Consider the following 56,936-nt stretch of genomic DNA (forward strand, 5'->3'; position numbering starts at 1 on the left):
CTGATCGCCGTCGCGAACGACGCCGACCGGCTCGCTCGGTGGGTGCCGTCGAACCAGATTCCGGACGGTGTCGAGTTCGATACGACGACCGTCCCGCCGCTTCACCGGCGCGCGATGGGCGGGGCGTTGCTGTGGATTCGGGGACTCGACCGGCACCTCTGGCAGAACGAGGTGCTCGTCACCGAGGAGGTCCTCGACGCCGCCATCGCGCACACGAAGACGATGCTGGGCGGCCTGTTCCTGTCGGCGACGGCCGCCTGCGATCTCGCCACGACGGGGCGGCTCACGGACGAACAGGTGACCGCCGCGCTCGCGGCGGGGACGGCGGTACAGATCGTCGGGCAGGAGGAGCTGTTACACGAGGTGTTCTACGTTACCGACGAGACGCGCGCGCCGAGCAAACTGAGGTGAGTACGCATGGCACTTCGCAACGACAGGGCCGTTCAGGCCGCACGCGACATCGAACTGACCGAGATCGAAGACGGCTACACGCTCGTCGGCGGCCCCGACGACTCCGTCACCGAACAACACGACACCGACCGGATCCCGGAGGTCGACGTCGACCAGGAGATGCTGAGCGGGACCGGGGAGGACCCCGAGTCGTGGCTCATGTACGGCGGGAACTACGAACAGCACCGAACGACGACCGCCGACGTCATTACGCCCGACAACGTCTCCGATCTCGAACTCGAGTACGAGCTGTCGGTCGGCACCGGCTCGAGCATGGAAGGGACGCCGATCGTCGTCCCGGGGGATCCGCCGATCATGTACCAGACCAACGGGCCGAACCACATGAAGGCGATCGATCCCCGCGAGGGGGAGGTCCTCTGGAGTTACACCTACGCGCCGCCGATCGGCGTCGAACTCTGCTGTGACGATAACAATCGCGGGGCAGCCGTCCTCGGCGACACGGTGTACATGACGACGCTCGACTCGGGGATCGTCGCGCTGAACCGGTACACCGGCGAGGAGGAGTGGCACACGCAGACGGCGGACCACGAGGTCGGCTACTCTGCGACGTGGGCCCCGGTGATCTACGACGGCACACTGTATACGGGCAGCGCCGGCGGCGAGTACGGCGTCCTCGGATTCATCGCCGGCCTCGACGCCGAAAGCGGTGACGTGCAGTGGAAGTGCGACACGCTGCTCGAGGACGAGTGGGTCGGCGCGAGCCGCGAGCACGGCTGCGGGACGAGCTGGATGACGCCGACGATCGACGAAGACCGCGGCGTCCTCTACTCGCCCGTCGCGAACCCGGGACCGGACTTCGACGGGACGGTCCGTCCAGGGCCGAACTTCCCGACCTGCGGTACGCTCTCGCTCGACCTCGAGTCCGGCGAGTTCAACTGGGGATTCCAGAGCAGTCCGCACGACGTCTGGGACTACGACGCGGCGGCTCCGCGGGTGCTGGTTCCGGACGTGGAGGTCGAGGGCGAGTCGACGGACCTCGTCGTCGGCTCGGACAAGTCCGGGTGGGTGTACATGATGGACGCCGAGTCCGGTAAGCTCCACGAGCGCAGCGAGGAGATCTGCCAGCACATCAATATGTGGGAGATGATCCCGCACATCAGCGAGGACGAGCGGGTTCCGTTCGTTCCCGGCGCGCCGGGCGGCAACGACTGGCAGCCCCCGTCGTACAACCCGGAGACGGGGCTGGTGTACGTCATCCACCAGAACTATCCGCAAGACCTCTACTGGCGGTACGAGGAGTACGACGCCGGCCACCCTTACTGGGGCGGGAACCTCGACGATCCGGCATCCGAGTTCCCCGACGAATGGAACGGTGCGATCACCGCCTTCGCCGCGGTCGATCCGGCGACGGGCGAGCGCGTCTGGCGCGACTGGATCGAAAGCGAGGACGACCACTACATGTGGGGCGGCTCGTTGTCGACCGCGACGGGACTCGTATTCAACGGCACTCAGAACGGTATTTTCGTCGCCTACGACGGCGAGAGCGGCGACCGGCTCTGGGAGTACGAGTTCGACGTGCCGATCAGTGCGTCGCCGATGAGCTGGTACGATCCCGGGGAGGAGAAACAGTACGTCGCCGTGCAAGTCGGCGGCAGCGGCTGGCTCCGGCAGGGGCCACGCGGCGACACGCTCGCCGTGTTCTCGATGGACGACTAACCGCGATTACGATTCCAACGATTCAACTACAACCCATGACGAACGAACACCGCTCACGCGACGACGTGTCCCGTCGCGGCGTGCTGAAGGGAACGGCGGCGATCGCCGGAACGGCGGCGACGGCCGGGACCGCAGGCGCGTATCGCGACGAGATCGACTTCCGACTGCCGGCCACACAGAACGACGGCGAGGGGCGAACGCTCTCGCTGCTCGGCATCGTCGGCGGCTGGGTCGGCGTCGCCCCGGCCGAACTCGACGGGAAGTCGAACCCGACGCTGCGATTGATCGAGGGCGAAGAACACGAAATCGTCTGGACGAACGGCGACGGTTCGAACCACAACTTCACCGTCGCCGACGAGGACGGTGAGGTGATCGAAGCGACGGACTTCGTGAACGAACAGGGCGAATCACTCTCGTTTACGATCACCGCCGACGAGGAGATGGCCGAGTACTACTGCATGCCTCACCCGGTTCAGATGCGCGGTCCGATCGAACTGGTCGACGCGGATGAGGTCCACGAGTTACGGGTGCGAGTCGAGGACGAGAACGGCGAGCCGCTCGGCGCGGAGGTATTCGTCGGCGATCACCACTCCTTCTCCGACGTCGCCGCGCGGCCGGGACAGGAAACGGAAGAGAGTCCGCCGTCGATCGCCCGCTTCGACATGCTCGAAGACGGCGAGTACGAACTCGAGGTCTGGACCTACGGTCACGAGCGGGTGACCGACACGGTGGCGATCGACGGCGACGATCAGGAAGTCACCGTAACGCTGCCCGCTATCGAACCCGGCGATCCGACCGAAACCTACGCGCTCCGGCTCGAGGAGGGCCAGTGGGTCGGCGTCGGTCCCGACGAGATCGCTGACGAATCGAATCCGACACTCGAGTTCGAGGCGGGCGAGACCTACGCGATCGAGTGGGAGAACGCGATCGGTCGCCATCAGCCCGAGGCGGAGAACAGGTCGACAGAACCGCTGCCAGGGCACAACCTCGTGCTTGCATCCGGCGGCGAAACCAACGAGTGGGATACCCTCGTCAGATCGGATTTCCTCGACGAGAGCGGGGAGACACAGACCGTCGAGTTCGTCGCCCAGGAGGAGATGGGGGTCTACCTCGACCAGTCACAACTCGATGCGATCGGCGAGGTTACCGTCGAGTAGTTCGGAGCCTCGATCGCCGCACGGCGGGTTCCCGGACCCGCTTCCGCTTCGATGCGTCATCCCGTCGTCCGCTCGCGGCGTCGCTCGCGCTCGATCGTCGTCACGTAGATGCCGGCGAGAACGACGAGGCCGCCGGCTACCGTGATCGGGTCGGGGACCTCGGTCAGCAAGGCGAGCGCGAGCACCGTCGCACCGACGGGTTCGCCGAGCCAGGCTACGCTGACGACGACCGATTCGAGGTACTCTAACACCCAGTTAACCACCGTGTGTCCGAACACGCCGGGGCCGATCGCCATGCCGAGAAAGAGCAGCCACTCGCGGGCCGGGTACGCGACGAAGTCGTGGCCCTGCACGCCGACCAACGCGAACAGCGTCACCGCACAGGCCGTGTAGACGACGGTCACGTAGGGAAACAGCGAGACGCGCTGGCGGATCGACCGCCCGGCGAGCACGTAGCCCGCGACGGTGACCGCTCCGAGGACCGCGAGCCCGTTCCCGTACATCGTCGCGTCCGAGAGCGGTGCCTCGCCGGCGTCGCCGAACGACATCGCTGCCGCGCCGACGATCGCAATCGCGAGACCGACTACCGTCTCCCGGGAGACGCGCTCGCCGAGGACCAGCCCCGCGCCGAGCGCCACGAACAGCGGTTGGGTCTGGACGAGCGTCACGCTCGCGGCCACGCTCGTGTGATTCAAACTCTCGAACCAGGCCGCAAAATGCACCGCAAGCGCAATTCCAGCAATGACCGCGAATCCGATGTCGCGCCGAGCGAGACGACCGAACTCGTCGCGGTGCCGAGAGAGGGCGACCGGCGCGACCAGTGCCGTCGTGAACACCACCCGATAGAGAGCCGCGACTGAACTCGGGGCGTGACTCCAACGAACCAGGATTGCACTGGTGCTCGCGGCGAAAATTGCGAACGCGAGCGCGGCGTAGGGCGTCACTTCGAGTTCGGACGGGTGCACGTCGTGTCGACGGTTTCGAACATCCAAACGTGTTCCGGATACGGCGCGGCAGGAGGCAGTATGGTTGATCTGGCGGGCCTGGTGGGTCAGGGTTCGTCGGGGACGCGTCTGCCGCGATAGATACGTGCGATTTCGCGGTCGACGGCGGAGAGTTCGATGATGTCCTCCTCGGTTAGCGCTTCGGCGTCCCACTCGTCGAGATAGGCGACGGCGTCTTCGCGGGCGGCGAACGGGCGGGGGTTGAGTCCCATCGGCTCGCTGTCGACGCCGTCCTCGTCGGTGACGAGCACGAAGTGGGCGTCGGTGGCGTCGATCAACTCGGTCGTTCCGAAGTTGGTCGTCCAGGCGTCGCTGACCGGCGATTCGACGGGCGGGGCGGCGTAGTAGGCGAACAGGCAACCCGGCGTATCGAAGACTGCGCCCTCGCCGTTCTCGTGGGCGAGTTGGCCCTGCCACCGCGCGTAGCTCGTCGGTCGCATGTTACACACGGCACAGTGCTGGTCCTCGGTGAACGGAATTGATTCCCCACCCGGATGGTCGATCACCCTGTCCGCGAACGGATGTTCATCGTCGTCTTCCCCCTCCGCCCCGTTATCGACGAGTTCACCGAGGCAACCGGCGATGCTGGTGGTAACGCCGATTCCCAGCGCGCCGAGCAATCGGCGTCTCGAGGAGTCTGTTGCCGAAGGCCCAGTCATAGGACCGCCTACTCGTCGCGCCCTCAAAACGGACGTGGTTCACCTCTCGGAACCCCTCCTGCGACGTGGCCGCCGCCGTTCGAAGCGGATCGTGCTCACTGGGCGACATCGAGTTACTGTGAGTGTATACTTCCAGACACTACTCCGTACCCTACTATACGGTCCACGCTGACGGTTTCGATTTCAGTAGTGAGTTGTTACTATTCAATTTTCCGTAGAGTATCTAGGTCACGTGTATCGACGTATTCGAAAGCAGACGGCGATATTAGCGCGCTATAGTTTGTGAAGATGACGGTGGAAAGGGACGCATATGCCGATATATGGGTAAATACGAATATATATTACTCATAGCACTGCTTTTTTTAGGATCTCTCGAATCGCTCACGAGATGGTCGACAACCAGTGTGGACGCGCTGTCGACGGGGTATCGCGACGGACGTTCATCGCAGCGACCGGTTCTCTGGGAGCCGTTGCACTCGCCGGCTGTGCCGAATCGGAGACGAGCGAAGGCGTCTCGGGGACGATTCGTATCTCCGGTAGCAGCACCGTCTACCCGGTCTCCGAGGCCGTCGGCAAGGAGTTCAAGCGCCGGAACGAGGAGTTCGACTACGAACTTTCGAGCGACGGCAGTACGGACGGCTTTGAAAACTTCTTCCTGCCGGGCGACAGCGACATCAACGGTGCGAGCCGTCCGATTCTGGAAGGGGAACTCGAGAAAGCCGAAGACACGGGCTTCCAGCCGGTCGAGTTCCAGTGCGCCGGCGACGCGCTGACGGCCGTCGTCAACACCGAAAACGACTGGCTCGACTGCGCTGAACTCGACGTGCTAAGCGAGATCTGGCACCCCGACAGCGTCCCAGAGACGTGGGCCGATGTCGATTCCTCGTGGCCCGACGAGGAAATCGAACTGTTCGGCCCGGCGACGACATCCGGGACCTTCGACTACTGGACCGAGGAAGTCATCGGCGACTTCCGGAACATTCGCGAAGACTTCACCGGGACGGAGGAAGACGACGAAATCGCACAGGGCGTGCAGGGTAACGAGTTCGCCCACGGCTACCTCCCCTACGCGTACTACGACAATAACCCCGACGAGGTCAAAGCGCTCGCCATCGACGCCGGCGACGGCTGTACCCAACCGAGCCTGGAAGCGGCCTCCGAGGGCTCGTATCCCCTCGCGCGGCCGATCTACTGGTACGTCAACCGGGAGAAACTCCGGGACGACGAGGCGCTCCAGGGATTCGTGGAGTACGCGATCGAGATGAGCGGCGACCGGAGCATCGTCTCGGACGACATCGGCTACGTCGCGATGAACGATCGGGAAGTAGCGGACAATCTGGATCGACTGCAGGCCGCCATCGACGGTGAACTCGGCGACGGCGAAGCGATCCCCTCGATGAATAACGCGGACCCGCCGTTTTCACCATGAGTGCACGGAGAACGCGGATACGGGGTAGTTTACTGTGAGCAGCGACGTCGCCGACCCCGAGTGGCAACGCTCGAGCGAGGCCGTGCGACGCGAACGACTCCACGAGTTCGTGCTGTTCGGCCGTATGGCGCTGACGGCGTTGATTACGGTTGGACCGGTTGTCCTGCTCGGGGGAACGCAGCGGCGATCCTTCTGCGGGACCGGTTCGAACGCCGATAAGCGTATCTCAACCCTCAGCGGTAGGCGATACTTCACTACAATCGGACGATAAATCGATCGATACAACGACCGTTCAGCAGGAAGATACCGGATATACCCACCGTAATCGATTCCGGTCGTGTCAAACTCGCGACGCCACCCGGCCGCCCCACCGTCGAACGCAGGCTGCGTTCCCGAGGTCGAGATACGGCGATGCAATCAGTACAGTCCGGCGGTCCTACTTGAGTCGCTCCTGCAGAAACGAGGGATGGGCCGCGGTAACGCCCTCGATTTCGAGGAGCGTCGACGAGATGAACTCGCCGAGCGCGTCGCCGTCTTCGGCGCGGACCTCGGCCATCAGCATGTGGTCGCCGCTCGAACTGTACAGCGCCTCGATTTCGGAGAGGCTCTTGAGCTCTTTCGTCACCTCGACGTAGCGCTCGCTCGCAACGTCGAGTCCGACCAGTGCAATCGTCTTGCTCGAGAGCTTCTTCGGATCGATCTCGGCCGAGTAGCCGACGATCACGCCCTCGTCTTCGAGTTGGTTGATATACTTTCGAACCGTCGGCTTCGAGACGTCCGCCCGTTTGGCGATTTCGGCGTACGACGCCTGGGCGTCCTCCTCGAGGGCCTCGAGAATACGGTCTTCCGTCGCCTGCGTGCTCATAGTAGACACTTTTGCTCCGATGGGAAAATATCTTTTGTATACGAAAACGTCGGATTGCCTAGCGGAACGCCCCGACTCGCGGCCCGATGCGGCGTTTCATCGGCGCAGACGCACTCGATCGATTTAGAGACGCCCCATCGGTGAAATAATAGGGGAGGCCGATTAATTCCCGCTATGTCCCCTCGTGACGACGATCGTGCGCGCGCCGGCCCACGACTCGTACTCGCGCTCGGTTTCATCCCTCTTTTGCTCCTTACGGCGGGCTGTACCAGCCCCTTTACCGACGATCTCTCCGCCGACGACATCGAAACTGAACTCGACGAGGCGACGCCCCCCGACGAGTTCAGTGCGACGGTCGAGGTTCGCGAGGTGATCGACGGTGAGACGAGTACGGAGACGGAGACCGTCTGGTTGCGCGCGGACGGAGCGAGTCGCGTCGAAACGGAAACGGAGACGGAGGCGGGGTCGGCGGCAAACGATACCGGTGTCCTTGCCGTTACCAACGGTGAAACGCGCTGGCATTACGACCGCGAGACCGAGACGGTGACGCAACTGGAACGGGATCCCAATGCGTCATCCTGGCTCGAGGGCCTCTATGCCCAGCAACATCGCTACGTCGAGGCCTACGACGTCGTCAACGTGTCGGAGGCGAGCGTCGACGGCCGCGACAGCTACCGTGTCGCCTTTGAGCCGCCGGCGAACGAGACGGTCGAGCGCTCGCTCGACATCCTCGTCGGGCAGACGGAGTACGCCGTTCCGTTGTCGACCAGTGAACACCCGGCGGAACGCGGCGTTGACCGCGTCGAGGTCTGGCTCGATCAGGAGACGATGTTTCCCCTAAAGCACCTCGTCGAGGGCGAGGAAGGCGATCTCGTCCTCGAGACGACGTATCGCGATGTCTCCGTCGATCCAGAACCGCCGCTCGACGACGAGTTGTTCGAGTTCAACCCGCCGACGAATGCGAGTTCTGACACCGATACCGACGCCGAAAACCCGGATTCAGATTCGGGGCCGTCCGTTGAGACCGTCCCCAACGACACGACAGAAGACAGTCCGAACGGTGACACGGGAGAAGAAACCCCTAACGACAGTGACGACAATACCACGGGCGGAGCGATCGCTCTCCCGTCGATCGATCACTACGACTCCATCGCGGCTGCCGACGAAACGGTCTCGTTCCCCGTCGCTGAACCGCCGTCGGACTCCCTTCCAGCAGCAGTCGAACGCGGGCGCATTAGCAGGTACGAGTTCCCGGACGAGGACCGCCGGCAGGTGACACTGTCATACGCCGACGACGATACCGACGACACGATTTCGGTAACGACCAGCGACGGGCCTCGGACGTTCGCAATGGACGGCTCCGAACTCCCGATCGGCGATGTGACGGGATCGATCGCCCACACCGACGAGGGAACCGAACTCCAGTGGGCCTGCGGCGAGCACTACCGCTCCGTGTTCGTCGGCCACGAGTTCGAGAACGGGACGGCGATTGAACTCGCGCGGGCGATTGGCTGTCAGTCGCAGTAGAACGATCGGTTGTCAGTAGCAGTACAGCGATTGCACGCACTCGTCGGTTGCGATCGGCTGGACGAGCCCGCGGCTGCTCAGTCGTTGCGTCGGCGTCGATCCGGTCGTGAGTATAGGTGTAGGTGTGAGTGTAAGTCGCGCGTAAAAATCGGAATGCGGCGAATCGCGTCGGTCCTCGCGTTACCTGTGACGGTCGAGGAGGTCGTAGCTGCGCTCCCACTCGGCGTCGTCGTCGAAGTAGCGCTCCGCGAGCGGCTGGTCGGGCATCTCGCCGACCGCCTTTTTCTCCTGGGAGTACGACTGTCGGTCCTCGTCGACGTAGTATCGGCCCGTCAGGACCGTTCCTTCGTTGAGGACGTCCTCCGTCTCGCGCATCATCTCGGCGGCTTCCGACCGGTCGGTGGTGTCGAAGTCGTAATCCTCGGACTCCTGGACGTCGATGTAGGGGACGTACTGGCGCGCGTCCTTGTTCCAGGTCGGACACTGCGTGAGGAAGTCGATGTGGGCGAATCCGTCGTGCTCGATCGCTTCCTTGATGATCTCTTTGGCCTGGTTCGGGTTGACCGCGGCCGTGCGGGCGACGTAGCTCGCACCGGCGTTCAGCGACATCGACAGCGGGCGAAGCGGCGTCTTTGCGCTCCCGGATGGCTGGGTCTTCGACTTGTGGCCCTTGGGGCTGGTCGGGGAGGTCTGGCCCTTCGTCAGCCCGAAGATCTCGTTGTTGAACACGATATAGGTCATGTCGTGGTTCTCTCGGGCCGAGTGGATGAAGTGGTTGCCGCCGATCCCGTAGCCGTCGCCGTCGCCGCCGGCGGCGATGACTTCGAGTTCGGGATTGGCGAGTTTGGCGGCCCGCGCGACGGGCAGCGCACGGCCGTGGATCGTGTGGAAACCGTACGTATCGAGGTAGCTGTTCAGTTTGCCGGAACAGCCGATCCCGGTGACGGTTAGCACTTCCTCGGGTGTCTTACCGGCTTCCGGGAGGGCTTGCTTCAGCGCTTTGAGGACGCCGAAGTCGCCACAGCCCGGACACCAGGTCGGCTGCGGTTCGATACCGGGCGTGTACTCGTCCCGGTCGATCTCTCGTTCGTCTCCGATTGCGTTGAAAGCACTCATTGGTTAGTCACCTGCAGCGGGTTCGATTCGTACCTGTGCAGTCGGTTCGCGGTCCTCGTCGGCGAGGTTAACCTCGTATCCCTCGACGATCTCCGCTGGTTCGAACGGGTTGCCGTTGTACTTGAGCAGGCTCGTGAGTTTCTCGCCGAAGCGGCCGAGTTCCTTCTGGAGCAGGCCGCGGAACTGGGCGGTGGCGTTCATCTCGACGACCATCGCCTCGTCGACGCTCTCGACGAACTCGGTTACTTCCCGCTCCGGGAACGGCACCATGTCGGAGACGCTGAGGCCCTTGACGGAGTGGCCGTTCGCGTTCAGCCGCTCGATGGCTTCCTCGACGGCTCCCTGGCTCGACCCCCACGTGATGATCCCGTACTCGGCGTCGTCCTCGCCGAAGTAGGTCTGGGTGGACTCGCGTTCCTCGTCGAGTTCGGTACGGATGGACTCGAGTTTCTCGAGGCGGCGGTCCATCTGGTGGACGCGGTTATCGGGGTCCTCGCTGATGTGCCCGACCGGGTTGTGCTCGTTCCCGGTCGCGAGGTAGCGCCCGTCCTTCTGGCCGGGCAGCGAGCGCGGTGCGACGCCGTTCTCGGCGTCCTCGTGGTTGAACCGCTTGAACTTCCCGGAGTTGTCGTGTGCGGCCTCCCGAAGTTCCTCCTCGGTCAGCGTCGACCCCAGGTCCGGCGACGGCTCGCGGTCGAAGAACTCGACGTCGACGTTGGTGTTCTCGCCGGAGAGCTTCTGGTCGTAGACGATGATCGTCGGGATCTGGTAGTCCCAGGCGATGTCGAAGGCCAGTCGCGTCTGCTCGTAGGCCTCCTCGATGCTCCCGGGTGCGAAGACGACGCGCTGGGAGTCGCCCTGACTGGTGTAGAGGACGTGCTCTAAGTCGCCCTGTTCGGGCTTGGTCGGCATCCCGGTCGACGGACCGGCGCGCATGGCCTCGATCAGGACGAGCGGCGTCTCGGTCATCTCGGCGAGACCGAGCGGTTCGCTCATCAGCGCGAAGCCGCCGCCGGAGGAGCCGGACATGGCCTTCACGCCGGCGTGGCTCGCGCCGACCGCGAGGGCCGCGGCGGCGATTTCGTCTTCGACCTGCTCGGAGATTCCGCCCATGTCGGGGAAGTTCTGGCTGAGGATGGTGAACACGTCCGTCCACGGCGTCATCGGGTAGCCGCTGATGAACCGACAGCCGGCGTCGATGGCACCGTAGGCGATCGCGTTCGAGCCCGAGAGCAGCGCCTGCTCGGCGTCGTGTTCGCCCGTGGGTGCTCGAAGGTCGTGGTTGAACTCGTACTCCTCGTTGACGCTGTCGTAGGCCTCGTGGAGGATCTCGATGTTCGCTTCGAGCACGTCGCCGCCCATGGCGTCTTCCATGAGGTCCTCGATGTGCTCGAGTTCCATGTCGAGCAGTGCGGCGGTCGCGCCGACGCCGGCGGTGTTGCGCATGACCTCGCGGCCGTGTTCCTTGGCGAGCCCGCGCAGGTCGAGCGGGTAGACGTGCCAGTCGTTCTCCTCGGCGCGTTCCTCGAGGTCGAGGGCCTCGACATCGTCCTCGCTGACGAGGCCTTCGTCGTAGATGATGACCCCGCCCTCGCGGAGGTCGTCAAGGTTCTCCGAGAGCGGCTTGATCTCCTCGTTGCCGTAGTAGGCTTCTTCCTGCGGGTTACGGGCGAACGAGTCCCCCAGTGCGAGCAGGAAGTTGTAGCCGTCCCCGCGTGACTGTACCTCGTGTGCTGCGGCCCGGATCTCGACGTAGGTGTGGCCGCCACGGATTCGCGATGGGTAGTGGCGGTGTGTGAATACGTTGAGCCCCGAACGCATCAGCGCTTTCGCGAAGTTCTGGCTCGTCGAGTCGATTCCGTCGCCGGAACCCCCTGCGATTCGCCAGATAAGTTCGTCGTCGCTCATAGCTAAATCAGTGGCCGGTGGGCCAACCGTAGCGGAGATTTGCCCCACTTACCCTAAAGCCTTTGCTATAGATTAACAAGGATCTATCGTTAAGAATGCGTGCTCGACGGACGATCTCTTACTAACAATAATTACTGTAGTGGCAAAAACGTACAGAAATGTCCATCTTTTCGACTACACCAACCACTCGAATGTGCGTGAAAACCGATAGTCACCAGCACCGAAACGAACGCGTTCGACTCCATCCGCTCGGGTGTTTTTTGCGTCTCAAGTACCGAATATCGAGTTCTTTTGTCGGCGTTTTCACTCCAGTCGCGCTGACTCATCTCGACCGACCTAGTCTTTCAGATAGTTCGACGCGAGCGTCGGCCTCCCGTTCCATCACTCTCGAAGGGCGGCCGGTTCGACGAGTTCGAGTTCAGACTCCGCGATGAACTCCTCGAGGAACGCGGCCCGATCGCCGATCTCGGCCGGCTGGTGCGAATCCGTCCCGACCGTGATCGGAACGTCGAACTCGCGCAGCGTTCGGCTGAACTCGGGCGCGGGATGGACGATTTCAGCGTCGGTCAGCGCGCGGCCCGCGTTCAGTTCCGGAATCGTTCGCGAGTTCGCAAACGCCCGTGCGACCTGCCGGTAGTGGTCCGTCGTCGCCCGGCCGCGCAGCGGCGGCGTGCGTTCGACCAGGTCGACGTGGGCGGCGATGTCGAACAGTTCCGACTCGATCAGCGAAACGAGGGTCTCGAAGTACTCGTCGACGACGGCGTTCAGTTCGTCGGCGGGCAGGTCGTCGAACAGCGACGGCACCTGGACGTTCTTGCCGGCGACCGCGTGCACGCTCCCGAGGCTGTAGTCGAAGTCGGCCTCGGCGAGAAACGCCTCGATAGCGGCCTCGTCGCGCGGGTCGTAGTCCATCTCGACCGCGTCGTAGACCGGGATCGACGCCGTTTCGCGAACGCGCTCGATCGCCTGCCGCCGCCGCTCGTAGGTCAGATCGAGGTTGAACCCGTGGAGGTTTCGCATCGCCGCCGCGGATTCTCGCTCGGCGACGTTGCAGTGATCGGCGATGCCGATGCCCTCGAGCGGGGTCTCGTCGGCGGCGCGGACCATTCGCCTGAGAAAGCTTCCGTCCGAGTAATTCGAGTGGACGTGAAGGTCCTTCATACGTGGTCCACGCAGGACGTCGGGTTAGGTGTTGTGCCCGGTATCAGCGAACGGTTCACATACCACGTCTGTGACTGCCCGATAAACGGTAAGTACGGGCGACTCACGGGACGGCCAATATGACAATCATTGATATTATCCCAAAGGTATTCATTACCAAATTTGAAGAGACTAATATGAAACGACGACAGGTTCTTCGTTTTGCTGGAGGCTGGGGAATCGGTCTAACAGCGGGTTGTTCATCCGATGACCGTGAGGAATATGCGACGATGCAGGAGTTCAGTTTCGTAAATCCGCACTCTACTCCTGTATCAGTAGAGTCACGGATAGAACGAACAGATACCAATGAAGTCGTTCACACTGTGACTCGTGAACTGACAGTAGACCCTGATTGGATTATCCTCGATTGCGTCTGGCCAGATGCGCCCTTGACAGTAATGGCCCGTCCTGAAGATGGAGAATGGAAGAGTTTCGATACGAAAGACAAGGACGGCTGTGTAAGTGTCATAGCCGAAGTGCGTGAACAGAGAGCGTCATTTTTCGTGCATAACGCTGAGTGCCCAATTGATGACCCGAGTTGCCATACTGATTAAGCGCACCTACTTATCGGACGATTCACTGTTGGTGTGGATATAATTAACGCTGTAGGAAGAGTTCTATAACACCGTCGATGTGCCCGGTATCTTATCCCGATCGGTGGCCGACGCGCGGGCATCTCGCCTGCTGCGCTCCGCTTGCGTCGCTCGTCGCCGTGTCGGACGGGACATTTACGTTCCTCTCGTACGAACGATCGACGGATGGTGTCCCGTCACTGGCTGTACTTCGGCGGTTTCGCGATCACCGGGCTGCTACTGGTTGGTACCGGTTTGCTGGGCCTTCTGGACGCCCTGTCGGTGATGGCCGGCGGCGCGTCCTACAGCGAGGAGTTCGCGGTGCTTGCGATGCTCGCCGAAGCCCGCGAGTGGGTCGTCCTAACGCTCGTCCTCGGCCTGCTCGCGACGGCGTTTCTCGCGGCGACCGTCGTCTCCGTCCTCCGACACGCGTCGCTCCCTCGCAGCGATCGACTGGTCGCCCTCGTCGAGCGACTCGAGTACCGGTATCCGGTACTGCGGCAGTTCGACGCCTCGCAGCGAGTCGAACCGACGACCGAAGACCGCAAACAACGGCTCAAAGAGCGGTACGTGGCGGGCGAAATCAGCGACGACGCGTTCGAACGCGAGATGGCGCAACTGATGGACGACGATTCTTCGGATGCGAACGCAAACACGACCACGAACGCGAACGCAAATTCGAACGTGAATGCCGATGCCAAGACGAACTCGGGGTCGAAATCCGCGACGTCAATCGATCTCGAGGATTGAGCGTGAGAGACGAAACACCGCCGGCGCGTGCGAGTGACGACTATTCGTTTCGCGGATTGCTCGGGTGGTAGTCCGTGTCGTACGCTCCGGGCTGGTCGTCGACGCGGTCGGGGTTCATCCGGCCCGACAGGAACATGAAGTCGACGAGCGTCAGCGCGAGCATCGCCTCGACGACCGGCACGCCCCGCGGCGGGAGGACGGGGTCGTGTCGGCCGATCACCTTCTCTTCTTTCAGTTCGCCCGTCTCCCAGTCCGCGGTCTGCTGGGACTTCGGAATCGAGGTCGGCGCGTGCAGCGTCACCTCGCCGTAGATCGGCTCTCCCGAACTGATGCCGCCTTGGATACCGCCGTGGTCGTTCTCCGCGGGCGTCGGATTCCCGTCCCCGTCGAACTCCCAATCGTCGTTTCGCTCCTTGCCGGTCCACTCCCGGGCCTCGCGGCCGAGCCCGAACTCGAACGCCGTCGTCGCCGGGACCGCCATCATCGCCTGACCGAGCCGCGCCGAAAGCGAGTCAAAGCGCGGCGCACCGAGCCCGACGGGGACGCCCTGGGCCTCGAAGTAGATGCTCCCGCCGATAGAGTCGCCTTCCTCCTGGTAGTCCGCGATCAACTCCTGCATCTCGTCGGCGGTCTCTGGGTGGGCACAGCGCACGTCGTTCTCCTCGCTATGCGCTTTGATCTCCTCGAAGCTCACCGCGGGTGCCTCGATGTCTCCGATCTGGTTGACGTGGGCCTTGAGTTCGATGCCCTCGCGCGCGAGCAGTTTCTTCGCGATGGCTCCCGCGGCGACCCAGTTGACGGTTTCGCGGGCCGAGGAGCGGCCGCCGCCGCCCCAGTTTCGCGTGCCGAACTTCGCCGAGTAGGTGAAATCGCCGTGACTCGGCCGCGGTGCGGTGATGAAGGGTTCGTACTTCCCCGAGCGGGCGTCCTTGTTCTGGATGACCAGGCCGATCGGCGTGCCGGTCGTGTAGCCGTCCTGGATGCCGGACTTGATCGAGACGTCGTCGGGTTCGCCGCGGCTGGTCGTGATCATCGACTGGCCGGGTTTTCGGCGATCCAAGTCCGCCTGGATGTCCTCCTCAGAGAGTTCGAGGCCGGCGGGGCAGCCGGAGATGGTACACCCCATCGCCTCGCCGTGGCTCTCGCCGAACGTGGTCACCTGAAAGAGCCGACCGAAACGGTTACCGTTCATTGTCGGCCCCTCGGAGACGCGGACACTTAGCCCTGCAGGATCCCTACGAATTTTCGCCGGCGACCGACTCGCCGCCGCTCCCCTGCCCCCGATGCAGAGTGAATACGATACGGTCTCGGCTCTCGAGAGCACCCGCAACGGGACGGCCGTTGGCCGCGGAGAGGAACGTTGCCCGCGAAGATAGAAAAACACAACAATGACGGGACCATTCAGGAGCTATGGAGAATACGGAGAGTCGTCTGTCGGAGGATGTACCCGGAGGCGATCGTCTCTCGACGGGAGTTAGGGGACTTGACAGTATTCTACACGGGGGACTTATCCCGGGACGAACGTATATGGTCCGCGGCCGGCCCGGGACCGGCAAGAGCGTTCTCGGGTTGCATTTTCTCACGGATGCCGCCACCGCCGGTGAGACCGAGACGCTGTATATCAATCTCGAGGAATCGGAGGCCGATATCCGTGAAAACGCCGACTCGCTCGGATTCGATCTGAGCAGTATCGAGTTCCTCGATCTGAGCCCCGATTCGGAGTTCTTCGTCAACGACCTCTCCTACGATATCTTCACCTCGGACGAGGTCGCGGAAGAATCGGTCACCGAAGAGATCACGGAACGGATCAGGGAAGCCGATCCCGACCGCGTCTTCGTCGATCCGCTCACGCAACTGCGCTATCTGTCGTCCGATAACTATCAGTTCCGGAAGCAGGTGCTCTCGTTCATGCAGTTTCTCAGCGAGCAAGGGACGACCGTATTATTCACCTCTCAGGACACGGAGGCGGAACCCGACGACGACCTGCAGTTCGTGAGCGATGGCATCTTCCACCTCAAGCAGTCGTCGGACGGTCGGACGATCGAGATTCCCAAGTTCCGCGGAACGGATTTCGAGAGCGGCGAGCACTCCTTTACGATCGAGCACGGTGGACTGACGGTCTATCCCAGCCTCGTCCCCCGCCAGCACGAAAAGGAGTTCCACGCGGAAACGATCTCTTCCGGCGTCCCGGAGTTAGACCAGCTACTGGACGGCGGCATAGAGCGCGGAACGGTCTCTATCGTGACGGGACCGACCGGCGTCGGAAAGACGACGACTGGGATTCAATTCATGAAGGAGGCCGCAGGAAGGGGCGAACGATCCGTGATCTATTCCTTCGAAGAAGGGAAGGGAACGCTCTTGCACCGGTGTGAGGCGATTAATATTCCGATTCACGAGATGCTCGACCAAGAGGCGCTCCAGATCGAAGAGATAGAGGGACTCCAACTCTCCGCCGACGAATTCGCTCATCGAGTGCGCGAACAGGTCGAACAGCAGCAGACGGAAATCGTGATGATCGACGGGGTCACGGGCTACCAGCTCGCCTTGCAGGGCGACGATCAGAGTCTCACCACCGAACTCCATTCGCTGTGTCGATACCTGAAAAACATGGGCGTGACCGTCATTCTCGTGAGCGAGACGAGAGATATTACCGGACCGTTCCAGATCACCGCGGAGGGTCTCAGTTATCTCGGAGATACGATTCTGTTCCTTCAACACCTCGAAGTTGACGGTCAGATGCACAAAGCGATCGGCGTGCTGAAAAAACGGACGAGCGACTTCGAGCGAGCGATGCGCGAGTTCCAGATCACCGATTACGGGGTACAGATCGGCGATCAGCTCACGGACCTGCGCGGCATACTGAGCGGGACCCCGGAATGGGACGAGTCCAAACAGGGGGACATCGGTGATACGTGATGCCCTCCGTCGCCATTTCTTCCCGCTGGCAACCGCGGCTCGATCGGCACCCGTCGATAACGGCTTGAGCGTACTCCCGCCGTGGAGAGCTACCCGCCAACCAACGAGACATGACAACTCAGGAAACTGACGATCGAGCGGCCGCCGGACCGTCAGCGACGCGCGATAGCGACGGGGTGAGTCGCATCCTCCTCCTCCTCGATCACGAGGAGAACCGTCGACTGCTCGCGAAGTGGCTGTCGTCCGAGTACCAGGTCGTGGAGACGGATCCCACGGAGGTGCTCGACGAACCGATCGATCTGTGCATCGTCGATTGGGCGTCGTTGCAGCGCTACGACGATGTGCTAGTGGATACCAAAGACGCCGTTCGACCGGTCTTTCTTCCCGCTCTCCTCGTCGTGTCGCAACGCGATTCGAGACAGCTCGGTTCGGACATCTGGAATCGGATCGACGCCGCATCCGGTGACATCGTCGACGAACTCATCACAACGCCGATACGGAAGGCCGAGTTCCGAGGGCGGATCGAGAACCTGTTACGGATGCGCCAGCAATCTCTGCGATTGAACGAACAAAAGGCGGAACTGGAAGCGATAGACCACATCAATACGGTCATCCGAAACATCACGCGGGCGCTCGTTCAAGCGTCGACGCGCGAGGAGATCGAGCAAACCGTCTGTAATCGCCTCGTCGAGGCCGAACCGTACCGGTTCGCCTGGATCGGCGAGCCCGATTCGGACGCGAAAAAGATCGAGCCGCTGGCGTGGGCTGGAGCCGCCGACGGGGAACTGGAGGACGGTATCGTCACGTCCGATAAGCGCGAGATCGGGCGGGGCCCGTGCGGAACGGCGGTACGCACGCGGGAGCTGCAGGTCGGTCGGAATCTCTCCGAGCAGTTGGACTCGGGACCGTGGAAAGCGCGCCTCACGGAAGCCGGACTCCGATCCGTCGCGAGTATTCCGCTCGTGTACGACGAGACGTTGTACGGTATCTTGAACGTCTACGCCGACCACGCGGACGCGTTCGATCCGGACGAGCGGGACCTCCTCGAGGAACTCGGCAGCACGATTCCGTATGCGATGCAGACGGTGATCGCGAAGGAGCGGTACCGCTCGTTCGTCGAGGATATTTTCGGAACCTCGGAGATAGGCGTCCGAATTCTCGATTCCTCGGGTACCGTCGCGTGGCTGAACGAGGCGTTCGAACAGTACTTCGGGGTCGACCGGGCAGACACGATCGGGCGGGATAACGCCCGGTTCGTTCGAAGCGATCTCAAGCAGCTCGTCGCGAACCCGGAACCGTTCGCCGAGATGGTTACGGCACCCTACGACGAGACCGCCGACGTCGAAACGTTCGAGTGCCGCGTCCCTCCCGACGACGATCGCGACGAACGCTATCTTCATCACCGCAGCCAGCCGATCGAATCGGGGCGCTATGCCGGCGGGCGCATCGAACTCTACTACGACATTACAGAGCGCAAGCGTGTCGAAGCCGAACTCGAGACCACGATCGAGAAACTGGAGCGGTCGAACGCCAACCTGGAGCAGTTCGCGTACGCCGCCTCCCACGATCTACAGGAACCGTTACGGATGGTATCGAGCTACGTCCAACTCCTCGAACGACGGTACGAAGACGAGCTGGACGAGGACGCACAGGAATTCATCGATTTCGCCGTCGACGGTGCGGAACGGATGAAAGAGATGATCGAGGATTTACTGGAATACTCGCGCGTCAACACGCGTAACAAGAAGTTCGAACCGACTGACTGCAACGTCGTCTTCGAGCAAGCGCTGACGAACCTCCAGATCCGGATCGAGGAGACCGACGCCGAGATCGCTGCCGGTTCGCTGCCGACCGTCAACGGCGATAAAACGCAACTACTCCAACTCTTTCAGAACCTGATTAGCAACGCGATCGAATACGCCGGCGACGAGCCGCCTCGTGTACACATCTCCGCCGAGAAGCGAGATACCGAGTGGCTGTTTTCGGTTCGGGATGAGGGGATCGGGATCGACCCGGACGACGCCGAAGAGATTTTCGGGATTTTCAATCAAGTCGGCGAGGGCGGAGGAGACACCGGAACCGGAATCGGACTGTCCGTCTGCCAGAAAATCGTCGACCGTCACAACGGCGATATCTGGGTCGAGTCAGAACCCGGGGCAGGCTCGACGTTCTTCTTTACAATCTCGGACAGTAACGAAAATAGCCTGTGAGCGGCCAGACGGTGCTAGTTTGGTTCGAAAAGCCATCGTCCGTCAGTATCGTCGGTAGACGTTTGTGTAGTCCCGAGCGGAGTCGGCGCGCCGAACTGAACCAAGCCAGACCGTCACAAGAGACTCGTCCTCTCTATCCGACCCGCCGGTTTTGACAGCTGCCGGAAAGATCGGCACTCACGTTGGTAACGGTTTCTCCAAACTCGTCGTTTGCTCACAACCGGACCGGAACGCGAGCACGAGGCCCACCCGGAGGGTTCTAGCCTACGGAGGTATTACCGCTCTCGTTCGATCGAAGCGCCCAGATCCGACAGCATCTCGAAGAAGCCGGGGAAGGAGACGTCGACGTGGTCAGCGCCGACGACGGTCGTCCCGCCCTCGGCGACGAGTCCCGCCAGCGCGAGCGCCATGATCACGCGGTGGTCGTTCCGGCCGTTGACGGTCCCACCGGTGAGTTCGGAGTCGCCGCCGTGGATCGTCAGCGAATCCTGCGTTTCGGTCGTTTCGACGCCGAGCGTACCGAGTTCGTCGGCCATCGCGCTGACGCGGTCGGTTTCTTTGTATCGGACGTGTTCGGCGTTCGTAAGCCGCGTTTCACCGTCGGCGACGGCCCCGAGCGTGGCGATCGTTGGGAGGAGGTCCGGCGTGTCCTCGACGGAGACCTCGATGCCCTCGAGTTCGCCGGCGGTTACGTCGATGGTGCCCGCGTCGCGGTCCCAGTCGACGGACGCGCCCATGCGGTCGACGATGTCGACGATGGCGGTGTCGCCCTGCGCGCTCGGCTGTGCACCGTCGATGCGGACGCCGTCTTCGCTCGCGATCGCGCCCGCAGCGAGCGGGTACGAGATCGACGAGAAGTCGCCGGGGACGGCGTACTCGCCGCCGGTCGCACTGTAGGTTTGGCCGCCGTCGACCGCGAACCCGAGCTCCGTCTTGCGGGCGTCGACGCCGAACGCTGCGAGTACCTCGAGCGTGATGTCGACGTAAGGGGCGGATTTGAGTTCGGTTTCGAGTTCGATTTCGAGTCCGTCCTCGGTGACCGCACCGGCGAGCAGCAGGGCCGTGATGTACTGGGAGGACACGTCGCCGGGGATCGACACGCGGCCGCCGGAGATGGGGCCGGTGACGACGAGCGGTGCCTGGCCGTTGCCGCGGGTGCTCGTCGCCTCGCCGCCGAGATCGGTGATAGCTTCGAGTAGCGGCCCCTGCGGTCGTGAGCGAAGCGATTCATCGCCGGTGAGCACCGACGCGCCATCGGCGAGGGCGGCCGTTGCGGTGACGAGGCGCATCGTGGTCCCGCTGTTGCCGCAGTCGATAACATCGGCGGGAACATCGGGGCGACCATCGAACCCCTCGATTTCGAGCGCCTCTCCGCGCCGGTTGACCGTCCCGCCGAAGCGTTCGACGGCACGCGCCGTCGCCTGGGTGTCAGCACTCCAGAGGGCATCCCGAACGGTCGTCTGATCGGCGTAGCCCGCAACGAGGATCGCCCGGTGCGTGTAGCTCTTCGAGGGCGGTGCCCGCGCGAGGCCCCGAACGCGCGAGGGCGTGATCGTGACGTTCATGCTCGGGGTGTCGGCCGGGCACCCTATACCGGTATCGGTCGCGCCAGTATCTGTCTCGCTGTCGACTCGAACCCTCGTTGTCTTCCGGTCACGAACAGCCGATGGACGCGGCGACGTCGACGAGCGGCTCCTCGACGGTCACGCTCGAGACCTCGTAGCTCAGGTCCGAACACGTCCAGAAGTAGCTATCGATCCGCCCACGCCGACGATAGGCTGTGTGGCCGTCGATTTCCGTCTCTTCGAGCAAATTCGGCTTGAACTGCTGATCCGTCCGCACGGCGACGGAAATTTCCTGATCGGGCCGATCCGAATCGACGTACCACAGCGTCGTCACCGGACCGGACTGGCGCACGTTGTCGACGACGGTCACGCGATCGAGTTCGTACGCGTCCGGCACGTCGGGATCGGGAATCTCGTACGGGACGGTCGTCGCGGCCGCCTCTCGCGACTCGTAGATCCCTTCCGGTTCGTCGCCGAGCGTGCCGACCTCCGCGTCTTCGGGCGGCTCGTAGACGAACGTATCCGGATCGAGTCCGTCGTTGATCGCGAGATCCTCGTAGGTCACCGTCAATCGGTGAAGGAGCGTCCCGTCCCCGTCGCGAACGACGTCCCGTTCTTTGATCGGATAGCTGAACTCGTCGTCGATCCAGACGGTTCGCGAGACGGCCAATTCCTCGCCGTCGAGTTCATCGTCGGTCGCCTCGGTTTCGTTTTCGCTTCCGTTCTCGCTTCCGTTTTTGCTTTCGGCAGGAGCATCGGTATCTGACGATCCCCCCAGTGGGATTCGATAGACCGTCTCGCCGACGAGGAGTTCGATCGCGCGACCGTCGGCGTCGTCGGATAGCCCGGTCCCCGTTGGTACCGCGTCGATGCGATGTGTTTCGCGGCCGTCGACGGTGTCGGTCCCGTCGTACGTGAGTTCGTAGTCCTCGAGCAGGTCCTTGAGAACGAGTCGCGGGCCGTCGGCGACGACTTTGTTCGGATGGTAGCGTTTCCAGACGAAGTTCTCCTCGGGGTAGTAGTCCCAGGAGATTTCGCGATTCGTGACCGAAACCGTCCCCGCCGGCGGGTCGCCGTCGTCGGAGCGCAGGACGGTTCGGCGTTTTTCGGCCGGGGGCCGTCGGGAGATGGATTCGGTCTGCGTCGTCGTTTCCGCCGGTGTTTCGGCCGTCAGGTGCCGCCGAGCCTGGAGGTCGGTCAGCTCGAGACGGGTCTCGATCGCGGCTTCGACGAGTTCCGAACCCGTTCGGTCCTCGTTCGGCTCCGCTGGCGTAAGACAGCCAGCAAGCGCGGTGAGCGTCCCCGTGGCGAGGAGTCGGCGGCGGCGCATACACGTGGCTTGGAATCGTCAGTGATAAGTCTATGGTTTCAACTGGTCGCGTAATGAATAGATCGCAACAATTGCCGCACCGAGCCGCGATGACGTCGCCCGCTGCGGGCGATTTCGATCCGGCCGGTTCGGCCGTCGAGCACCGGACGCCGACGCCGCGACCCTCGCCATTATGTGACCGCCGATCACACGTCGGGGCATGGACGACCCCGTCGATCTCACACCGCTTCGTGCGATGCTCGAACAACGCGACCTGGACGGCTATCTCATCGATGCCGACGGATCGAACTCGGACCAGCGGTACGTCTCCGGGTTCACCGCGCCGGACCCCTATCAGACGCTCGTTGCGCGCGATGGTGTCCATCTGCTCGTCTCCGGACTCGAGTTCGGTCGCGCGCAGTCGGATTCGGCGGCGGATTCGGTTTCCCGGCTATCCGCGTACGATTACCACGAGCGTCGAGCCGAACACGGCCGGAACGAGGGGATGATCCGCACCCTCGCGGCCTTCCTGTCAGACCACAACGTCGACACCGTCGCCGTTCCACAGGAGTTCCCGACTGGAACTGCCGACGGGCTCCGCGAGCAGGGCGTGACCGTGACCGCCGAAACCGAAGGCGTTGTGCAGAAGATTCGGGCGACGAAGACGCCGTGGGAGGTGAACCAGATTCGAGCCACCCAGCGAGCGAACGAGGCGGCCATGGCGGCCGCCGAGACCCTCGTCGCGAGCGCGGACGTGGAGGACGGGGTTCTCGTCCGCGACGGCACGCCCCTCACCAGCGAGCGCGTCAAAGAGGAAATCGAGATCACGCTGCTTCGCCACGGCTGCGGGCTCGACGAGACGATCGTCGCCTGCGGGGCGGACGCGGCGGACCCGCACAACCGCGGCAGCGGTCACCTCGCGGCCGGCGAGTTCATCGTGATCGACATCTTCCCGCAGGACAAGGAGACGGGCTACGCCGGCGATATGACGCGCACCTTCGCGCGCGGCGACCCGGGCGAAGAGGCGAGACGGCGATACGCCGTCACCGAGGCGGCCTACGAGGCCGGTCTCGAGGCCGTCGAGGCAGGCGTCACCGGTGCCGCCGTCCACGACGCCGTCTGTGACGTGATCGAAGACGCCGGCTACGAAACCCTCCGCAGCGATCCCGACGCCGACACCGGATTCATCCACAGCACCGGCCACGGCGTCGGCCTCGACGTCCACGAGGAACCCCGCGTCTCGCCCAGCGGCGGTGAACTCGAACCCGGCCACGTCATCTCGATCGAACCGGGCATCTACGACCCCGCTGTCGGCGGCGTCCGCATCGAAGACCTCATCGTCGTCACCGAGGACGGCTACGAGAACCTCACCGACTACCGCGTCGCGCTCGACCCGACTACCGAGTAGCGCTACCGCGACGCGTTCAGCGGCGGCCGATCGGTTCGAAACGGCGGCGGCGGCGCGCTAATCGATCGAACGTCTTTTGCAACGGCGGCAGGTAGACCCCACCGATGGACGTACTGATCGTCGGCGCGGGTGCGATGGGGACCTGGTTCGGCAGCGCCATCGACGCCGACGTGACCTTCGCCGACCTCGATCACGACGCCGCAACTGCGGCAGCGGCGGCGACCGGCGGCAGCGCGACCGTCCTCGAAGACGGCACGGGCGCTGGTGTTGATGGCACCCCCGATGCAGACGAGGCCACCGATACCACCGATACCACCAACGCCGCCGGCGCTACCGACGCCTACGACGCCGTCTGCCTCGCCGTCCCGATGACACACATCACCGAGGCGATCGCCGCCCACGCCTCGCGGGCCGAGCGAGCCGTCGTCGACGTCTCGGGTGTGATGGCCGCCCCGATCGAGGCCATGCAGCGCCACGCACCCGACTGCGAGCGCGTCAGCCTCCACCCGCTGTTTGCGCCGGCCCGAGCCCCCGGCTCGATCGCCGTCGTTCGCGACGCCGACGGCCCGGCGACGACCGCGCTCCTCGACGCGCTCGCGGCCCGCGGCAACGAACTCGTCGAGACGACCGCGAGAGAGCACGACGACGCGATGGAAACGGTGCAAGCGATGACCCACGCGACCGTCCTCTCTTTCGCCCTCGCGGCCGAATCCGTCCCGGACGGCTTCGAGACGCCGATATACGAGCAGTTACGAACGCTCGCCGAGCACGTGACCGCCGGCACGCCCCGCGTCTACGCCGATATTCAGGCCACGTTCGAGGGAGCCGAGCAGGTCGCGGCGGCCGCCGGGGCAATCGCCGACGCGGACGCAACCGAACTCGAATCGCTCTACCGGGACGCCACGGCGCAGTGGCACGAGGACGCGACCGGACCGAGCGACGGGCAACCCGTCGCCGACAGCAAAGCGGAGGAGACCGACCGATGACCGACCAACGCGAGGCGATTCGCTCGAACGCGAAGTACCTGCGAAACGTCCGGCCGATCGATCCCGACGAGATCTGCGAGTACGTCGAGGGGAACCCACATCCGGCGGTCGTTCGCCAACATCTCCGCGAGGACGCACCCGCCCTCGGCCTGATCGAACGCGAAAACGGAACCTTCGTCCCCGTCTCGGACGATCCGGTCCGGCCGAACCGAGGGCCGGTTCGCGAGTTCCCCGAGCGCTACGCGCAGGCGCTTGAAAACTTCCTCGTCGATCGCTACGGCGTGAACTGGCACGCGGACGCCGCGGGCGACCTGCTGCGCTCGACGATCCGGCGATTCAAATCCCGGTATCTCGAGCGCCGGTCCGTCACCTACGACGACGACGTGGCGGCGGGCTACGCGATCTATCACCTGCCGGGGTACTACGCCGCGATCCAGTACGCGCTGGACGACCTGGCCGAACGCGGCCTCCTCGGCCGGAAGCTCCGCGTACTCGACGTCGGAGCCGGCGTCGGCGGCCCCGCGCTCGGCCTCTGTGAGTACCTCCCCGAGGACGCGCTCGTCGAGTACCACGCCGTCGAACCCAGCGCCGCCGCGGACGTCCTCGAGGCGCTACTCGCGGAGACGGGGCAAAACGTTCACGCGACCGTTCACCGGTCGCCGATCGAGGACGTCGATCCCGCAACACTCGGGTCGACCGACGGTACAACCGAGTTCGATCTCGTCCTCGCCTGCAACGTTCTCAACGAACTCACAGCGCCGACGGCCGTCGCTCGCTCGCTCCTCGACGCCCTCGCACCCGACGGCACGCTCCTCGCGCTGGCCCCCGCCGACAAGAACACGAGCACCTCCCTTCGAGAGACCGAACGTGAACTCGAGGACGAGCGGATTCGAGACCCGAGCGAGTTCAGCGCGCTCGAATCCGACGGGGACGACGCGGACGACGCGAACGGCGACGGCGGGACCGCCGACCGCCGCGGCCTCGGTCGCGTCACCGTCTACGGACCGACCGTCCGCCTCTGGCCGGGCGAGCGCCCGTCCGATCGCGGCTGGTCGTTCGACGTGCGCCCCGATCTCGCCGTGCCCGCGTTCCAGCGCCGACTGGACGAGGCGACGCCCGCGGACGACGCCGAGCACGCCCCCGGCGAGTTCGTCAACGTCGACGTGCAGTTTTCGCACTCGCTGTTGCGCTTGGACGGCACGCGCCGCATCGATATCGAACTCGAGACGGACGACTGGGCGAAGATGGCCGAGATGGAGCGCCACGTCACGAACCGGATCGACCTCGTCGCGGCGAAGTTGAGCCGCTCGCTGAGCGGGGCCGCCGAGTCCGAGTACGGCGAGAAACCGAATCCGCTGTTCAAGATCAGCGACGGCAGCGAGGCCGTCGACCACTACGCCGTCGTCACGTCCGAAACCTCGCTCAACCGGCCGTTGCTCGAGGCCGAGTACGGCGAGGTGTGCTCGTTCGAGCAGATTCTCGCGCTCTGGAACGACGACGAGGAGGCGTACAATCTGGTCGTCGACGAGGAGACGATCGTCGATCGGATCGGCTAACGTCGCGCTAGCAACGCCACTGGTGATCGAGACGAGGGAACTACCGAAACCAGAGTCCTTTTCGCTCCAGCCTCCAACAAAACCGCTATGAGCGACACCCTCGAGATCCTGCTCACCAACGACGACGGGATCGACAGCGTCGGCATTCGCGCGATCCACGACGCCCTCGTCGAGCACGCCAACGCGAACGTCACCGTCGTCGCGCCCGCAAGCGACCAGAGCGCCTGCGGCCGGTCGATCTCTCACGGCGGCGAAATCGGCCTCGTCGACCACGAGCTCGGCTACGCCGTCGAGGGAACTCCCGCCGACTGCGTCGTCGCCGGCCTCGCCGAACTCGGTCCCGACCCGGATCTCGTCGTTGCAGGCTGTAACAGAGGTGCCAACCTCGGCGAGTACGTCCTCGGCCGCTCGGGCACCATCAGTGCCGCCGTCGAAGCCGCCTTCTTCGACGTTCCCGCAATTGCCACGTCGATGTACGTCCCCGTCGACGAGACGCCGCTTCGCGAGATCGACCTCTCGACCGACGACTTCCGCGAGGCGCGCCGCGTCACGACCTACCTCGCCGAGTACGCCCTCGACGCCGGCGTCTTCGACCACGCGGCCTACCTCAACGTCAACGTCCCAACTCCCGGGAAGCGGCCGGCACCCATCGAAATCACGCGCCCCTCGAAACGCTACGAAATGGACGCCGAAGCCACCGATGGATCCGTCACGCTCCACGACCGCGTCTGGGAATCGATGGACCCCGAAACGATCCCCGACCCCGACGGAACCGACCGCCGCGCCGTCGCCGAGGGCCGCATCAGCATCTCCCCACTCACCGCCCCCCACTCGACCAACCACCACGAAACGCTCACTGAACTCGCGGAGACGTATCACGACCGCGTCGCGACTGCGGACGACTGAGAACAGTGTTGTTCGTGCACTCGCCAAGCGCTGTTCTGTCTTCTCGACCGGCTATCACAGTCGACTCGCTATCCTGTCTGGTACTCGAAGTGAACAGCGGACGACGACGACCCGGCGGCGGGGAACCGATCACGCCAGTCGTGAACGACACACATTCCTCCGGCTCGGGCAGAGCACAGATATATAACCGATAGGACAGAAGAGTATGCTACTGACGGATTTCCGCGACACACTGCCGTGAGGGTGATCGACAATGGTATTCAGCACACTCTGGGCTCGCCTCTCGTCGCTCTGGCAGGGGGACTCGGACGACGAGCGCTCGGCGAGTGAGTCCACGACGGGAACAACTGACGCATCGACAGACGAACGCGAGGACGAGACGTTGAGTTATGCCGAGGAGATCGAGTACGGCGTCGACGAACGCGACCTCCCCGACGAAGACAAGGTTCTCAGATTGCTGGTCAAGCGCGGTGGCCGGGTTGACGAATCGACCGTTCGCGAGGAAACCGGCTGGTCAGAGGACCGGCTCGAAGCGGTGATCGACAGTATGGAAGACGACAATCAGATCAGCGCGATCACGGTCGGCCGGAAACGCGTCATTTGTCGTCGCGGGTTCGAGCCGAAAGGATACCGGTCGCACCTCGGGGAATAACTCGAACCCGGGTTTGTCTGTAGTCGTTTTTGCGTTCTAGTTTCACCACCAGTCGAGTTCAAGCTGCGGAGTGATCGCGCTGCTGTACCAACGCTTGCGTCGATCGATCAGCCCACGAGAAAATACACAACGGAGACCACCCAGAACCGCGGAGCGAATCAACGAACGCGGTATCGGTTGGGCGGGCCCACACGTCGGCGTATGCATGCCAAATTCATATTCGCTGAACGGTCATCTATCCGACCATGCTAGAACTTGCACTCATGTTTTTCGTGATTGCAGTCATCGCGGGTGCGCTCGGCGCGACCGGTGTCGCCGGGCTCACGATGACGATCGCGAAGTGGCTCGTGATCGCGTTTCTCGTCCTCGCGGTTGTGTCGCTGCTGCTGTAACGAGCACAATAACCACCGCGTAATTTCAGTTTTTGACGGAATCCGTTCGTACCGCCGCCGCTGAACTGGCCAGGGAAGCGTCTCGTGGCCGATCCCAGCGGTAACAGGGAGTCCGACACAGTGTTCGTCGGCGCGGGCTTTCCGGTCGGCAACAGACCGTTTCCCACGACAGTCTTCCGAATCGATAAGTATTCGACAGCCGATATTCAGGACGAACGTACGTTCGTCCGGATATGTCACGCACACCTGCCCTCGACGGCACACTCCACGTCCTTCCGTTCGATAGCGGCTCGCTCGCGACCCGCGTCGCCGATATCTACACGACCGCACTCGAGTCCGCGGACGGCGACCCGCGAAACGTCCTGGTCCTCAAACGTCTGCCGACCGGCATCGACGAGTTCACCGCGGCGCTTCGCGACGCCGCCGAACTCGAGGGGAGACCGAACGTCAAGTCGCTCCCGCGACACGCCGGGATGGTACTCGAGGAGGCCGAACCGGGGATAACGCGGCTCGGCTACGAGGAGCGAATCGAGTTCCTCGCGCGGGTGCTCGACGGCTTCGATTGGTCGCCGTACTTCGAGCGGGCGAGCGAGCACGACTCGTTCGGCCGCGACGTGGGACAGGTGTTGCTCGATGCGACGTGGAACGGGGGGTTCGACGTCACCCCGGCCGCGGAAACGGCTGTGGCCGGCACGGACGGCGAGCGGGAGCAGTACGACGCGTCTCTCCGGGAACTCGCCGCCGTCAACGACGCGTTCCACGAGCGCCTCGCCGAGCGCGACCTGCTCGAACAGGCCCAGACGATCGAGCGGGCCATCGACGCGCTCGACCGCACGGCGATTCGAGCGCGGATCGAACGCGAGTTCGACGTCGTCCTCGCCGTCGAGTTCGAGGAGTGCGGTGAACTCGACAGAGAGTACCTGGCGACGCTGACGCGTAACGTCGACCTCCGCTGCGTCGGCGAGGAGCACGCGAGTATCGAGCGCACGAAGACGGAAGCCGGCTCCGTGCGTCAACTCGCACCCGCGTTGACCGTCGTCGACCATCCCACCGAACCGAACGCGGAGACGACGCCCTCGGTTCCCGAGACGGATACCGGGACGGGGACCGAGATGGCCGGTCGGGCGTTCGGATCGTTTCTCGCAACCGGCGGCGATGGCGACCGGGATGGCGCGATTGCTGGTAACGGTGTCGATAACGGCGACGGTACCGATGCGAAAGCGGACGCCGCTGCGGGATCGAACGAGACCGAGGCGCACGCACGCCTGATCAGCGAACCCACGCTCGACCAGCAGGTCGAGGCGGTCGCCAACGAAATCGAGTTCTTGCGAGCGGAACACGGCTGGGAATACGACGAATTCGCCGTCCTGTTGCGCCACGTCGGCAATCCGATGCCCCGCGTTCGGCGCGTGCTCCAACACGCCGGCGTTCCGACCGCCTCGGCCGGCGTCAACGGCCTCGAACAGGACCTCGCCGTTCGAGAACTCCACGCGCTCGCTCAGTACCACATCGACGACAGCGAGCAGGCTTACGACCTGCTCGATGCGCGAGTGCCGGAACTCGACGAGAATCTCATCCAGGAGTGCGTCGTCCGGAACTCGGTCGCCGAGAGCCTGAAACGCTGGATCGTCACAACCGACCTCAAACGACGTATCGCGGCGGATACAGAGCCCATCGACGCCAGAGAACAGTTCCAGAACGTCTCCAGGCTCCTCTCGATCGCCGAGTTCGTCGACGGACAGGACATCCTCGCCGGCGACTGGATCCAGTTCGTCACGATGCTCGAGCGCGCGATCACCTACGACGCGCCCTACGCCCACACCGCCGCGGTCTCCGTTCCCGAGGGCGGCGTCACCGTCGGCGACGTGGGACTGCTCAAGAACGACAGCCGAACGGCCGTCTTCCTGCTCAACGTCGTCGACGGCGAGTACCCGGGTGAGGAAACCCTCTCACCGCTGTTTCCGACCGCCTGGATCAAACAGATGGACGGCTATCCGGCGGTCACGAACCCCACTGCGGCCGACGTGGCGGCGACGTACGCGACGGTCGAGGCCGCCGACATCGCCGGCAACGCGTTCGAACGCTACCACGACGAACGCGCACGCCGACAGCTCGCCATCGGCGCACGAGCCGCCGAGGAGCAACTGTACTTCTGTACGTACCGCCAGACGGACGGCTCGATCGGCCGGTTACAACACCGCTCGCGGTACCTGCACGCGATCGAGGACTGCCCGCAACTCCGCGTCGAGGAAGTCGCCGGCGTCGGCACCGATCGAGATATCCACACCCTCGGCAGCGCGTCGACCGAAATCCTGGCCCAGCCCTGGTCCGAACTCGAGCGCATTCAGGCCGAGGCCAGCACGGGCGGCGACGTCGAACTCGAGTCGACAGAAGAAACGCTGGCTGCCATCCAGCGAGTTCTCGAAGCGCGCGAGACGGTCGACTCCCGGTTCGAGCGCGCCGTCGAGACGCAGTTCGATCTCGCACGCGGCGCGGTTCGCCCGGCTGCGGAGCAACGAGAGCCGCAAACTGAGACTGAGACTGAGACTGAGACTGAAACGGTGACGAACGATGACTGACCCCAACTCCGACGCGCCGACGAACGCCGAAACCGCCACCGAGACGACCGTCATCACCGCAACTGAACTCGCGACGCACCTCGTCTGCCCGCGCCAGTACGAGTTCACGTTCGAGCGGCCGCTCTCGCCGCGCGAGGGGAGTCGCGATCGGGTGAGAGCGCGCCGTCGAGACCTCCTCCGGCGGCCGATCATTGCTGGGTTGCGTGCGGATGCGCGTTCCGAAACCGAGCGCATTGACACCGCACTCGAGCAGTTCGACCAGCGGTGGCGGCTGTCACGGGAGTCGTACCTGGCCGGCGAGCAAGAGCGGTACGACGAAGAGGCGGTCGGGGCTGCGATCGAGGCCTATTTTTCGAACGGTGGGCACGGCCACGCCGAGCGACTGGTCGATGCGGATGCCACGCTCGGCTACGAACGCGACGGCATTCGATACGAGGCTGCCGTCGACGCCGTCGTCGAGCGTGACCAGGGGTATCTCGCGATCAGGTACGTGCCGGATCTGACGGGCATCTTGCACGTGAGTTGGTCCGACAGCCACGTTCGGGACTTTCTCGACGGCCGGAAGTACTACCCGCGCCAGATCGGTAGCTTCGTCAGGGCTGGCGTCGCGATTCGCGGGCTCAAAGCCGAGTTCGGAATCGATCTGCCCTGTGACTTCGCTTACGTCGCCCCGCTTGCGGAGAGTCGACCGGCCTACGAGTTCGAACCCGGACCCGAATCGCCGTCCGGATCGGGCGTCCACGTCGATATCGCACGCCGTCACTTCGAGGGTGCGTACGAGGAAGAGCGGTGGGATCTCGTCGAACTGATCGCAGACCGGGCCGCGGCGATCCGCGCCGGTGAGACCGACCCGCGGGAGCGGCGGTTCGACGAGATAACGGCCACCGCCTGTGAGTACTGCGCCTATCGCGACGCCTGTCCCGACTACCTGGCAGCCGAGCTTTCGTTCGGCGACCGGCCGCGTTCGCGTCCCCAGTCGCGGGTTTCGGGGAACGCTGACGACACGACGGAACACGGACGGAAACAGGATACCACGGACGCACCGACGGGTGACGACTAATGTCGGACAACAACGCAACCGACGGTGACGCCGCCGCCGAAACCGAGTTCGAATCCCGATCGCGATCCGCGGAGCCGAACACCGTCGAACCCAAGGGTAACCAATCGGCCGTCATCGCCGCCACCGGCGGCGCGCACACGGTCGAGGCCGTCGCCGGCTCCGGCAAGACGACGACGATGGTCAAGCGGCTCCGGGCCGAAATGGAAGATCGCGACGTCGCACCCAACCGCCTACTGGTGCTCACTTTCGCGAACGAGGCCGCACACACGATTCAAGCGAAGCTCCGCGACGAACTCGGACCACAGGACGCCTTCGACATCGACGTCTATACCTACCACTCGTTCAGCTCGCAGCTCCTGACGGAGTACGCCTACCACGTCGGCGTCTCGCCCGAGTTCGAACTCGTCACCGAGGCAGATCGTCCGCAACTGATCGAATCCGTTTACGACGAGATCGACTTTTCGTTCGTCGCACCGGGCGCGCCCTCGGCGGGCGGCACGAACGAGGGGACGCTCTCCGAACTCACGTCGTTCATCGAATCGATGCGCCGCGAAGCGATCGACCCGGGCGAGATTCGAGCCTATCTCCCCGACGACGAGGCGCTACGAGACCTGCTCGGCCTCGTCGACGACCTGACGCAAATGGCACACGATGTTTGTAACGTCGACGCGAACGATATCATGTGGGACGACGACGAACTCGCCGAGCGGTGTGACCGGCTGTCGGTCGTCTACCGTGCCAAGGCTCGCGAACTCGACGACCCAGGTCCGCACCATGTCCAGACCGCCGTCGGAACCCACCTTGAGGCGATGGCCGAAACGGCAACCCACGTCGCCGACCACCTCCGGACGACGACTGAACTCGAGTGGCAGGACTACCGGCTCCCCGAGGCGATATTCGAGGGGGAGACCGGCCCGCTCACGTCGATCGCGCAGACGCCGATGGGACGGCTCGAACACTTCGTCCACATGCTGCGGCGGGTGCGAGCGTTCGTCGGTGCCTACGAGGCATACCTCGACGCGCTCGAGGAGCGCACTGCGTTCGACTACGACGAGCTGATCCATCGGACCGTCTCGCTCCTGCAGGACGAGACCGTTCGCGGGGACATCCTCGCGGAATGGGATGCCGTCTACTGCGACGAGTTCCAGGACACGGACGAGTCACAGCTCGAACTGGTCGAGCAGTTGCGCGACGGCCTCGACATCATGGTCGTCGGCGACAGCGATCAGGCCATCCACGAGTGGCGCGGCCAGGACCCCGAGAACATGTCGAACCTCCCGGCGAGCTTCGAGGAGATCGGACTCGAACTCAACTTCCGATCGCGGCAGCCGATCCTCGACCTGGCGACGAATCTCGATCCCGACAAGGACGCTATCGAGGCGTACAAGGAGTCGAATCCGCCGAACGTTTTCAAAGTCGACAGCGAGGGCGAGCGCACGCCCGCCCAGGTGAGCACGACGATTTCCCACCTTCTCACGGGGCGGTTCGAGGACGTTCCCGCCCGCGACCTCTCGGATATCGCCGTCCTCGTCCGGCGCAACCAGAACGCCCGAGACGTCGCCGCGCAACTCGACCGAGACAGCATCCCCTACACGCTCTCGAGCGACGCCTCCGGTGATCTCGGGCACGGCGTTCGGACCGTCCTCTCGTACTTCCGGGTTCTCGTCTCGCCGGACGACGACGTGAGTTGGCAGCGCATCCTCCTGCACCTTTATCGAATTCCGGAGGCGGACATCGATACGCTGTTGACCGCGGGCGAAACGGTTCCGGAGGGATACGAGGCGCTCGCGAATGCGGACACCGCGCTCGCTCGCCCCGACCGCGTTCGCGAAGCGCTCGCGGATTACGAGCGACTGCGGTCGGTTTCGACGACGCACTCCATCTCCGAACTCTACCGTCACTTCAAGCGCGAGACGCGGATCGACTGGTTCCTCCGCGAGAGCGACCGGGACGCGCTCTCGAACGTCGAGCGCCTGATCGGCGCGTTCAACGACAGTCCGGTTCAATCCGGGCTCACACCGGCGTTCGTCGACTACCTGGAACGCCAAGCACACCTGCTCTCGGCCGACGACGAGACGGCGACGAACCCCGGCTCGCAGTCCGACGACGCCGTCGACATCATGACCGTCCACCAGGCCAAGGGCCTCGACTTCGATACCGTCTTGTTGCCCTTCCTCACCGAATCCGAGTTCGGCCACATCGCACTCGAGAACTACCAGCGAGACCTCTACCGCTACGACGTACTCGTCGACGACATTCAGGACGAGTTGGACGACCCCCTTCGAGCCGACTGCAGCGACGACCAGATCGCGGAGGAGTGGCGCGTCCTCCACGTCGCGCTCACACGGGCGAAAGAGCGTCTCTTCCTGTTCGGGAACGATGTCGAAGACGCCGGTCCAAGCGCCGATCTGTTGGATTCCCACCTTCCCGACGAGACGAGTGAGAGTGACACCCCGGTTCACTGGTCGGCCGAGGGGCCGCGACTGCCCGTCTGGGATGCACTGATGGACAGCTACGACGACCTCGCAGATCAGACCCCTGCCGCCGTCCGGGACTACACCGACGCCGTGAACCGCGGCGTGGACGAGGACCCCGGGACGATCACGTACTACCAGTCCGAAGTAACGACCGAACGGGCGCTCGAAACCGTCCTCGAGTTCGCCGACGCGGTCGTCGCCGGAACGCTTGCGGACGACGACTCCGAGACGGACGCCGCGAGCTCGCGTTTCGCCGACGCGCCACTCGGCGGAACCGTCGACGCCGAACTGGCGCGCCAGCACAGCCACACCGCACTCGAGGCCGTTCGAAACTGCGAGCGGAAACACGTCCTCGACCACGTGGTCGACGCATTTCCCGATCCAATCGCCGGCACAGCAACGGAATCCACCCACACCCAGGCCGACGTCGGATCGCTCTTTCACGCCGTCGCCGAACTCGCCTACTGGCGCGACTACGACGACCGCGCCGACTGGCGAACGGCGTGTAACCGCCTCGCCCAGAGCCGTGATCTACGGCCCGCACTCGAGCCAGCGCTCGACTGTATCGACCGGTACTTCGAAACCGACGGTTCCCGCTGGCCCGCCGTCGGCTCCGAAGTCCCCATCACCGTCACAGACATCCCGGACGTGGCGGGCGATGTCACCGGATACGTCGACACCGTTCGCCGACACCCAGACGGCGGCCTCGCCGTCCTCGACTACAAGACGAGCCGAACGCGAAACGAACTCGAAGAAAGCCACCAACTGCAACTCTACGTCCAAGCCTGTCGAAACCGCTTCGACGACCCCATCACCCACGCCGGCTACGTGTACGTCGGCGAGGCCGGTCCGGCGACAGAACTCTTTGCGGTTTCGGAGTTGGAGCCATTGTGGCCGGACGTGCTCGACGATCTGCAGGCTGCGGACGACTCTACGTTCGAGAATGCGAGCCCCGGTTCGCACTGCCGGTTCTGCGAGCACCGCTCGCTCGGATGTCCACAAGCCGAGTTCAGCTACGAGGACGAGTTCCGCGTCGATCGCCGGTGAGCCGTTCGTGTCGGTACCGAGTTCGTCGTCGAGCACAAGGCGTGTGAGCCGACGCCCGTCCGATATCGAGTATCGGACCGCGTCACCGTCGGCTTCAGGGGACTCGTGATCCGTCTCGACAGTTGCAGCGTTCCCCGCACCGGTACAACGTCCACCCGGCCGGTTTCTCGACCGCCGGCAGTGAACTCGATTCGCCGATCCGCGGCCCGTCGGCGGCGCTTCCAGCATCGGTGGCGAATCCACCGACGCTGAACTCGGCCAGCGCCCGACTGAACCGTGCCGCCGGTCAGCTACGGGAGACGATATCCTCTCTATAGTACACTTTTTAGCCGCCGAACGCGTAGTTCCAGTATGGCCGCGTTTTTATCACTCGGTTCGAAGTACGTTCTCACGCACATCGACGATGCGACGTTTGGAATCGCATTGGCCGAGGCCGGATACATCCTGCTCTGGATCTTCCACGCGATATACCGCGGCAAGTAACCCTCGTCTCTTTCGAACCGTTGCACTACCGCGCCGAACTCGTCGGGAGTGAGCAACTCAACGCGCTTGCGCAGTCGACGAGTTCGAGATCGCAAACTCACGCCTTCCCGTCTTCGTTGTTACGTTTGCCGTCGGAGGCCGTACTGCGAGTACCGAGGCCGACGCCTATCAGAAGGAGAGTTGTTGATCTTCCCGTCTTTCCCCAATTGCAGGTGGCGTCCGATCGGAGTAGTACTTCCGACCGATAGCTCGGCTGTCAACCATGTTGAACACCGCTTGCCGCGCCTCTCTCGGGGATTCGTACGTCTCGTTTGCGAACGAACCGAGGATCTCGCGGACCGATTCCGTTCCGTTCGGGAATTCGATGACGTGCTCACCGTACTCCTCGACGAGTTCCTCGTTCGTAATCGGATACGAATGCCCCTCAATCTGGCCGGCTAACTCACCGAATTCAACACCGAGCTCTCGGTGTGGGACGCTGTTGTAGTCTGTCATCGTCGATCCGGGATTCGTACATCACTGATTCATAAACGTCTATGGGTACGTCAATTGGAGTGACTACCTCGCTACTCGTACGTACCGCGCGTTTTACTAGTGATCTGCGGAACTGAATTACGGATCGCTACTGATCAGTCTCGCCGATGATCGCGGTCTCGGCATCAACACTCACTGCCCTCGGTAATAGCGTCTCGACGAGACGCGCCAGCTCTACCTGAGTGAACTCGTCGGGATTAAACAACCGAAGCGGTTGCGGTATAGGGTGTCTGCAACTGAACGAGTAACGGGACGTAACGGAGTGGACTCGCCGGGATTTGAACCCGGGGCCTCTTCCTTGCGAAGGAAGCGATCTGCCACTGATCTACGAGCCCTCGCTCGTTTCTAACCTTGGTTTGTATTTGTAGCTTGTGTTTTGTCGAGAGGACCTGCCCGTTAGTGTGGGTGCGATCCTAACACACAATGTGATCAGACAACCGATCGGCTGGCACTCGACTCAGAGTTCACGTGCAGAACGCGGGTGCGGCCGGCGAGCAGGCCGAGCAAGAAGCCGGTGAAGTGAGCGATCAGGGCGACACCCGGCGCGGCGGTTACGAGTGTGACGGTAAGTGCGAGACCGACGAAGACGAATATCGTCACCCACTGTGGCACGTCGATGATCGAGGCGAAGCCGGCCGAAAGTCTGTTTGACGTGAGCAGATAGCCTAACAGCGCAAAGACGGCTCCACTCGCGCCGAGGACGGCCACCGGCGTGCCAGCGAGAAACGGAGCCGTCGCGGCGAAATCGGTGAGCAGCACCTGTGAGATGCCGGCAATCGAGCCGGTAACGAGAACGAACGCGTGAAACCGACCTCGTGTCGTTGCGCGGGCAACGGGCCAGCCGAAGACGAGCAGCGCGAGGCTGTTCGAGAGGAGATGCCAGATGCCATCGTGCGCGTAAACGCTCGTCACGATCGTCCACGGGTTCTCTGCAAGCGGCGGCGCGAGGATAAACAGCCCGGCCATCGCTCCGACAACGGCCGTGAGTCCCTGAACGATGAAGACAAGCCCGAAGACAACGAGCACTTCGAAAATCGGACTGCTCGAGCCGACGGTCGAATCCGACGGCGGGCTAGAACCAGTGTCGATACCCGTCGATTGTGAACTCGACCGTTCGCTGGACCGTGATCCGGGTCGCGATCGCGATCGGTTCGCCATACTGGTTCTAGGACGGAGAGCGATAAAAGTCTGCACGCTGAGTGAACGCGACTGTCCGCACGAATCGACGGACACCGTGTGGAATCATAGTACAACTGGTGATTTTTACACACTGATCGTACCGCCGTCGTACGACCAGGTGTGCACTACCGTTCAGTGGCTACTAAGAGAGGCGGTATCGTGTCTACGGTCTTGCCTCGATATGAGTCCAGCAGCTATCGGATGAGAGGACGGTAAGATGGTGAAAACGCAGCGCGGCGACTGTCGTTGTACGTCGACCGAGTTCAGTCTTCGAGGACGATCTCGATCGAGACGTCGTTTGGCACCTGAATGCGCATGAGCTGTCGGAGTGCGCGTTCGTCGGCGTCCAGATCGATCAGGCGCTTGTGGACGCGCATCTCCCAGTGCTCCCACGTGGCGGTACCCTCGCCGTCAGGCGATTTCCGGGTCGGCACCTCGAGGGTCTTGGTCGGCAGCGGAATCGGACCGCTCAGGTTGACGCCGGTGTTGTTCGCAATCTCGCGGACGTCGTCGCAGATGTCGTCTAAGTCGTCTGGACTCGTGCCCGCGAGTCGAACGCGTGCCTGCTGCATTTATTTCTCGTTGACGTCGAGGACCTTGCCGGCCGCGATGGTCTGACCCATGTCGCGGATGGCGAAGCTCCCGAGTTCAGGAATTTCGCTGGACGGTTCGATGCTGAGGGGCTTCTGGGGTCGGATGGTGACCACAGCAGCGTCACCCGACTGGATGAAGTCGGGGTCTTCCTCGGCGACCTCGCCGCTCGAGGGGTCCATCTTCTTGTCGATGGATTCGATCGTACAGGCGACCTGTGCCGTGTGAGCGTGGAAGACCGGCGTGTAGCCGGCCGTGATCACGGACGGGTGCTGCATGACGACGACCTGGGCCTGGAAGGTCTCGGCGACCTTTGGCGGGTTGTCGGCTGGGCCGCAGACGTCACCGCGGCGGATGTCGTCCTTGCCGATGCCGCGGACGTTGAATCCGACGTTGTCACCGGGTTCGGCCTTCGGCACTTCCTCGTGGTGCATCTCGATCGTCTTGACCTCGCCACCGACGTCCGATGGCTGGAAGACGACGTCGTCGCCGGTGTTCATGATACCGGTTTCGATGCGGCCGACCGGGACGGTCCCGATACCCGAAATCGTGTAGACGTCCTGGATCGGCAGACGGAGCGAGGCGTCCGTTGGCGGCTCCGGCTCCGGCAGGTCGTTCAGGGACTCGAGCAGAATTTCGCCGTCGTACCAGTCCGTGTTCTCGGAGGATTCGGCGATGTTGTCGCCCTCGAACGCCGAGATCGGGATGAACGAGGCGTCTGCGGTGTTGAACTGCACCTGCTTGAGGAGCTGCGTAACTTCCTCGACGACGTCGTCGTAGGTGGATTCCTTGTAGTCGACGACGTCCATCTTGTTGACGCCGATGATGAGTTCGTCGATACCGAGGGTGCGGGCCAGGAAGACGTGCTCCTGGGTCTGGGGCGCGACACCGTCGTCAGCGGCGACGACGAGGACGGCGTTGTCCGCCTGGGATGCGCCCGTGATCATGTTCTTGACGAAGTCGCGGTGGCCAGGACAGTCGACGATTGTAAAGTCGTACTCGTCCGTCGAGAACTCCTGGTGGGCGATGTCGATGGTGACACCGCGTTCGCGCTCCTCGGCGAGGTTGTCCATGACGTAGGCGAACTCGAAGCCGCCCTTGCCCTTCTCTTCGGCTTCTTCGCGGTGCTGTTCGATGACGTGCTCTGGTACGCTCCCCGTCTCGTAGAGGAGTCGTCCCACGAGCGTACTCTTCCCGTGGTCAACGTGGCCGATGATGGCCAGGTTCTGGTGTTGGTCGCTCATTGTTGTAGCTCACGCGCAGAGGCGCTTATATCGGTCTCTTTTGCTCGTTGCGGTTAAAACCATTTCGAAAGCGTATTCGTCCGAACCCGACGCCCGCTTGCGGTTTGTGTCATGTCCACACGGATCGGTCCGAAACGAACACTGACAGCTGAACTCGAATGTCGTGGTCGGTTACAGTGGCGGAAGACGACCAACGTCGGAGAGCACTGCCGTCGCCGTTTCGGGACCGCCAGCGCCGCGGCCGCTCGAATGAAGCGAGCCGGCGTTTCGGGTTTCGATCTGGACGATATTTCGCGTCCCGGTCACGGCGAGCGCACCGTTTTCGGGAACGAGCCGGGGACTCACACGGACCCCGTCACGAGTCGCCTCGCCGATGAGTCGAATCGTGCGCCCGTCTTCGGCGGCGAGTTCAAGTGCGCTGCCGGGGACGTTCTGAATGCCCTCGACGGTTGCATCGTCGAGCGAGAAGCCACCGTCTGCCAGGACGTTCGCCAGGATGACGAACTTCAGGGCGGCATCGGTACCGTCGACGTCGAACGTGGGGTCGGCTTCGGCGACGCCGAGGTCCTGGGCTTCCGCGAGGACGTGTTCGTAGTCGAGTCCCTCGGCGGCCATGCGGGTGAGGATGAAGTTCGCGGTGCCGTTGAGGACGCCGCGGACGGCGGTGACCGCCTGTGGCGTCGAGTCTTCGATCGTCGAAAGGACGGGAATCGCGCCGCCGACGGTGGCCTCGAATCGGATCGCGCCTGCACTATCGGCTTCCAGTTCGCGGAGTTCGTCGTAGCGTTCGGCGACGGGGCCTTTGTTCGCGAGCACGACGTGGTGGTCGGTCTGTAGTGCGCGTTTCGCGTGCGTAAAGCCGGGGTCGGCGTCGTCGAGTGTCGTCGGGGTGGCCTCGACGAGGACATCGTAGTCGGTTTCGAAGACGGCTTCGGGCGCGGTTTCGCCCAGGTCTTCGCCGCTTCGTTTGCACTCGACCGCGTCGGTCACGTCGATTCCTCCGAGGTCGATAGCGGCGCTCGTCGAGTCGGCGAGGGCGACGACCTCGTGCTCGTACTCGCCGGCGAGTTCAGCGACGGAGCGGCCGACGTTTCCGGCGCCGAGGATCGCGAGGCGCTGTCCCATCAGGCGTCACCTCCGAGGAGCGGCTCGACGACGGTGAGGTCCTTGGCCGAGCCGATCGAGCGGATGGCTTCGAGTGCGGCGTCCGTTCGGCCGGAGTCGACGGCGAGTCGCAGTCGGGCGCTGGAGGTGGCCTCGGTGCCGTCGGGGGCGGCGAGCGAGAGGTCGATGACGGCGGCGTCCGCCTCGGTTTCGATTCGCGAGAGCGTCTCCGAGAGGTCGTTTTCGACGAGGTGACCGACGAGGACGACGCTGATCTCCTCGCCGTAGCGTTCGGCACCGGCCTGGATGACGTTGACGCCGGCACCGCGGAGTCCCTCGACGACGTCGTCGAACCGATCGGGTGGGCATTCGAGATCGACCTCGACGGGGATGTGACCACGAGGGGTGATATTGCCCCGCTCGTGGTGTATGCTCAGGAGATTGCCGCCGTTGTCCGCGATCGGGGAGAGCGCACGAAGGAGTTCGCCGGGCTCGTCGACGAGTTCGAGGCGGACGGTGTAGGCGTGGACGCCGCCGTCGGTTTCCGTTTCCGCTTCCGTTTCTGTTGTGGTTTCGGCGTCCTCGCTGTCCGTATTGTGGTCGCCGTCGGCGTCGTTGGATGTGGCCGTGGGATCGACAGCGGTTGTGTCTTGGTCCGCATCTCCAGCTGCGTCCGCGTCATCGGCCGCCTGGCCGTCCACGGCGGGTTCGTTACCCATCATCCTCACCTCCTACGGTCGGACATCCACACGTCGTCATGGTGACTTACTCCGTAACTCGCGCGTAAAAGGATATAGGAACTCTCAAAACTGACCGATCCTGCCAACGACAAGCACACGGCGGATGGGATAGCCACTATCGATCGAGACCGGCAGTTCAGAGGTGGTCCTTTCCGGGATTCGACGATCCCCAGTCGCCGCGGCCGCCTTCGGTCCGGTCGACCCCCATGATCGACTCGGCCTGGTCCGGCCCGCCGAGGCTTTCGCGGGCGTCCGGCACGCGAACCGTCACCTCGTCGATTTCGGGCCACTTGAGGAGTTCAGCCTCGATATTTCCCGTCGTCACGTTGCTGACCGAACAGCCCTTGCACCCACCGCCGAGTTCGATGATGACTTCGCCGGTCTCCGGATCGGCCTCGCGGACCGCGCTGGTTCCGCCGTGCATCTGGATGATCGGCATCTCGCGGGCGAGCCACGTCTCGACGCGTTCCCGAAGCGGCCCGTCGGCGTCGGAATCACTCATTGCCCGCCCTACGAACTCGAGGAGTGAATAGGTTTGGTCCTCGAGCGACCGGACCGTGCACTGCGAACGAACTCGTCAGGAACGCAGTCGGCGACGCAGCCACGCCGCGCCGACCATACCGCCTGCAAGTCCCGTTGCGCCGGTCGCGGCGGTGAACCCGGGAATCGACTCGCCGATGGCGCCGCCGTCGTCACTGCCGGACTCGGTATCGCCGCTGTCCGGGTCCGTCGGGAACGTAACGAGTTCACCCGTCCCCACGTCGGAGATCATTTCGGTGCTGCTCGCGACGAACGCCGTCTCCGGGTCGAGGATGCGGGCGGTCCAGAAGCCGGTCGTTTCGGCGTCGCGCCAGGCGGCGAGTTCGGTTGGATCGGCGGGGTCGGAGACGTCGTGGATCTTGACGCCGCCCTGGTACCAGGCGGAGTAGAGGCGGTCTCCCCGGAGTTCGAAGTTGTGGGCGGTCGTCCACGTGCCGCCGAGGGACTCGTCGTCGGCGGTGGGGGCGTCGATGCTGGCTTGGTGGGTTGGCGTCGTGGGGTCGCTGATGTCGTAAAGGTCGATGCCGCCGGCCCCGTCGGGGTCGTCGCTGCCGGTGGCCCAGGCCTCGCGACCGACGGCCATGAGGTCGCCGGCGTCGTCGACGGCGGCGTAGTGGTCGTTGCCGGGAAGGCTGTACTGGGCCGTCTCGTCGTCGAGCGTGCGCTGTTCGTCGCGGTCCAGTTCGGGGTCGACGACGTGTGACACGTACGTCGGCTCGTCCGGGTCGCTCACGTCGAGCAGGTAGGTGCCGGCGTTCCAGAACGGGAGATACGCGATGTCGTCCTGGACGTAGACGTCGTGGACGTAGCGGGCGAGCCAGTAGAGGTCTTCCCACGAAGAATCGTAATCGAGCAGCGCCCAGCGCCCGCGTTCGGTGACGGTGTCATCACCGAGATCGAAGATGACGAGTTCGTTTGCCGCGGGCGGCGGGCCGTTGGAGACGACGAACAGGCGGTCGCCCTCGAGATAGCAGTTGTGGATGTGAAAGCCGGTTTCGTAGGGTTCGATAGCAGGAGTCGGGTCGGCGGGATCGCTCACGTCGTAGCAGCAAAAGCCGTGAAAGACCGGCTCGGTGGTCGGATTGGCGGGGCCGGGAACGACGAGTCGGTCGCCGTCTACTTCCACGTCGAGGATTTCGATGAGCGGGGTCCCGTCGACCGTGATCCCGCCCTCGCGAGCGAGCACCGTGGGATCCGCGGGATCGGAGACGTCGACGGTGGCAAAGCCCGTCGTGGTCGCGACGTACGCGATTTCGCCGTCGTCACCGACGACGGTTTCGGCCGCGCGGTCGATCTCCACGCGGCCGAGCGGTTCGTACGACGACGGCGTCGCATCCTGGGGCGTCGAACTGACGTTCGACGCGCTATCCTGCGTGGCGGTGGGAGAGCCGGTGGCGGCGGTCGCGGACACCGAAAGAGCGACCCCCGCTGTCAGCCCGGTTCGGAGGAACGATCGGCGGCGCATACAGTCATCTCGACCTGTTGGTCCAAATACTATTGGTTCTCGCGCGAGTTCGTCGGTGTCAGTCTTGGAGGCGGGTCCGATCGCCGGTCCCCTGCGTCAGTGCGCTTGCGATCGCGCCTTCGAGAACGACGTCGTCACCGTGATCGGTCACTCGAATTTCGGGGACGTTCGTCATCACCATATCGGAGACGCGGTCGCGAATCGGATCGACGACTAACGCTTCGTTGTGGAGGGCGACGGCCCCGCCGAAGGAGATCATGATCGGCGCGAACGAGTGGATCACGTTCGTTATCCCCATGGCGTTCCAGTGGGCCAGTTGGTCGATGACGTAATCGGCGAGTTCGTCTTCGCCGGCGAACTCGAAGACGTCTCTGGCGGTGAAGTCGGGGCTCTCGAGGGGGAGATCGGTCGTGATCGTGGGGTCGTCCTCGGCGAGCAAGCGCGCGTAGTCGGGGATGCCGTTGCCCGAGCAGTAGGCTTCCCAGTGGCCGTCACGGCCGCAGCCGCAGGTCAGGCGACCGTGCGGGTCGACGACGCAGTGGCCGACCTCGCCGGCGTTCCCGTCCCAGCCACCGAGTATTTCGCCGTCACAGCAGATGCCGGCTCCGACGCCCGAGGAGATGGTGATGTAGACCATGTCGTCGGGGTTGCGGTCGGCGTGAAAGCGTTCGCCGATGACGCCGGCGGTCGTGTCGTTGTGGAGGTGGACTTCGTCGGTATCGAGCAACTTTTCGATCGGTCCCGTGAGCGGAATGCGGTCGATCGAGTCCGGGAGATTCGCCGGATCGATCACGGCACCTTCCGCGAGGTCGAACGGGCCGATCGAGCCGATACCCGCGGCGGCGACCTCGCCCGGCGTGACGCCGGCGTCGCCGCAGGCTTCTCGGAGCGTTCGAAGAACGCCTTCCGTAATGTCGATTCCCGTCGGTCCACGTGGTGTGGCGTTCCGACTGACGCCGATCGTCGTCCCGTCGTCCGTAGCGACGGCTGCCCGGACGTTCGTCGCGCCGAGATCGACGCCCGCATAGTAGACCATCCTATTCGAATGAGCGCCGCGGCGTTACTTAACTACACATATTGTACTCGGCGACGAGTAGTGACTGCGACAGATTTCGTTCCGTGTTATCGACCGGCTACCGACGATCGGCGATACTCACTCGCCCTCGTTCCGGACGAACGTCACCGGACAGGGGGCCGAGAGGAGTACTTCCTGTGCGGTCGAGCCGAAGACTGCCTTCCCCGTCGGCGACCGCCGCCGCCCACCGACGACGACCCGATCGGCGTCGACTGCCGTTGCCATATCGACGATCGCTGGCCCGTGGTCGCCGACGGCCCCTCGCGTCTCGTAGTCGATTTCGTACTCGTCGAGCGTCTCCTGTAATTCCCTGATCGTCGAGTGGCGCATCGCGACTTCGTCCGGATCGTCCTCCGCCGCCTCAGTATCGAAATCCAGGCGGGTCAATACCTCGTCGTACTCGGAACTGGTAAAGACGTGGCCGAGAACGACCGTCGCATCCGCTGGCGCTGCGATTTCGACGACAGTTTCTGCCAGTTTCTCGCTTCGATCAGCATCACCCGGTCCAACCGCGAGAAGGACGGTTTGTAGCGTCATGTCTCGACTATATCCGCCATCCTACTTAAGTGTCAGACCTGGTGTCCAAACTGGCGTTGCGGAGCCAGGGACAGCACCGATAGCGCTTCCCGAAGCCCACTGGCGAGCCATTTTTCCACCCACCCGATGAGAACTCCGTATGAACGATCCAGCACTCGATGGCCGTACGGTCCTCGTGACGGGAAGCGCCCGCGGCATCGGACGTGAACTCTTGCTTTCGATGGCCGACCGCGGCGCACGAACCGCCGTTCACTATCACACGAGCGCCGAGGTCGCCCGCGAAGTCGCCGCGGAAGCGCGCAGTCGCGGTGCCGAAGACACGATGACCGTCCAGGGCGACGTTACCGATCCCGACAGTGTCGACGGCCTCTTCACCGCGGTCGAATCCGAACTCGGCTCCGTCGATATCCTCGTCAACAACGTCGGCGACTTCGCACCACGCCGCTGGGACGAACTCGAGTTCGAAACGTGGAACCGCGTTCTCGAGACCAATCTCAACGGGACCTATCTCTGCTCGAAGCGGGCGCTCCCGGCGATGCACGAGAGCGACAGCGACGGCGAGTACGGTCGTATCGTCAATATCGGCTACGCCTCGAGCGAGAAAGGGCTCGTCAGCCCGGTGAACTTCCCGTATTTCGTCGCAAAAGCGGGCGTAGTAATGTTCACCCGGATGCTCGCTGCGGAGACGCAAGACGACGGTATCACCGTCAACGCGATTTCGCCGTACGTCGTCGAGAACTCCGAGGAGTTCCCCGAGGAACTGCCGCGCGATCGTCCCGCGAGTTTCGACGATCTGATCCAGCCGCTGCTGTTTTTCCTCGATCCGGATTCGGCATACGTTAGCGGCGAGAACGTCGAAGTGGACGGCGGCTGGCTACCGGAACGCGTCTGAGCTTCCGGAACACGTCTCGAGACGACCGCTGAGTTCGTCCGCCTCAGAAACCGAACTCCTGTTTCGCAAACTGGGCGAGCAGTGGCACGTCCTCGAGACCGACGAGTTGTGAGATAGCACGGACGTTTCCCCGGTTTGCCTTCGCCAGCGTGTCGTCGTCGAGTCGGTTTAGATCCTGCATCAGTCGGTCGTAGCGGTCGTTATCCGCGAGATACAGGAGTTTCGTCATCCACAGTCGATTTTGCATGTTCGGGGCGACCTCGCGGTGCCAGAGCGTCTCGTAGACCTCGAGATTCTCCGCAGTTGGCTCGATATTACCGTGTTTGAGGCAGCTATCGGCCGCTGCTGCAGCCATCCGACCGGACTGCATACACTTGTTGATCCCCTCCCCCCAGAGCGGATCGACCGTCGGTACGGTGTCGCCGATCGCCATGAAGCGGTCAGTGTGGAGTTTGCTCGGCATCTGGATGTGCGCCGAGCCACGGTGTTGCTTCTCTTCGAGACGGGTCGCGCTCTGAAAACGCGGATCGGTATCGACCCAGTGGTCGAGATAGTCGTCGATACTGAACCCGTCGCGGGCATACTGCGCGTGGCTCTCGTTTTGAATGTAACAGAGGCCAACCTTGGCCGTGTCCTCACCGGTATGGAAGATCCACGAGTAGCCACCAGGTGCGATTTCGTGATCCAATCGGAGCATCATCGCGTCGCGTAGGTCCGCGAACCCGGGTCGATCGACGTCGATCCCCTCGAACTCGTATTCGATCCCGATCGCGTGGTTCTCCCGCTTGAGGTCCGTCACGCCCAGTTTCTTCGCAAGCGGCGCTGCCGGTCCCGTCGCATCGATGATGATCTCGCCGTAGACCTCCTCGTCGCCGTTGTACGTCACGCCGACGATCTCATCACCCTCCGTAATCGGGGCCGTGACCCGCGAATCGAAGCGATACTCCGCCCCCGCGGCCTGGCCTTCCTCGGCGAGAAACCGCTTGAAGTCAGCGAACTCGAGAACTGCCCCGGACTGTTCTTTCACGTAGTGGTCCGTCGGCGACTCGAGGACGACGCTGTCGGTGTACTGCATCACCACCTCGTCCGGAATGCCAAACGCAGACATCATCGACGGAAACGTTCCCGCCGTCGACTTGTTGCTCTGGCGCGGGAATTCCTCCTCGACCTCGGTTTCGAGGACGACGACATCGTACCCTCTCGTCGCGAGGTCACGGGCGCACTGGGCACCGGCGGGTCCGGCACCGGCGATCACCACGTCGTGGCGGTCGTTCATACTCTTGTGACTCTGTCGAACCCTAATGAGTTTGTTCAGTCGTCGCTGCGAGCTGGCCGCACTCAGGAAACGGTGCGCGGACCGGTCTCTCGAGTGCAACTGCGGCGAGTTACTACTGGATCGAGGCGCTTGTAGCTTTCACCGCCCGGGCAACGAGCGCAGCGTCTGTGGTCGATTCGACGTGTCGACCGCGTACCTTTTTGCCACCCCTCGAAAAATGCACCGTATGGTCGACGTCCTCGACAACAAACGGGCCGCGACGCGATTCCGGATCCTCGTCCAGATCGCCGAGCGCCAGCCCGCCGTCAGCCAGGGGGAGATCGCCGAGGAAGTCGGCGTCACGAGCCAGGCCGTCAGCGAGTACATTCGCGAACTCGTCGACGACGGGCTCGTCGAGAAGGAAGGCCGCTCGCGCTATCGCGTCACTCGTGAAGGTGTCGACTGGCTCTTCCACGCCGCCGACAACGTTCGTCGCTTCGCAGACCACGTCACCGGCGACGTGCTCGCCGCGATGAGCGAAGACGCCTACATCGCCACCGACGACATCGAAGAGGGCGACACCGTCTCGCTCTCGCTCGAAAACGGCCTCCTTCACGCCACACCCGGCGGCGACGGACCTGCAACCGGCATCGCCACCACCGACGCCGAAGCCGGCACCGACGTCGGCGTGACGAGCTTCGAGGGCGTAATGGAACTCGAACCCGGCTCCGTGACGGTGCTCCAGGTCCCCTCCGTGCGAACCGGCGGCAGCCGAGCGATCGATGCGGCCACCGTGACCGACGCCTGCGACGACGCCGAACTCGTCGTCGCAACCGGCGTCGAAGCCGTCGTCGCCTGCCGGCGGGCCACCGTCGAACCCGCGGTTACGTTCGCCGTCGGCACGGTCGCCGCCGACGCCGCCGAACACGGACTCGACGTTACCGCAATCGCGACTACCGATGCCGTCGGCCGTGTTACTGATGCGCTTCGTGACGCCGATGTCGCCTACGAAGTACTCGAAGGCTAGGGGCCGGCGAGACGCCGCGGCTCGTTTCGTCACTGGGCCGGCAGTTGGTCGGCGATTCCCTCGAAAACCGTTTTTGGAATGTGATAGAGCTGTTCGCCGCCCATCGAGTGAGTTTCTTTGACGAGAACGATTTCGTTTTCGATATATTGCTTCTCGACGTTCGCAACGAATTTCGCCTCGTACTTGGAAATCGAGTTCGCCGACTCGTCGTTTCCGAAATCACGGATCGTAGTCCATTCGTCGCTATTAAGCAATGTTTGGGCTCTCCTTTGCATTACAGGCACATGATTATGGATTTGGATGGATAACTCTTCCCATAATAGGAACTAAGATCTATAGAGGCCCTAGAATAGCCTCTCCTATGGAAAGAATCTGCCACTCCCTATACCTCTCCGACATATTATTCACAAAATACCAATAGAAAGTACACGGACACACAGGTCCGCGCTGTTACCTGCGGCCCGAGACTCCCACCTCCTCACTCTCGCAACCGAGTTCAGCCGATGTACCGCAAGTCGTCGTCCGTCGGTACGTCCATCTGCTGTTGCTGTTCCATCTCCTGTATCTTGCCGATCACGCCCTCCATCTCGTCGGCCCGCTCGTCGAGCGTCTCGTAGTCCAGTTCGATGTCGAGTACGTCCTCGAGCACTTCGAGGACGGCGCGCGCGCTCTTCGGGTCGACGAGATATCCACTCGTCTCACCCATCAGACACGCGGCCTCGAATCCGCGGCGCTCGCCGAGTCCGAGGAGGAGCCCCGAGACACCGACGATGCCACCCGCCGGCTCGTCTTCCCTGAACTCGACACCGGCTTCCTCGAGTTCACCGAGCATCGACTCGTCGCTGACCGCGCCGACGACGGCGTACTCGTCGATGAGTTCACCCGTCGGCACGCCGCCGAGCGCGAACACTTCGCTCGCGCCGAACTCCTCGGCGATGTCGAGGAAGGCACTCGTCAGCACGTAGTGTCCTTCGTTGGTCTGGGCCTGGTGGTCGCCGGTCAGTAAGAGTAAATCTCGGCCCTCGGTCGGAGAAACCGCGTAAATCTCGACGCAGGTGAGTTCCGAGACGCCACCCTCGATGCTCACCTGCGGCGGGAACTCGTGTGAGTACACCCGTCTGACGAGCGTACTTTCACCGTCGAGTTCTTCGAGCAGGTGGTCGACGGCGAGTTTGCCGACGTGCCCGACGCCCGGCAGCCCCTCGACGAGTACGGGGTCGTCCAGTGCAGCCTCGGCGACCGCGTCGATGTCGAGTTCGTCCATACCCTATCAGCGGTTGCGACGTTTAAGAGCGCGTCGGTACTCGCCGTAGGGGTCTTCCGGATCGAAGGGAGCGGGGGCGCTGTTCTCGGTGGGTGCGCCACAGTCGGGACACGTTTCAGACAGGCTGTACCGTGGCCGGTCGTGTTGGTCGCGCCACGCCGAACAGACACGGATGTCGGATTTCATTGGATCTGTGGTGTGAGTCTGGATACGACGGATCGATTCGATGCTGCCGATCCGAACGCTCGGGGTGCAAGACCGCGTCTCGCCCCGTCATCGTTGTCTGGGCCGCGTTCTACTACTCCTCGTCCGTTCGGGGATCGCGGTGATACTCGCCGTCGCCGCCGTGACCCTCGATGGCGGCGATTGCACGCTGGGCGCTCTCCTCAAGTTGGGATTCGGCTGTCTTGTAGTTGGGTGCCTGCACGCGGATGCGGTACTCGGGCGCGCCGACGTAGGTGACGTCGAGGTCGACCTCTTCGGGCACCTCGCCGTTTCCTTCGGCTGCGGTCAGCGCCTCGCGGATCCCGTCGACGCCGCTTGCGGACGGGTTCTCGAGGTCGACGTAGCCGGTGACGTTGACGTACGGCACCGAGACGTTTTCGCGGGCGGTTTCGACGAGCGCGTCGATCTCCTCGTCCGTGAGTTCGGTGTCTTCGAGCGCCTCGTGACCGTGGATCGCGGCCTGCTTGAAGCCCTCGTAGAGGCTGCCGTGAGCACCGATCAGTTCGTTTGCGATCGCGGTGTATTCCTCGTCTTCGATCTCTTCGCCCGTCGCCAGATCCATCCAGTTGTCGGCCTTCTGCTCGTTTTTCCACTGCTGGATCTTCTCGGAGCGCTGGTGATCGTTGACGTCCTTGAGCGAGAGATCGATCTGCTGGGACCCCTCGTCAACGTCTAGGACCTTACAGACGACGATCTGGCCCTCGCGGACGTGGTCGCGGACGTTCTTGATCCATCCGCTTGCGACCTCGGAGATGTGAATCAGGCCGCGCTTGTCCTTGTACTCCTCGAGATCGACGAAGACACCGAAGTCTTCGATCTCGTCGATCTTGCCGACGACGAGTTCGCCGGGGTCGGGCCAGCCGCTATACTTCATCGTGACTCGACTGTGTCCGTGATCTCGTGTTCGATCTCGGCCTTGCCACCGGTCGGTCGCGCGAGAGTGGTGCCACAGACGGCACAGGCGACCTCCGTCGCGGCCTTGCCGAAGACGGTCTGTTCGTTCTCGCAGTCACTGCAGCGAACGGTGTAGAAATTTCCTGCCATTGAAATCACTCCTGGAACTCGAGTCGGCCGGCGCGCCATCCTTCGCGGAGGTGGGCCTTGCCACACTCGCTGCAACGGTACTTGAGGTCGGTCTTCTTGGTGGGCTTTTCGCCGCCGGGAACCTTCGAGAAGCGACCCGAGTTCCCGATCGTTGCGCTGTTACGCCGGGTTCGGCGAGCGTCCCATTTCATGCCGGAGGAACGACCCGATCGGGACTTCTCGACTTCGTGTTCGTGATGTTCGTTACAGTGCGGACAATACGTATTGAATCGGCGTGGCATCTGCATGGTTATCTCACTTGACGTGGGCTAAGATAGCGCCGTTTAAAACCCGTTTGGTTCGTCGTCGGATCCGCTCCGGGAACGCTACCGCAAGACCCCTTCCGCTCTCTCGTGTGCGCACGCGTTCGAAGCGTTTAATCTCCTCTCGTGAGAACTCGCCCGTATGAAACAGCTCATCATCCGCGGCGATCCCGGGATCAGAAAGGGTGCGATCATCGAAATCGACGGTGAGCGAGTGGTCTGTTTCGGGATCAACCGCAACGGCGAGTGGCACGGCCCCGAGGAGGTCCAATTGTGGTGTACCGTCGGCGCTGAATCCGAATACGGGGACTTCGAACGCCGAAACTTCATCCCTCACTTCCTCGATGTCGAACGCGTCGATGCCGACGCCGTCGAAGTCGTCCGGCCGCAGGGTGAACTCGCGGTCTAAGTCGGCGCGCCCGGCTGTCGTGCAATCGTAAGACGGACCCCGACAGATCCGTCAGTGGGCGATCGCGTCGAGAATCGAGTGCTGAGCGAAACCGGGCCTGGTATTCGACGATGACCGACTCTTTCGGTGAGACGATTCGGACGCGACTCCGTGCGCTTCACTCGGCGAGCCGGTTCCGCCAGTTCGCAGGCGTCGGACTCGTCGGTGCAACGGTGGATATCGGCACGTTAATCCTCCTGGTCGAGGCGATGGAGGTCTCGGCCGTCCCGGGAAAAGCCCTCTCTTGGGAGCTCTCGATCGTGGTTATCTTCGTCCTCAATGAGTGGTGGACGTTCGCCAGCCACGGCGAGATGCACTTGCGAGCCCTGGGCGCACGATTTCTGCGGTCGAACGCGGTACGATTCCTGGGATTTCTGGTGACACTCGGCGTCTTTACGCTGTTGGTCAACAGCGCCGGGCTCTGGTATGGTGTGGCGAACGTCCTCGGGATCGGCGTGGGATTCTTCGTCAACTACACCTGTGAGAGTCTCTACACGTGGCGGGTCCACCGCGATGAACGGTAGAAACCCCCATGCGGCGGTCGAATCACAACCCTTAACTAGCACACCGGGTTACGATATGGTAGCGGGATGGGATAGCCAGGAGATTCCGGCGGGCTCATAACCCGCAGACCGGTAGTTCAAATCTACCTCCCGCTATACTTCTGCCGGAGCAAACTTCTGACCGACAAGTTCGTTTCGTCACTCGGATCAGTCACGTCGTTCAGACACCGGTACCGGACGAAAGCGTTTCTCTCTCGTCGTCCCAGGCTGTTCCCAGCCGATGGGCTAGTACTATCAGTGACATTTGAGACGGAGGTCGGGCCGTTCCACGTCCCGAGTACGGTGCTTCTTCCGTGACGTCTGGCTGTCGCTGCTCCAGATCTCTAAGAGAAAGATCACTGAGTAACGTACCGGGATCTGTAGACACCACCGAAGTGATGGTCAATCCGACCGCACCGTCTGCTCGAGTTCAGTCGGCGGCAGTTCGTTTTCGAGGCGAAGACAGGAGGCGGTCTGTCCGGCCGTCGCGTCCTCGAGCGTCGGAGACTGTGACTCGCAGGGCGTCGCGAATTCGGTTGCGAGTCGCTCGCGGGCGGCCGCCGGATTGCCGCTGACGAGGTCGTCGAGTGCCGCTTCGAGGACGGATTCCGCCCGGGAATCGCCGAGCGATTGCGGGATGGCGAACTCGTCGCGAAGGCGGGCTTTCGTTTCGGTGGCGGACACGTCGTCGGGAGTTTCGGAGGGTTCTCGCTCGGTGACGACTCCCTCGCGGATGGCATCGACGTCGACGGTGCCCCCGTCGAGTTTCTGTCGCAGATCCATGACGCGACGCCAGACCGACTGCTCGAACGCGTAGTCATCGGGTTGAATGAGCTCCGGGCAGCGGGTGTGGAACCGACACCCGGTCGGTGGATTCGATGGACTCGGCACGTCGCCGGTGAGTTCGATACCCGTCCCGCGGTCCGTCGGATCGGCGGTCGGGATCGATGCCAGCAGTGCTCGAGTATAGGGATGCTGCGGGTTCGTAAAGACCTCCGACGCCGTCCCGAGTTCGACGATTTCGCCGAGATACATCACGGCGACTCGGTCACAGATCTGGCGGATAACGGCCAGGTTATGGCTGATGATCAGGATACTCAGCCCGAAGGACTCCTGCAGGTCGGTCATTAACGCCAGGATCTCGGATTGGATCGAAACGTCGAGCGCGGACACCGGTTCGTCGGCGATAATCATGTCGGGGTTCATCGAGAGCGCCCGTGCAAGGCCGACTCGCTGTTTCTGTCCGCCGCTGAGTTCGTGCGGATACCGATCCGCATCCCCCGCCGCTAGTCCCACCCGTTCGAGCAGGTCCACGACGATCTCGCGTCGCCGGCTCGCGTCCGTCAGGCCCTGTACGGCCAGTGGCTCGGCGATCGCCTCGCCGATACTCATCCGCGGATCGAAACTCGATTCCGGGTCCTGAAAGATCATCTGTACCCGCCGTCGGAACGCCTTCAGTTCCGCCTGATCGTACCGGGTGATGTCTTCCCCGTCGAATCGAACCGTCCCCTCGGTCGGCTCCTCGAGCCGGATCAGTGAACTCGCGGCAGTCGATTTTCCACAGCCGCTCTCACCGACGATTCCGACGGTTTCGCCCGGGTACACGTCGAAGTCGATACCATCGACGGCACGAACGCGACCGACTTCTTTCGAACGGAGCCCCGTCGTGATCGGGTAGTGTTTCGTCAGGTTTCGCACCGAGAGCAGCGGTGCTTCGGTCCGAGCTGCACCCGACTGGTCACTCACGGGCGACACCCCCTTCCCCATCTCGAGTGCCAACTGTCCGACCGGATGGCCGTTCCTGCGGCACCGACGATCGGTCAGCGTCGAGCTGATCGAGGACGGACGGATCAGCAGCCGACCGGTAATGGACACACGAGACTTCGTGCTCGATGTCTTCGTCCCGGGCCTCTCCACCGACGGATTCGAAGACCGGCTGTTCGCCGACCGTACACTCCTCGACCGCGTACGGACACCGATCTGCGAACCGACAGCCCGTCGGCGGCGCCGTCGGGTCCGGAAGCGATCCCGGAATGCCGCCGAGCGATCCGCGTCCGGGAAGACATTCGAGCAGCGCCTTCGTGTACGGATGGGACGGCGACTCGAAGACGTCGTAGACGCTACCCCGTTCCATCACCTTCCCGGCGTACATGACGACGACGCGGTCCGCGATTTCGGCGACGACGCCGAGATCGTGCGTGATAAAGACGATGCTCATCCCGAAGTCGGCCTGTAGCTCCCGGAGGAGGGTGAGAATCTGGGCCTGAATGGTCACGTCCAGCGCCGTCGTCGGCTCGTCCGCGATGAGCAGATCCGGCTGGCACGCAAGCGCCATGGCGATCATCACTCGCTGTTTCATCCCGCCGCTTAGCTCGTGAGGATAATCGTCGAGACGTGAACTCGCCTCGGGAATGCCGACGCGATTGAGGAGGTCGACGGCGTCCTCGCGAGCGGCGTCATCGTCGACGTTTCGGTGGAGTTGGATCGCCTCGATGAGTTGCCAGCCGACGGTGTAAACCGGGTTGAGCGCACCCTGTGGGTTCTGGAAGATGTGGCTGATCCTCGCCCCGCGGATGTCGGTGAGTTCGTCCTCGGTTCGCGACGCGAGGTCGATGCCGTCGAAGACGACCGAGCCGTCGGCGATCGATCCAGGCGGACTCTTGAAGAGTTGAGTGATCGACTCGCTGGTTACCGTCTTTCCGCTGCCGCTTTCGCCGACGATACAGACCGTTTCACCGCGTTGTACGGTGAAATCGATGCCGTCGACCGCGTGTACCGTTCCGTCGTCGGTATCGAACACCGTTTTCAAATTCTCGACGGTGAGCAGCATCTCGTCGGTTTTCGCGTCGGAAGACGCTTCGGCTGCGGTACTGTCGTGTGCCGGGGAGTCCGTACTCGTATTCGAGTTCACGATTGTTTTGTTTCCGCGTGCGTTTGCGTTGATGGTACTGGCTGGTGTCGAACGACTCGTTGCTGTGGAACCGTCGTTCGCAGTCGGTATCGACGGCGTCTGGTCAGTCTGAGGCGGATGGGTCGTGTTGTCCGGTCGGTTTGTAGTCATTGGTCACCACCTTCCGCACGTGGGTCCAGCGCGTCACGGAGTGCGTCTCCGACGAAGTTGAACGCGAGAATCGTAAAGAACAGGAAGATACCGGGAATCGTCGAGACCCACCAGGCGTTCGGTAGATCGTTCCTCCCGGAGGCGATGACTTCGCCCCACGAGGGAACCGTCGGATCGCCGAGGCCGAGAAATGCCAGACTCGCCTCGAAAAGGATCAGGCCCGGTATCAACAGGGTCACGGCCGTGATAACGCTGTTAGAGACGTTCGGCAGGAGGTGACGACGCATCGTCCAGTAGCCGCTCGCGCCGGCGTTTTTCGCCGCCAAGACGTATTCTTCCTCGCGGCGCTGGAGCGCCTCGCTGCGGACGATGCGAGCGATGCCGCCCCATCCGAGCAGCCCGAAGATGACGATCATGCTGAAGAGACTCCCACCGTAGAGGTAGACGATCATGAGGTACAGGAAGAACGTCGGGAACGTAATCTGGATATCGACGTATCGCATGAGTGCAGCGTCGATCCAGCCGCCGAAGTAGGCGGCGCTCACGCCGACGATAGCCGCGATGGTAATCGTGATCAGCGCGGCGATCAGGCCGACCTGCATGCTGACCTCCATGCCGTAGATGACCGAGACGAGAATGTCCTTTCCCTCGTGGGTCGTTCCGAACGGATGGGCCCAGGTGCCGTGACAGCTCCCGCCGGCAACTTCGCCAGCACACTCGACGGGGAGCCAGTTGGGAGCCGACGTAAAGACCGGCGGCTGGTAGGCGTTGCTCGAATCGACGGTCGGCTGCTCAAGGAATCGCGGTCCGATCGAGCCGATGAGAAAGATCACGCCCAGATAGAGGAGACTGGCGACCGCCGCCCTGTTCTTTCGAAACTGCTGCCAGTAGTACCTCGTCATGCGCCCGTTCTCGTACAGCGGCACGACGACGCCGACGAGAATCGTCAACAGCGTCAGAATGTACAGCCAGTCGAGCGCCTGGAGGGAGATTCCGAGCGGTTCGATCGTGTCTGCCCTCGAGGGCTTGAGGACGTAGTCGTAGAGGAGACCGACAGCGAACAGGACATATACACCGATTGTGACGATCGTCTTGCGCGAGAACGATCGCGTTGTTTCGTCGATATCGTCCCAATCGACGTCCTCGAACGTTTCCCGCGGCTCGTTATCGACTGCCATCAGGAATCACCGTAATCGATACGCGGATCGAGTATCGTGTAGGCGATATCCTGCGCCAGGTTTCCGACGATCGTCAGAAACGCCGGCAGCAACACGGTTCCCATCACAAGCGACGTATCCTGATCCCTAATTGCCTCGAAACTCAGCGTCCCTAGTCCGGGAATGCCAAAGACGACCTCGATCAGGTACGACGAGACGAGGATGATCCCCAGCAAGTCCCCGACAAGAATCGTCGCAATCGGCACCGACGCGGGCCGGAAAATATGGCGAGTGAGCACGCGCCAGTCCCCGACCCCCTTCGCCTTCGCCGTCTTGACGAACTCGGCTTCGACGTACTCGAGCGCCTCCGCCCGCGAGTACCGCATCAGACTCGCGATCGAACTCAACGTCAAGACTACGATCGGCAGTATAAACTGTGCCAGGTTTTCGAGCGAGAACGTTGCGGCCGTCGTATCGAAGATGATCGGGACCCAGCCGAGTATGCCGCTGAAGAGTACGAAGAGCACGATTCCGAACCAGAAGTCCGGAATGCTCAGCCCGAAGAAGGCAAAGAACGTCGCTGCGTAGTCACCGCGGGTGTACTGGTTCGTCGCGGAGTACAGGCCGATCGCAACGCCGAGCACCGACGAAATGAGAATCGACGGCACGGCGTACATCATCGAATACGGGATTGCCTCCGCTATCGCCGTCGTCACCGGCTGCGAGCGCGTTTCCGACCATCCCCAGTCGAGCGAGAGCATGTTGCCCATGTACTCTATATACTGGACGTGAATCGGCTGGTCGTAGCCGTGGTAACTCTCGTACGCAGCGCCGATTGCCTCGGGATCGT

The 56,936-nt window shown here is 63.2% G+C and carries 53 protein-coding genes and 2 tRNA genes (2 of these 55 only partly in view); 24 read left to right on the forward strand and 31 right to left on the reverse strand.

Translation table 11 applies throughout. The features are described 5' to 3' along the window. The 3 genes in view from C481_RS13520 to C481_RS13530 are tightly spaced (at most 35 nt apart) and all read left to right on the forward strand, a layout consistent with a single transcriptional unit that may run on beyond the window. Window positions 1-411, forward strand: the 3' end of a protein-coding gene (locus C481_RS13520) for a hypothetical protein (RefSeq protein ID WP_006109794.1). Its footprint begins 507 nt before the window's first position; the window shows 411 of its 918 coding nt (coding positions 508-918); its start codon lies off the left edge, out of view; the stop codon is at window positions 409-411. Window positions 412-417: 6 nt separating this feature from the next. Then, window positions 418-2,127: a pyrroloquinoline quinone-dependent dehydrogenase gene (locus tag C481_RS13525; protein WP_006109795.1), complete on the forward strand. Its 1,710-nt coding sequence runs from the start codon at window positions 418-420 to the stop codon at window positions 2,125-2,127. Between the two features lie 35 nt (window positions 2,128-2,162). Further along, window positions 2,163-3,284, forward strand: a complete 1,122-nt coding sequence (locus tag C481_RS13530) for a cupredoxin domain-containing protein (protein WP_006109796.1) — start codon at window positions 2,163-2,165, stop codon at window positions 3,282-3,284. A 56-nt stretch (window positions 3,285-3,340) separates the two neighbouring features. Here C481_RS13530 and C481_RS13535 read toward each other — a convergent pair whose 3' ends face one another. Together C481_RS13535 and C481_RS13540 are read right to left on the reverse strand one after the other, a co-directional pair. Further along, window positions 3,341-4,249: a DMT family transporter gene (locus C481_RS13535; RefSeq protein ID WP_006109797.1), complete on the reverse strand. Its 909-nt coding sequence runs from the start codon at window positions 4,247-4,249 to the stop codon at window positions 3,341-3,343. 86 nt (window positions 4,250-4,335) lie between these two features. Continuing rightward, window positions 4,336-4,947, reverse strand: coding sequence for a nitrous oxide reductase accessory protein NosL (locus tag C481_RS13540; RefSeq protein ID WP_049904660.1), 612 nt, complete (start codon window positions 4,945-4,947; stop codon window positions 4,336-4,338). A gap of 388 nt (window positions 4,948-5,335) precedes the next feature. On the opposite strand from C481_RS13540, the gene C481_RS13545 reads away from it, so the two are divergent. Beyond that, the gene (locus tag C481_RS13545; protein WP_006109799.1) at window positions 5,336-6,376 is read left to right on the forward strand and encodes a substrate-binding domain-containing protein; all 1,041 of its coding nucleotides are present in this window, start codon (window positions 5,336-5,338) and stop codon (window positions 6,374-6,376) included. 436 nt (window positions 6,377-6,812) lie between these two features. Here the strand turns inward: C481_RS13545 and lrpA1 are convergent, their stop codons facing one another. Further along, on the reverse strand, window positions 6,813-7,241 hold the full coding sequence (gene lrpA1, locus C481_RS13555; RefSeq protein WP_006109801.1) for an HTH-type transcriptional regulator LrpA1: 429 nt from the start codon (window positions 7,239-7,241) through the stop codon (window positions 6,813-6,815). 174 nt (window positions 7,242-7,415) lie between these two features. Between lrpA1 and C481_RS13560 the strand changes: the two genes are divergently transcribed. Next, the gene (locus C481_RS13560) at window positions 7,416-8,768 is read left to right on the forward strand and encodes a LolA family protein (RefSeq protein WP_006109802.1); all 1,353 of its coding nucleotides are present in this window, start codon (window positions 7,416-7,418) and stop codon (window positions 8,766-8,768) included. Between the two features lie 180 nt (window positions 8,769-8,948). Here C481_RS13560 and C481_RS13565 read toward each other — a convergent pair whose 3' ends face one another. The 3 genes from C481_RS13565 to C481_RS13575 form a co-directional block, all read right to left on the reverse strand. Next, window positions 8,949-9,884 (reverse strand): thiamine pyrophosphate-dependent enzyme, encoded by a 936-nt coding sequence (locus C481_RS13565; RefSeq protein ID WP_006109803.1) that lies wholly within the window; start codon window positions 9,882-9,884, stop codon window positions 8,949-8,951. Window positions 9,885-9,887: 3 nt separating this feature from the next. After that, the gene (locus C481_RS13570; protein WP_006109804.1) at window positions 9,888-11,792 is read right to left on the reverse strand and encodes a 2-oxoacid:acceptor oxidoreductase subunit alpha; all 1,905 of its coding nucleotides are present in this window, start codon (window positions 11,790-11,792) and stop codon (window positions 9,888-9,890) included. Between the two features lie 381 nt (window positions 11,793-12,173). Continuing rightward, window positions 12,174-12,953: a PHP domain-containing protein gene (locus tag C481_RS13575; protein WP_006109805.1), complete on the reverse strand. Its 780-nt coding sequence runs from the start codon at window positions 12,951-12,953 to the stop codon at window positions 12,174-12,176. A gap of 119 nt (window positions 12,954-13,072) precedes the next feature. Between C481_RS13575 and C481_RS21745 the strand changes: the two genes are divergently transcribed. Next, complete coding sequence (locus tag C481_RS21745) at window positions 13,073-13,546, forward strand: hypothetical protein (RefSeq protein ID WP_152422181.1); 474 nt, start codon at window positions 13,073-13,075, stop codon at window positions 13,544-13,546. A 204-nt stretch (window positions 13,547-13,750) separates the two neighbouring features. After that, the gene (locus tag C481_RS13580; protein ID WP_006109806.1) at window positions 13,751-14,314 is read left to right on the forward strand and encodes an SHOCT domain-containing protein; all 564 of its coding nucleotides are present in this window, start codon (window positions 13,751-13,753) and stop codon (window positions 14,312-14,314) included. 40 nt (window positions 14,315-14,354) lie between these two features. On the opposite strand, the gene aroC is transcribed toward C481_RS13580, so the two are convergent. Beyond that, window positions 14,355-15,506 carry a chorismate synthase gene (aroC, locus tag C481_RS13585; RefSeq protein ID WP_006109807.1) on the reverse strand — a complete coding sequence of 384 codons (1,152 nt, stop codon included), beginning with the start codon at window positions 15,504-15,506 and terminating at the stop codon, window positions 14,355-14,357. A 218-nt stretch (window positions 15,507-15,724) separates the two neighbouring features. Here aroC and C481_RS13590 point away from each other — a divergent pair, with 218 nt between their 5' ends. Beyond that, window positions 15,725-17,230, forward strand: a complete 1,506-nt coding sequence (locus C481_RS13590) for an ATPase domain-containing protein (RefSeq protein WP_049904661.1) — start codon at window positions 15,725-15,727, stop codon at window positions 17,228-17,230. Window positions 17,231-17,340: 110 nt separating this feature from the next. Then, on the forward strand, window positions 17,341-19,440 hold the full coding sequence (locus tag C481_RS13595) for an ATP-binding protein (protein WP_006109809.1): 2,100 nt from the start codon (window positions 17,341-17,343) through the stop codon (window positions 19,438-19,440). Between the two features lie 275 nt (window positions 19,441-19,715). Here C481_RS13595 and aroA read toward each other — a convergent pair whose 3' ends face one another. After that, window positions 19,716-21,005, reverse strand: a complete 1,290-nt coding sequence (aroA, locus tag C481_RS13600) for a 3-phosphoshikimate 1-carboxyvinyltransferase (protein WP_006109810.1) — start codon at window positions 21,003-21,005, stop codon at window positions 19,716-19,718. Between the two features lie 88 nt (window positions 21,006-21,093). Then, the gene (locus C481_RS13605) at window positions 21,094-22,335 is read right to left on the reverse strand and encodes a LolA family protein (RefSeq protein ID WP_006109811.1); all 1,242 of its coding nucleotides are present in this window, start codon (window positions 22,333-22,335) and stop codon (window positions 21,094-21,096) included. Between the two features lie 199 nt (window positions 22,336-22,534). Between C481_RS13605 and C481_RS13610 the strand changes: the two genes are divergently transcribed. The 10 genes from C481_RS13610 (at window position 22,535) to C481_RS22980 (ending at window position 35,860) form a co-directional block, all read left to right on the forward strand. Then, window positions 22,535-23,722 carry a M24 family metallopeptidase gene (locus tag C481_RS13610; RefSeq protein ID WP_006109812.1) on the forward strand — a complete coding sequence of 396 codons (1,188 nt, stop codon included), beginning with the start codon at window positions 22,535-22,537 and terminating at the stop codon, window positions 23,720-23,722. 104 nt (window positions 23,723-23,826) lie between these two features. Then, complete coding sequence (locus C481_RS13615) at window positions 23,827-24,708, forward strand: prephenate dehydrogenase/arogenate dehydrogenase family protein (protein WP_006109813.1); 882 nt, start codon at window positions 23,827-23,829, stop codon at window positions 24,706-24,708. Continuing rightward, complete coding sequence (locus C481_RS13620) at window positions 24,705-26,264, forward strand: small ribosomal subunit Rsm22 family protein (RefSeq protein ID WP_006109814.1); 1,560 nt, start codon at window positions 24,705-24,707, stop codon at window positions 26,262-26,264. Before C481_RS13615 ends, C481_RS13620 begins: the two co-directional genes overlap by 4 nt. Before the next feature lie 87 nt (window positions 26,265-26,351). Beyond that, window positions 26,352-27,170: a 5'/3'-nucleotidase SurE gene (surE, locus tag C481_RS13625; RefSeq protein WP_006109815.1), complete on the forward strand. Its 819-nt coding sequence runs from the start codon at window positions 26,352-26,354 to the stop codon at window positions 27,168-27,170. A gap of 253 nt (window positions 27,171-27,423) precedes the next feature. Next, window positions 27,424-27,822: a helix-turn-helix transcriptional regulator gene (locus C481_RS13630; protein ID WP_006109816.1), complete on the forward strand. Its 399-nt coding sequence runs from the start codon at window positions 27,424-27,426 to the stop codon at window positions 27,820-27,822. Between the two features lie 245 nt (window positions 27,823-28,067). Next, a complete protein-coding gene (locus tag C481_RS21280) occupies window positions 28,068-28,214 on the forward strand; it encodes a DUF1328 domain-containing protein (protein ID WP_006109817.1) in 147 nt (48 codons plus the stop codon). A 233-nt stretch (window positions 28,215-28,447) separates the two neighbouring features. Then, the gene (locus C481_RS13635) at window positions 28,448-30,793 is read left to right on the forward strand and encodes a PD-(D/E)XK nuclease family protein (RefSeq protein WP_006109818.1); all 2,346 of its coding nucleotides are present in this window, start codon (window positions 28,448-28,450) and stop codon (window positions 30,791-30,793) included. Further along, window positions 30,786-31,853 (forward strand): hypothetical protein, encoded by a 1,068-nt coding sequence (locus tag C481_RS13640; RefSeq protein WP_006109819.1) that lies wholly within the window; start codon window positions 30,786-30,788, stop codon window positions 31,851-31,853. Before C481_RS13635 ends, C481_RS13640 begins: the two co-directional genes overlap by 8 nt. After that, window positions 31,853-35,377, forward strand: coding sequence for an ATP-dependent helicase (locus tag C481_RS13645; RefSeq protein WP_006109820.1), 3,525 nt, complete (start codon window positions 31,853-31,855; stop codon window positions 35,375-35,377). The genes C481_RS13640 and C481_RS13645 overlap by 1 nt, the downstream gene beginning before the upstream one ends. Before the next feature lie 351 nt (window positions 35,378-35,728). Further along, a complete protein-coding gene (locus C481_RS22980; protein WP_275040068.1) occupies window positions 35,729-35,860 on the forward strand; it encodes a hypothetical protein in 132 nt (43 codons plus the stop codon). 168 nt (window positions 35,861-36,028) lie between these two features. Here C481_RS22980 and C481_RS13650 read toward each other — a convergent pair whose 3' ends face one another. From C481_RS13650 to C481_RS13700, 11 genes are all read right to left on the reverse strand, one after another. After that, a complete protein-coding gene (locus tag C481_RS13650; protein ID WP_006109821.1) occupies window positions 36,029-36,355 on the reverse strand; it encodes a DUF5789 family protein in 327 nt (108 codons plus the stop codon). Between the two features lie 302 nt (window positions 36,356-36,657). Continuing rightward, window positions 36,658-36,729 (reverse strand) — tRNA-Ala (locus C481_RS13655). A gap of 94 nt (window positions 36,730-36,823) precedes the next feature. Continuing rightward, window positions 36,824-37,552: a rhomboid family intramembrane serine protease gene (locus tag C481_RS13660; RefSeq protein WP_006109822.1), complete on the reverse strand. Its 729-nt coding sequence runs from the start codon at window positions 37,550-37,552 to the stop codon at window positions 36,824-36,826. Window positions 37,553-37,836: 284 nt separating this feature from the next. After that, window positions 37,837-38,145: a 30S ribosomal protein S10 gene (rpsJ, locus tag C481_RS13665; protein WP_004215311.1), complete on the reverse strand. Its 309-nt coding sequence runs from the start codon at window positions 38,143-38,145 to the stop codon at window positions 37,837-37,839. Beyond that, entirely contained in the window at window positions 38,146-39,408 is a 1,263-nt protein-coding gene (gene tuf / locus C481_RS13670; RefSeq protein ID WP_006109823.1) for a translation elongation factor EF-1 subunit alpha, read from the reverse strand. Between the two features lie 171 nt (window positions 39,409-39,579). Further along, the gene (locus C481_RS13675) at window positions 39,580-40,533 is read right to left on the reverse strand and encodes a homoserine dehydrogenase (protein ID WP_006109824.1); all 954 of its coding nucleotides are present in this window, start codon (window positions 40,531-40,533) and stop codon (window positions 39,580-39,582) included. Beyond that, the gene (locus tag C481_RS13680) at window positions 40,533-41,231 is read right to left on the reverse strand and encodes a hypothetical protein (protein ID WP_006109825.1); all 699 of its coding nucleotides are present in this window, start codon (window positions 41,229-41,231) and stop codon (window positions 40,533-40,535) included. Before C481_RS13680 ends, C481_RS13675 begins: the two co-directional genes overlap by 1 nt. A 157-nt stretch (window positions 41,232-41,388) precedes the next feature. Continuing rightward, window positions 41,389-41,754 carry a NifU family protein gene (locus tag C481_RS13685; protein WP_006109826.1) on the reverse strand — a complete coding sequence of 122 codons (366 nt, stop codon included), beginning with the start codon at window positions 41,752-41,754 and terminating at the stop codon, window positions 41,389-41,391. A gap of 75 nt (window positions 41,755-41,829) precedes the next feature. Continuing rightward, complete coding sequence (locus tag C481_RS13690) at window positions 41,830-43,257, reverse strand: LVIVD repeat-containing protein (protein ID WP_006109827.1); 1,428 nt, start codon at window positions 43,255-43,257, stop codon at window positions 41,830-41,832. Between the two features lie 58 nt (window positions 43,258-43,315). Next, window positions 43,316-44,293 (reverse strand): ROK family protein, encoded by a 978-nt coding sequence (locus C481_RS13695; RefSeq protein WP_006109828.1) that lies wholly within the window; start codon window positions 44,291-44,293, stop codon window positions 43,316-43,318. A 117-nt stretch (window positions 44,294-44,410) separates the two neighbouring features. Continuing rightward, a complete protein-coding gene (locus C481_RS13700; protein ID WP_006109829.1) occupies window positions 44,411-44,869 on the reverse strand; it encodes a universal stress protein in 459 nt (152 codons plus the stop codon). Window positions 44,870-45,008: 139 nt separating this feature from the next. Here C481_RS13700 and C481_RS13705 point away from each other — a divergent pair, with 139 nt between their 5' ends. Beyond that, window positions 45,009-45,761 (forward strand): SDR family NAD(P)-dependent oxidoreductase, encoded by a 753-nt coding sequence (locus tag C481_RS13705; RefSeq protein WP_006109830.1) that lies wholly within the window; start codon window positions 45,009-45,011, stop codon window positions 45,759-45,761. 43 nt (window positions 45,762-45,804) lie between these two features. On the opposite strand, the gene C481_RS13710 is transcribed toward C481_RS13705, so the two are convergent. Beyond that, entirely contained in the window at window positions 45,805-47,037 is a 1,233-nt protein-coding gene (locus C481_RS13710; RefSeq protein WP_006109831.1) for a digeranylgeranylglycerophospholipid reductase, read from the reverse strand. A 226-nt stretch (window positions 47,038-47,263) separates the two neighbouring features. Between C481_RS13710 and C481_RS13715 the strand changes: the two genes are divergently transcribed. Continuing rightward, window positions 47,264-48,043, forward strand: a complete 780-nt coding sequence (locus tag C481_RS13715) for a DUF7839 domain-containing protein (RefSeq protein WP_006109832.1) — start codon at window positions 47,264-47,266, stop codon at window positions 48,041-48,043. A gap of 29 nt (window positions 48,044-48,072) precedes the next feature. Here C481_RS13715 and C481_RS13720 read toward each other — a convergent pair whose 3' ends face one another. From C481_RS13720 to C481_RS13745, 6 genes are all read right to left on the reverse strand, one after another. Further along, window positions 48,073-48,318, reverse strand: coding sequence for a hypothetical protein (locus tag C481_RS13720; RefSeq protein ID WP_049904662.1), 246 nt, complete (start codon window positions 48,316-48,318; stop codon window positions 48,073-48,075). 221 nt (window positions 48,319-48,539) lie between these two features. After that, window positions 48,540-49,307, reverse strand: a complete 768-nt coding sequence (locus C481_RS13725; RefSeq protein WP_006109834.1) for a proteasome assembly chaperone family protein — start codon at window positions 49,305-49,307, stop codon at window positions 48,540-48,542. A gap of 6 nt (window positions 49,308-49,313) precedes the next feature. After that, entirely contained in the window at window positions 49,314-49,493 is a 180-nt protein-coding gene (locus C481_RS13730; RefSeq protein WP_006109835.1) for an RNA-protein complex protein Nop10, read from the reverse strand. A gap of 112 nt (window positions 49,494-49,605) precedes the next feature. Continuing rightward, window positions 49,606-50,406 (reverse strand): translation initiation factor IF-2 subunit alpha, encoded by an 801-nt coding sequence (locus C481_RS13735; RefSeq protein WP_006109836.1) that lies wholly within the window; start codon window positions 50,404-50,406, stop codon window positions 49,606-49,608. Beyond that, window positions 50,403-50,576, reverse strand: a complete 174-nt coding sequence (locus tag C481_RS13740) for a 30S ribosomal protein S27e (RefSeq protein ID WP_006109837.1) — start codon at window positions 50,574-50,576, stop codon at window positions 50,403-50,405. The genes C481_RS13735 and C481_RS13740 overlap by 4 nt, the downstream gene beginning before the upstream one ends. 5 nt (window positions 50,577-50,581) lie before the next feature. Next, window positions 50,582-50,863, reverse strand: coding sequence for a 50S ribosomal protein L44e (locus tag C481_RS13745; protein ID WP_006109838.1), 282 nt, complete (start codon window positions 50,861-50,863; stop codon window positions 50,582-50,584). Window positions 50,864-51,020: 157 nt separating this feature from the next. Here C481_RS13745 and C481_RS13750 point away from each other — a divergent pair, with 157 nt between their 5' ends. The 3 genes from C481_RS13750 (at window position 51,021) to C481_RS13760 (ending at window position 51,985) form a co-directional block, all read left to right on the forward strand. Further along, a complete protein-coding gene (locus tag C481_RS13750; protein WP_006109839.1) occupies window positions 51,021-51,287 on the forward strand; it encodes an HAH_0734 family protein in 267 nt (88 codons plus the stop codon). Window positions 51,288-51,397: 110 nt separating this feature from the next. Next, the gene (locus tag C481_RS13755; protein ID WP_006109840.1) at window positions 51,398-51,850 is read left to right on the forward strand and encodes a GtrA family protein; all 453 of its coding nucleotides are present in this window, start codon (window positions 51,398-51,400) and stop codon (window positions 51,848-51,850) included. A 60-nt stretch (window positions 51,851-51,910) separates the two neighbouring features. Next, window positions 51,911-51,985, forward strand: a tRNA-Met gene (locus C481_RS13760). A 285-nt stretch (window positions 51,986-52,270) separates the two neighbouring features. Here C481_RS13760 and C481_RS13765 read toward each other — a convergent pair. The 4 genes from C481_RS13765 to C481_RS13780 form a co-directional block, all read right to left on the reverse strand. Next, window positions 52,271-53,635: an ABC transporter ATP-binding protein gene (locus C481_RS13765; protein ID WP_006109841.1), complete on the reverse strand. Its 1,365-nt coding sequence runs from the start codon at window positions 53,633-53,635 to the stop codon at window positions 52,271-52,273. Continuing rightward, window positions 53,607-54,698 carry an ABC transporter ATP-binding protein gene (locus C481_RS13770; RefSeq protein WP_152422183.1) on the reverse strand — a complete coding sequence of 364 codons (1,092 nt, stop codon included), beginning with the start codon at window positions 54,696-54,698 and terminating at the stop codon, window positions 53,607-53,609. The genes C481_RS13765 and C481_RS13770 overlap by 29 nt, the downstream gene beginning before the upstream one ends. A gap of 227 nt (window positions 54,699-54,925) precedes the next feature. Beyond that, a complete protein-coding gene (locus C481_RS13775) occupies window positions 54,926-56,107 on the reverse strand; it encodes an ABC transporter permease (protein WP_006109843.1) in 1,182 nt (393 codons plus the stop codon). Then, window positions 56,107-56,936, reverse strand: partial view of an ABC transporter permease gene (locus tag C481_RS13780; RefSeq protein ID WP_006109844.1) — the 3' portion only. It continues 139 nt past the right edge of the window; only the last 830 of its 969 coding nucleotides appear in the window; the start codon falls outside the window, past its right edge — the gene reads right to left on this strand; the stop codon is at window positions 56,107-56,109. The genes C481_RS13775 and C481_RS13780 overlap by 1 nt, the downstream gene beginning before the upstream one ends.

The sequence above is a fragment of the Natrialba asiatica DSM 12278 genome (genome assembly GCF_000337555.1).
GTDB lineage: Archaea > Halobacteriota > Halobacteria > Halobacteriales > Natrialbaceae > Natrialba > Natrialba asiatica.

Coding starts and splice junctions, on each gene's coding strand:
- C481_RS13590 (WP_049904661.1), top strand. CDS start 15,725: ATGGAGAATACGGAGAGTCGTCTGTCGGAGGATGTACCCGGAGGCGAT.
- C481_RS13530 (WP_006109796.1), top strand. CDS start 2,163: ATGACGAACGAACACCGCTCACGCGACGACGTGTCCCGTCGCGGCGTG.
- C481_RS13695 (WP_006109828.1), bottom strand. CDS start 44,293: ATGGTCTACTATGCGGGCGTCGATCTCGGCGCGACGAACGTCCGGGCA.
- C481_RS13540 (WP_049904660.1), bottom strand. CDS start 4,947: ATGACTGGGCCTTCGGCAACAGACTCCTCGAGACGCCGATTGCTCGGC.
- C481_RS13715 (WP_006109832.1), top strand. CDS start 47,264: ATGGTCGACGTCCTCGACAACAAACGGGCCGCGACGCGATTCCGGATC.
- C481_RS13620 (WP_006109814.1), top strand. CDS start 24,705: ATGACCGACCAACGCGAGGCGATTCGCTCGAACGCGAAGTACCTGCGA.
- C481_RS13750 (WP_006109839.1), top strand. CDS start 51,021: ATGAAACAGCTCATCATCCGCGGCGATCCCGGGATCAGAAAGGGTGCG.
- aroA (WP_006109810.1), bottom strand. CDS start 21,005: ATGAACGTCACGATCACGCCCTCGCGCGTTCGGGGCCTCGCGCGGGCA.
- C481_RS13690 (WP_006109827.1), bottom strand. CDS start 43,257: ATGCGCCGCCGATCGTTCCTCCGAACCGGGCTGACAGCGGGGGTCGCT.
- C481_RS13770 (WP_152422183.1), bottom strand. CDS start 54,698: ATGCTGCTCACCGTCGAGAATTTGAAAACGGTGTTCGATACCGACGAC.
- C481_RS13645 (WP_006109820.1), top strand. CDS start 31,853: ATGTCGGACAACAACGCAACCGACGGTGACGCCGCCGCCGAAACCGAG.
- C481_RS13700 (WP_006109829.1), bottom strand. CDS start 44,869: ATGACGCTACAAACCGTCCTTCTCGCGGTTGGACCGGGTGATGCTGAT.
- C481_RS13685 (WP_006109826.1), bottom strand. CDS start 41,754: ATGAGTGATTCCGACGCCGACGGGCCGCTTCGGGAACGCGTCGAGACG.
- C481_RS21280 (WP_006109817.1), top strand. CDS start 28,068: ATGCTAGAACTTGCACTCATGTTTTTCGTGATTGCAGTCATCGCGGGT.
- C481_RS21745 (WP_152422181.1), top strand. CDS start 13,073: ATGACAATCATTGATATTATCCCAAAGGTATTCATTACCAAATTTGAA.
- C481_RS13735 (WP_006109836.1), bottom strand. CDS start 50,406: ATGAAGTATAGCGGCTGGCCCGACCCCGGCGAACTCGTCGTCGGCAAG.
- C481_RS13755 (WP_006109840.1), top strand. CDS start 51,398: ATGACCGACTCTTTCGGTGAGACGATTCGGACGCGACTCCGTGCGCTT.
- C481_RS13635 (WP_006109818.1), top strand. CDS start 28,448: ATGTCACGCACACCTGCCCTCGACGGCACACTCCACGTCCTTCCGTTC.
- C481_RS13560 (WP_006109802.1), top strand. CDS start 7,416: ATGTCCCCTCGTGACGACGATCGTGCGCGCGCCGGCCCACGACTCGTA.
- C481_RS22980 (WP_275040068.1), top strand. CDS start 35,729: ATGGCCGCGTTTTTATCACTCGGTTCGAAGTACGTTCTCACGCACATC.
- C481_RS13725 (WP_006109834.1), bottom strand. CDS start 49,307: ATGGACGAACTCGACATCGACGCGGTCGCCGAGGCTGCACTGGACGAC.
- C481_RS13615 (WP_006109813.1), top strand. CDS start 23,827: ATGGACGTACTGATCGTCGGCGCGGGTGCGATGGGGACCTGGTTCGGC.
- aroC (WP_006109807.1), bottom strand. CDS start 15,506: ATGAACGGTAACCGTTTCGGTCGGCTCTTTCAGGTGACCACGTTCGGC.
- C481_RS13710 (WP_006109831.1), bottom strand. CDS start 47,037: ATGAACGACCGCCACGACGTGGTGATCGCCGGTGCCGGACCCGCCGGT.
- rpsJ (WP_004215311.1), bottom strand. CDS start 38,145: ATGCAGCAGGCACGCGTTCGACTCGCGGGCACGAGTCCAGACGACTTA.
- C481_RS13605 (WP_006109811.1), bottom strand. CDS start 22,335: ATGCGCCGCCGCCGACTCCTCGCCACGGGGACGCTCACCGCGCTTGCT.
- surE (WP_006109815.1), top strand. CDS start 26,352: ATGAGCGACACCCTCGAGATCCTGCTCACCAACGACGACGGGATCGAC.
- C481_RS13745 (WP_006109838.1), bottom strand. CDS start 50,863: ATGCAGATGCCACGCCGATTCAATACGTATTGTCCGCACTGTAACGAA.
- C481_RS13740 (WP_006109837.1), bottom strand. CDS start 50,576: ATGGCAGGAAATTTCTACACCGTTCGCTGCAGTGACTGCGAGAACGAA.
- C481_RS13575 (WP_006109805.1), bottom strand. CDS start 12,953: ATGAAGGACCTTCACGTCCACTCGAATTACTCGGACGGAAGCTTTCTC.
- C481_RS13580 (WP_006109806.1), top strand. CDS start 13,751: ATGGTGTCCCGTCACTGGCTGTACTTCGGCGGTTTCGCGATCACCGGG.
- C481_RS13630 (WP_006109816.1), top strand. CDS start 27,424: ATGGTATTCAGCACACTCTGGGCTCGCCTCTCGTCGCTCTGGCAGGGG.
- C481_RS13650 (WP_006109821.1), bottom strand. CDS start 36,355: ATGACAGACTACAACAGCGTCCCACACCGAGAGCTCGGTGTTGAATTC.
- C481_RS13765 (WP_006109841.1), bottom strand. CDS start 53,635: ATGGGGAAGGGGGTGTCGCCCGTGAGTGACCAGTCGGGTGCAGCTCGG.
- C481_RS13595 (WP_006109809.1), top strand. CDS start 17,341: ATGACAACTCAGGAAACTGACGATCGAGCGGCCGCCGGACCGTCAGCG.
- C481_RS13675 (WP_006109824.1), bottom strand. CDS start 40,533: ATGGGACAGCGCCTCGCGATCCTCGGCGCCGGAAACGTCGGCCGCTCC.
- C481_RS13775 (WP_006109843.1), bottom strand. CDS start 56,107: ATGGCAGTCGATAACGAGCCGCGGGAAACGTTCGAGGACGTCGATTGG.
- C481_RS13570 (WP_006109804.1), bottom strand. CDS start 11,792: ATGAGCGACGACGAACTTATCTGGCGAATCGCAGGGGGTTCCGGCGAC.
- C481_RS13640 (WP_006109819.1), top strand. CDS start 30,786: ATGACTGACCCCAACTCCGACGCGCCGACGAACGCCGAAACCGCCACC.
- C481_RS13730 (WP_006109835.1), bottom strand. CDS start 49,493: ATGAAATCCGACATCCGTGTCTGTTCGGCGTGGCGCGACCAACACGAC.
- C481_RS13705 (WP_006109830.1), top strand. CDS start 45,009: ATGAACGATCCAGCACTCGATGGCCGTACGGTCCTCGTGACGGGAAGC.
- C481_RS13565 (WP_006109803.1), bottom strand. CDS start 9,884: ATGAGTGCTTTCAACGCAATCGGAGACGAACGAGAGATCGACCGGGAC.
- C481_RS13680 (WP_006109825.1), bottom strand. CDS start 41,231: ATGGGTAACGAACCCGCCGTGGACGGCCAGGCGGCCGATGACGCGGAC.
- C481_RS13545 (WP_006109799.1), top strand. CDS start 5,336: ATGGTCGACAACCAGTGTGGACGCGCTGTCGACGGGGTATCGCGACGG.
- C481_RS13610 (WP_006109812.1), top strand. CDS start 22,535: ATGGACGACCCCGTCGATCTCACACCGCTTCGTGCGATGCTCGAACAA.
- C481_RS13720 (WP_049904662.1), bottom strand. CDS start 48,318: ATGCAAAGGAGAGCCCAAACATTGCTTAATAGCGACGAATGGACTACG.
- C481_RS13660 (WP_006109822.1), bottom strand. CDS start 37,552: ATGGCGAACCGATCGCGATCGCGACCCGGATCACGGTCCAGCGAACGG.
- C481_RS13525 (WP_006109795.1), top strand. CDS start 418: ATGGCACTTCGCAACGACAGGGCCGTTCAGGCCGCACGCGACATCGAA.
- lrpA1 (WP_006109801.1), bottom strand. CDS start 7,241: ATGAGCACGCAGGCGACGGAAGACCGTATTCTCGAGGCCCTCGAGGAG.
- tuf (WP_006109823.1), bottom strand. CDS start 39,408: ATGAGCGACCAACACCAGAACCTGGCCATCATCGGCCACGTTGACCAC.